The sequence below is a fragment of the Bacteroides sp. AF20-13LB genome (genome assembly GCF_003603065.1).
GTDB classification, from domain to species: Bacteria; Bacteroidota; Bacteroidia; order Bacteroidales; family Bacteroidaceae; genus Bacteroides; species Bacteroides uniformis.
Genome location: NZ_QTMH01000003.1, coordinates 115,343 through 173,013 on the forward strand (window position 1 = coordinate 115,343; position 57,671 = coordinate 173,013).

The 57,671-nt window shown below is 48.4% G+C and carries 38 protein-coding genes (2 of these 38 running past the window's edge); 17 read left to right on the top strand and 21 right to left on the bottom strand.

The genetic code is table 11. The annotated features are described in order from the left end of the window. The 4 genes from DWX62_RS04100 to dapB all read right to left on the bottom strand — a co-directional run. On the bottom strand, nt 1-495 hold the 5' portion of the coding sequence (locus DWX62_RS04100; RefSeq protein ID WP_005826060.1) for a WbqC family protein. 147 nt of this gene lie to the left of the window's left edge; 495 of the gene's 642 nt are visible here — the first part of the coding sequence; the start codon lies at nt 493-495; its stop codon lies beyond the left edge, outside the window. A gap of 89 nt (nt 496-584) precedes the next feature. After that, nucleotides 585-1,520: a signal peptidase I gene (lepB, locus tag DWX62_RS04105; RefSeq protein ID WP_005826058.1), complete on the bottom strand. Its 936-nt coding sequence runs from the start codon at nt 1,518-1,520 to the stop codon at nt 585-587. Continuing rightward, the gene (lepB, locus tag DWX62_RS04110) at nt 1,517-3,010 is read right to left on the bottom strand and encodes a signal peptidase I (protein ID WP_005826057.1); all 1,494 of its coding nucleotides are present in this window, start codon (nt 3,008-3,010) and stop codon (nt 1,517-1,519) included. The genes lepB (DWX62_RS04105) and lepB (DWX62_RS04110) overlap by 4 nt, the downstream gene beginning before the upstream one ends. A gap of 6 nt (nt 3,011-3,016) precedes the next feature. Continuing rightward, a complete protein-coding gene (dapB, locus tag DWX62_RS04115; RefSeq protein ID WP_120172604.1) occupies nt 3,017-3,781 on the bottom strand; it encodes a 4-hydroxy-tetrahydrodipicolinate reductase in 765 nt (254 codons plus the stop codon). A 96-nt stretch (nt 3,782-3,877) separates the two neighbouring features. Here dapB and DWX62_RS04120 point away from each other — a divergent pair, with 96 nt between their 5' ends. The 4 genes from DWX62_RS04120 to DWX62_RS04135 all read left to right on the top strand — a co-directional run bounded on the left by DWX62_RS04120 (nt 3,878) and on the right by DWX62_RS04135 (nt 9,639). Continuing rightward, nucleotides 3,878-5,152 (top strand): DUF2851 family protein, encoded by a 1,275-nt coding sequence (locus DWX62_RS04120; protein WP_005826054.1) that lies wholly within the window; start codon nt 3,878-3,880, stop codon nt 5,150-5,152. A 77-nt stretch (nt 5,153-5,229) separates the two neighbouring features. Then, complete coding sequence (locus DWX62_RS04125; RefSeq protein WP_119979416.1) at nt 5,230-5,742, top strand: DUF4348 domain-containing protein; 513 nt, start codon at nt 5,230-5,232, stop codon at nt 5,740-5,742. A gap of 114 nt (nt 5,743-5,856) precedes the next feature. Further along, complete coding sequence (locus DWX62_RS04130; RefSeq protein ID WP_005826049.1) at nt 5,857-6,546, top strand: DUF6250 domain-containing protein; 690 nt, start codon at nt 5,857-5,859, stop codon at nt 6,544-6,546. A 6-nt stretch (nt 6,547-6,552) separates the two neighbouring features. Next, complete coding sequence (locus tag DWX62_RS04135; RefSeq protein WP_117703733.1) at nt 6,553-9,639, top strand: chondroitinase family polysaccharide lyase; 3,087 nt, start codon at nt 6,553-6,555, stop codon at nt 9,637-9,639. 208 nt (nt 9,640-9,847) lie between these two features. Here the strand turns inward: DWX62_RS04135 and DWX62_RS04140 are convergent, their stop codons facing one another. Then, nucleotides 9,848-10,816: a tRNA-dihydrouridine synthase family protein gene (locus tag DWX62_RS04140; protein WP_005826046.1), complete on the bottom strand. Its 969-nt coding sequence runs from the start codon at nt 10,814-10,816 to the stop codon at nt 9,848-9,850. Between the two features lie 2 nt (nt 10,817-10,818). Next, nucleotides 10,819-11,952, bottom strand: coding sequence for a glycoside hydrolase family protein (locus DWX62_RS04145; RefSeq protein WP_008662105.1), 1,134 nt, complete (start codon nt 11,950-11,952; stop codon nt 10,819-10,821). A 194-nt stretch (nt 11,953-12,146) separates the two neighbouring features. On the opposite strand from DWX62_RS04145, the gene DWX62_RS04150 reads away from it, so the two are divergent. Both DWX62_RS04150 and DWX62_RS04155 read left to right on the top strand, forming a co-directional pair. Continuing rightward, nucleotides 12,147-14,627 carry a polysaccharide lyase family 8 super-sandwich domain-containing protein gene (locus DWX62_RS04150; RefSeq protein ID WP_120172605.1) on the top strand — a complete coding sequence of 827 codons (2,481 nt, stop codon included), beginning with the start codon at nt 12,147-12,149 and terminating at the stop codon, nt 14,625-14,627. Nucleotides 14,628-14,635: 8 nt separating this feature from the next. Then, the gene (locus DWX62_RS04155; protein WP_005826042.1) at nt 14,636-17,281 is read left to right on the top strand and encodes a glycoside hydrolase family 2; all 2,646 of its coding nucleotides are present in this window, start codon (nt 14,636-14,638) and stop codon (nt 17,279-17,281) included. A 405-nt stretch (nt 17,282-17,686) separates the two neighbouring features. Here the strand turns inward: DWX62_RS04155 and DWX62_RS04160 are convergent, their stop codons facing one another. The 4 genes from DWX62_RS04160 to DWX62_RS04175 form a co-directional block, all read right to left on the bottom strand. Then, nucleotides 17,687-19,177 carry a RagB/SusD family nutrient uptake outer membrane protein gene (locus tag DWX62_RS04160; protein ID WP_034522898.1) on the bottom strand — a complete coding sequence of 497 codons (1,491 nt, stop codon included), beginning with the start codon at nt 19,175-19,177 and terminating at the stop codon, nt 17,687-17,689. A 26-nt stretch (nt 19,178-19,203) separates the two neighbouring features. After that, the gene (locus tag DWX62_RS04165; RefSeq protein WP_005826038.1) at nt 19,204-22,284 is read right to left on the bottom strand and encodes a TonB-dependent receptor; all 3,081 of its coding nucleotides are present in this window, start codon (nt 22,282-22,284) and stop codon (nt 19,204-19,206) included. A gap of 170 nt (nt 22,285-22,454) precedes the next feature. Then, nucleotides 22,455-24,014 (bottom strand): arylsulfatase, encoded by a 1,560-nt coding sequence (locus tag DWX62_RS04170; RefSeq protein WP_035447652.1) that lies wholly within the window; start codon nt 24,012-24,014, stop codon nt 22,455-22,457. 129 nt (nt 24,015-24,143) lie between these two features. Continuing rightward, nucleotides 24,144-28,217 (bottom strand): hybrid sensor histidine kinase/response regulator transcription factor, encoded by a 4,074-nt coding sequence (locus DWX62_RS04175; RefSeq protein WP_120172606.1) that lies wholly within the window; start codon nt 28,215-28,217, stop codon nt 24,144-24,146. Between the two features lie 189 nt (nt 28,218-28,406). On the opposite strand from DWX62_RS04175, the gene DWX62_RS04180 reads away from it, so the two are divergent. Both DWX62_RS04180 and DWX62_RS04185 read left to right on the top strand, forming a co-directional pair. After that, entirely contained in the window at nt 28,407-29,489 is a 1,083-nt protein-coding gene (locus DWX62_RS04180; protein ID WP_120172607.1) for an aminoglycoside phosphotransferase family protein, read from the top strand. Next, nucleotides 29,480-30,214 (top strand): carbohydrate-binding family 9-like protein, encoded by a 735-nt coding sequence (locus tag DWX62_RS04185; protein WP_005826029.1) that lies wholly within the window; start codon nt 29,480-29,482, stop codon nt 30,212-30,214. Before DWX62_RS04180 ends, DWX62_RS04185 begins: the two co-directional genes overlap by 10 nt. Before the next feature lie 563 nt (nt 30,215-30,777). On the opposite strand, the gene lpxA is transcribed toward DWX62_RS04185, so the two are convergent. The 4 genes from lpxA to DWX62_RS04215 form a co-directional block, all read right to left on the bottom strand. Next, nucleotides 30,778-31,545 carry an acyl-ACP--UDP-N-acetylglucosamine O-acyltransferase gene (gene lpxA, locus DWX62_RS04200; protein ID WP_005833833.1) on the bottom strand — a complete coding sequence of 256 codons (768 nt, stop codon included), beginning with the start codon at nt 31,543-31,545 and terminating at the stop codon, nt 30,778-30,780. A 99-nt stretch (nt 31,546-31,644) separates the two neighbouring features. Next, nucleotides 31,645-33,030, bottom strand: a complete 1,386-nt coding sequence (locus tag DWX62_RS04205) for a TolC family protein (protein ID WP_057097415.1) — start codon at nt 33,028-33,030, stop codon at nt 31,645-31,647. Between the two features lie 19 nt (nt 33,031-33,049). Further along, entirely contained in the window at nt 33,050-36,469 is a 3,420-nt protein-coding gene (locus tag DWX62_RS04210) for an efflux RND transporter permease subunit (RefSeq protein ID WP_057254019.1), read from the bottom strand. Nucleotides 36,470-36,523: 54 nt separating this feature from the next. Beyond that, nucleotides 36,524-37,699, bottom strand: a complete 1,176-nt coding sequence (locus DWX62_RS04215) for an efflux RND transporter periplasmic adaptor subunit (protein ID WP_057254017.1) — start codon at nt 37,697-37,699, stop codon at nt 36,524-36,526. Nucleotides 37,700-38,007: 308 nt separating this feature from the next. Here DWX62_RS04215 and DWX62_RS04220 point away from each other — a divergent pair, with 308 nt between their 5' ends. Both DWX62_RS04220 and DWX62_RS04225 read left to right on the top strand, forming a co-directional pair. Further along, nucleotides 38,008-39,963, top strand: a complete 1,956-nt coding sequence (locus DWX62_RS04220) for an Ig-like domain-containing domain (RefSeq protein ID WP_005833829.1) — start codon at nt 38,008-38,010, stop codon at nt 39,961-39,963. Further along, nucleotides 39,878-40,792 (top strand): DUF3108 domain-containing protein, encoded by a 915-nt coding sequence (locus DWX62_RS04225; RefSeq protein ID WP_182012965.1) that lies wholly within the window; start codon nt 39,878-39,880, stop codon nt 40,790-40,792. The genes DWX62_RS04220 and DWX62_RS04225 overlap by 86 nt, the downstream gene beginning before the upstream one ends. Here DWX62_RS04225 and DWX62_RS04230 read toward each other — a convergent pair. Then, nucleotides 40,737-41,180, bottom strand: coding sequence for a hotdog fold thioesterase (locus tag DWX62_RS04230; RefSeq protein WP_117866431.1), 444 nt, complete (start codon nt 41,178-41,180; stop codon nt 40,737-40,739). The two genes, DWX62_RS04225 and DWX62_RS04230, sit on opposite strands and share 56 nt — an antisense overlap. Nucleotides 41,181-41,358: 178 nt before the next feature. Here DWX62_RS04230 and DWX62_RS04235 point away from each other — a divergent pair, with 178 nt between their 5' ends. The 3 genes from DWX62_RS04235 (at nt 41,359) to DWX62_RS04245 (ending at nt 46,276) form a co-directional block, all read left to right on the top strand. Then, nucleotides 41,359-42,558 carry a glycoside hydrolase family 88 protein gene (locus DWX62_RS04235; RefSeq protein WP_120172608.1) on the top strand — a complete coding sequence of 400 codons (1,200 nt, stop codon included), beginning with the start codon at nt 41,359-41,361 and terminating at the stop codon, nt 42,556-42,558. Further along, nucleotides 42,555-44,099 (top strand): sulfatase, encoded by a 1,545-nt coding sequence (locus DWX62_RS04240; RefSeq protein WP_008662082.1) that lies wholly within the window; start codon nt 42,555-42,557, stop codon nt 44,097-44,099. Before DWX62_RS04235 ends, DWX62_RS04240 begins: the two co-directional genes overlap by 4 nt. A gap of 146 nt (nt 44,100-44,245) precedes the next feature. Then, nucleotides 44,246-46,276, top strand: coding sequence for a patatin-like phospholipase family protein (locus DWX62_RS04245; RefSeq protein ID WP_207806019.1), 2,031 nt, complete (start codon nt 44,246-44,248; stop codon nt 46,274-46,276). Nucleotides 46,277-46,432: 156 nt separating this feature from the next. Here DWX62_RS04245 and cysS read toward each other — a convergent pair whose 3' ends face one another. Next, a complete protein-coding gene (gene cysS, locus DWX62_RS04250) occupies nt 46,433-47,908 on the bottom strand; it encodes a cysteine--tRNA ligase (protein ID WP_008662079.1) in 1,476 nt (491 codons plus the stop codon). 125 nt (nt 47,909-48,033) lie between these two features. Between cysS and mnmA the strand changes: the two genes are divergently transcribed. Both mnmA and DWX62_RS04260 read left to right on the top strand, forming a co-directional pair. After that, entirely contained in the window at nt 48,034-49,086 is a 1,053-nt protein-coding gene (gene mnmA, locus DWX62_RS04255) for a tRNA 2-thiouridine(34) synthase MnmA (protein WP_034532616.1), read from the top strand. 99 nt (nt 49,087-49,185) lie between these two features. Continuing rightward, nucleotides 49,186-50,067: a DUF3078 domain-containing protein gene (locus DWX62_RS04260; protein ID WP_005825995.1), complete on the top strand. Its 882-nt coding sequence runs from the start codon at nt 49,186-49,188 to the stop codon at nt 50,065-50,067. Between the two features lie 145 nt (nt 50,068-50,212). Here the strand turns inward: DWX62_RS04260 and DWX62_RS04265 are convergent, their stop codons facing one another. Continuing rightward, nucleotides 50,213-51,724 carry a GH3 auxin-responsive promoter family protein gene (locus tag DWX62_RS04265; RefSeq protein WP_005825993.1) on the bottom strand — a complete coding sequence of 504 codons (1,512 nt, stop codon included), beginning with the start codon at nt 51,722-51,724 and terminating at the stop codon, nt 50,213-50,215. 122 nt (nt 51,725-51,846) lie between these two features. On the opposite strand from DWX62_RS04265, the gene DWX62_RS04270 reads away from it, so the two are divergent. Then, nucleotides 51,847-52,857 (top strand): ATP-dependent 6-phosphofructokinase, encoded by a 1,011-nt coding sequence (locus DWX62_RS04270; RefSeq protein ID WP_005833813.1) that lies wholly within the window; start codon nt 51,847-51,849, stop codon nt 52,855-52,857. Here DWX62_RS04270 and rnc read toward each other — a convergent pair. From rnc to DWX62_RS04285, 3 genes are read right to left on the bottom strand one after another with little or no spacing between them, the layout of a single operon-like run. Further along, a complete protein-coding gene (rnc, locus tag DWX62_RS04275) occupies nt 52,816-53,694 on the bottom strand; it encodes a ribonuclease III (protein WP_172679983.1) in 879 nt (292 codons plus the stop codon). The two genes, DWX62_RS04270 and rnc, sit on opposite strands and share 42 nt — an antisense overlap. A 7-nt stretch (nt 53,695-53,701) precedes the next feature. Then, nucleotides 53,702-54,967, bottom strand: coding sequence for a beta-ketoacyl-ACP synthase II (gene fabF, locus DWX62_RS04280; protein ID WP_005825984.1), 1,266 nt, complete (start codon nt 54,965-54,967; stop codon nt 53,702-53,704). 21 nt (nt 54,968-54,988) lie between these two features. Further along, nucleotides 54,989-55,225, bottom strand: a complete 237-nt coding sequence (locus tag DWX62_RS04285) for an acyl carrier protein (RefSeq protein ID WP_004291965.1) — start codon at nt 55,223-55,225, stop codon at nt 54,989-54,991. Between the two features lie 149 nt (nt 55,226-55,374). On the opposite strand from DWX62_RS04285, the gene purN reads away from it, so the two are divergent. After that, a complete protein-coding gene (purN, locus tag DWX62_RS04290; protein ID WP_008662068.1) occupies nt 55,375-55,962 on the top strand; it encodes a phosphoribosylglycinamide formyltransferase in 588 nt (195 codons plus the stop codon). Here the strand turns inward: purN and DWX62_RS04295 are convergent. Beyond that, nucleotides 55,953-57,671: the 3' portion of a sulfatase-like hydrolase/transferase gene (locus DWX62_RS04295; RefSeq protein WP_008662067.1), read on the bottom strand. It continues 135 nt past the right edge of the window; 1,719 of the gene's 1,854 nt are visible here — the last part of the coding sequence; the start codon falls outside the window, past its right edge; it ends in the stop codon at nt 55,953-55,955. The genes purN and DWX62_RS04295 overlap by 10 nt on opposite strands.

The window sequence follows — 57,671 nt, forward strand, 5'->3', positions numbered from 1 at the left end:
CAGAGAAAAATCCTTTTTCGGATGAATGCGTTCGCGGAAATCCGCTTCATTCGGAGTGAATTCAGTCCGGTATTCGGTGGTGCGTGCCATATCGGGCTGTATGTCTATCAGAGAACAGATAAGATGGCAAAGTTCTTCGTTGAAATCGACTAAAAACTCATACTTCTTTTCATAGAAAGGGCGGAAGTCGTCTTTATAATATTCAAAGAAAGGAGTGTGGTTGTAGGCAGATTCTATGGCATTCCAGTGCAGATGCCTCCAGTTCCCGTGGTCTGAAATGCGTATATCGCGCATCGGGCATTTTAGGGTATTCGGTTTGACGGTGGGGATGGAAAGGGCCAGTTCACCGTCCGGTACGGCAATGGTACAACGGTTCCGGTAAGTCTGCTTCATATAGTGGTCATGCTGTTCGATGAATACTTTATCGTATGCCAGCAATTTGGTATAATATTCTATGGGAGCCAAATAGGCGGAAGAAAGAAAAACTGTTTTCATCAGTATATTTACGATTAGATGATTTGCGATTTACGATTGAAGCTACTGTGCATTGTTTGTATTTTCATTTTTATTCTTTCATTTGTTTGTCATTCCACTCTTTTCCATATCCTGCCCCATCGGTAACCGCTGAAAGGTCCTGTTCCCTTTTCTTTGGAGAACCAGATGATAGATGCCTTGCCTATGATGTGGTCTTTGGGGACGAAACCGAAAAGACGGGAGTCCGAAAGATTGATGGCATTGTTGGCACCTACCCAGTAGTAGTCTTTGGTAAAATGGCAGTGTTGCACGGGTTTGCCTTCCACATAAAGGGTGTCGTTTTTGATTTCGGCTTGTTTCTTTTCGTGAAGTACCAGGGTATTTCGCAACAAAGTCTTGTTCCACGGATATACGCGCACGGCTTTGCCTTTGCTGGGGATTATCAGAGGTTTCAGTATCTCCATAGAATCTTCCTTGACAATAGGTTCTATCCAGCAGTTCCCGTTCATGGCTTGTTCCAGCAAGTAGTGTTCATAACGGCTGAAACTGCGTATATTCTTTGTTGAGTCCTGCCCCAATAGTTTGTTGGGAGCGATGGAAAGTATGGAAAGCAATGAATCCAACTGTCGTTCCCGTTGTCTGGGGTAAGAATAAAGAAACTTCTGGTCGGGCGCATTCTTTTCGGAAGGAATCACTGAAAAAAGCGAATCTATCAGCAAGGTATCTCCGGGAATACCGATGCAACGGCTGATGAAGACTTCCCGTCGGTCAATCACGGGTTCTGAAAGATTGGCAGGATTGTTGAATACAAGAATATCCTCTTTCTGCACCGGACTGTCCGCCCAGCGATGATACCCCCATAACTTCATGAAAGGAAGCCGCAGACCGTAGCTCCACTTGTTTACAAGAATACGCTCACTTTGGTACAGTGAATTTTCCATGCCGGAAGAGGGGATAAGATAGGAAGTTGCCACACAACCCCGAAGCAGCACCACGACGAGTGCCACTCCAACTATTGTGATTGCTATCTTACACCCTTTTTTCATTTAATGCCGTCCACCCACTTGAATATCCGGTTCCAGCGTATCTTACCGTCAAACCAGCCCCGGTCTTTGTCCAGTGACAACCATACTACGATAGGCTTTCCTACGACATGGTCTTCCGGCACAAAACCCCAGTATCGGGAGTCGGCGGACTTGTCGCGGTTGTCGCCCATCATCCAGTAGTAGTCCATATTGAAGGTATAAGAGTCGGTCTTTTCACCATTGATGTAGATGCCGTCTTCCTTGACTTCCAGTTTGTTGCCTTCATAGGCAACGATGCAGCGTTCGTAGATAGGCAGGTTGTCCTCGGTCAGCTTGATGGTGGCGCCTTTGGCAGGAATCCATATCGGGCCGTAGTTGTTGCGGTCCCATTTAGTGTAAAGGTTCAGCGGATACATCTGTCCCGAGAATTCTCCCGGTTCAATGATAATATTACTGATGAGTTTCTTGTTGCCCGAAAGGGTCTCGTACATCTTTTTGGTGAGCGGAAGATGATAGACCGGTGCCAGCCTGCCTTGGGCATCCCGGCGGTCCAATCCCATTTCAATCAGATTCTCTTCCCAGCCCAGACCGTCGGTCATCAGTGTCTGGTCTTCTTTGCTGATGCCCAGTTCACGGAACATATCATCGGTGATATAAGGACCTGTAGTCTGTACAAAGTAGTTGAACTGCATTTCTGTAGGGTTCTCGATGGCTTTACCGTCGATGTATACCTGTCCTTTCTTGATTTGCAACGTATCGCCGGGCAGGCCTACGCAACGTTTTACATAGTTTTCACGACGGTCAACGGGGCGTATGACAATGTCACCGTACATTCTCGGATTGGAACGGATAAGATTACGTCCGGCATTGTAGTACAGGTCGTAGACAGTACGTTGCTGCTTGCGTGTCAGGCTGTCCATATTCACCTTGTTGGGATACACGCGTTTTCCTTCTTCGTAAGCAAGGGTATAGAAGTCTGTCTGCTGGAAATTGGTGGCTACCGTGTCGCCTGCCGGGAAGTTGAACACCACAATGTCATTCAGTTTCACTTTGCCGAAGCCTGGTACACGCTTGTATTCCCATTGGGGCCATTCGATGTACGATTTGGTGTTGAATACCGGTAGTGTATGTTGTGCCAGCGGCATGGAAAGCGGCGTATTCGGTACGCGCGGACCATAACTCATCTTGCTGACGTAAAGGAAATCGCCTACCAACAAGGATTTCTCCAATGAGGAAGACGGTATCTGATAATTCTGGAACACATAGATATTTACGAAGTAGACGGCTACCAGCGCAAATACGATGGCATCCACCCAACTCATGATGCTGCGTACGGCAGGATTCTCCGATTTCTTCCAGAATCCCCAGGGTATCTTCTTACTGATGTAGATGTCAAAAATGAAGGGTAGTACAATCAGTCCCAGCCAGCTTTTTACCCAAACCAGAAAGGCAAGGTAGAGCAGGGTGACTATACTGAATTTAATCCATTGGGTGCGTGTTGCTTTTCTCATGATGTTTTAGTCTTTTAAAAATGGAAACAAGTCACTCATTCCCAAAGCACCTTCGTGCTTGGCGGTATATTCGGCAGCAAGGACAGCTCCCAAGGCAAATCCCCTGCGATTCTTGGCATCGTGGGTGATAGTGATACTGTCGGCTTCGGAGTCGTAGCGGATGCTGTGGATGCCCGGTACTTCTCTTTCGCGGATAGAACTTATGGATAGCTCATTGGCTGCACATTCCGTAGAGCCCGAAACGGTTCCGTCGGGAGCTTGGAAAGTCCCTTCTACCCATTTGTCCTTACGGTCGAGATTCTCCAGAATACCTTCGGCAAGCGTGATGGCCGTTCCGCTCGGAGCGTCCATCTTGTGGATGTGGTGCGTTTCGCTCATTGTCACATCATAGGCAGGGAATTGGTTCATTATCTTTGCGAGGTACTTGTTGACGGCAGAGAAGATGCTTACTCCCAAGCTGAAGTTGGAAGACCAGAACAGTGTCTTGCCGCCTTCGGTACAAAGTCTCTTTACTTCGTCTCCATGTTCTGCCATCCATCCCGTACTGCCGGATACCAGTTTGACCCCGGCGCGGAATGCCTTCATATAGTTATTGTATGCAACCATGGGGTTGGTGAACTCTATGGCAACGTCGGCGCTCTTGAAGGCTGCCGATTCAAAGTCTTCCTGATTGTCGACATCGATGATGCTTACAATTTCGTGTCCGCGGCCAAGGGCTATTTTCTCGATTTCCTTGCCCATTTTTCCGTAGCCGATTAATGCGATTTTCATTGTTTCTATCTGTTTTTATTTAGTTTATCAACAAACTATAGGTCGCAAAGATAATCTTTTTCTTACATTTGTGCTCAACATTAACGTCTTGTTAACATGGAACAACTACTGCATTATGTTTGGAAGCACAAAATATTTCCTTTGTCATTGCTCCAGACAACCTCCGGCCGGCCGGTAGAAGTGATAGATCCCGGTTTGCCGAACATGAATGCAGGCCCCGATTTTTTTAATGCCAAACTGAAAATAGACGGTACGCTCTGGGTGGGCAACGTCGAAGTGCATACGCAGGCATCAGACTGGCTGCTCCATAGGCACGACCGTGACAAGGCGTATGATACCGTCATCCTGCACGTGGTGGGCGAATCGAATTGTGATGTGTACCGCACGAACGGTGAGCTGGTTCCCCAGATGGTGCTCACTTGCCCCGACACTGTCCGCTTGCGCTATGAAGAGCTTCGGCAGACAGAGATTTATCCTCCCTGCTATTCCATCCTTGCCTCCCTCCCAAAGCTGACCGTCCATTCCTGGCTGTCCGCTTTGCAGGTAGAGCGTTTTGAGCAGAAAGCATGCGTCATATCCCAGCGGCTCGAACGCTGCAATCATCATTGGGAAGATGTTTTCTTCATTACTCTTGCTCGTAACTTCGGCTTCGGGCTGAATGGGGATGCTTTCGAGGCATGGGCAAACCGCCTTCCATTCCGCGCCGTAGACAAGCATCGGGACAGTCTGTTTCAAGTGGAGGCTTTCTTCCTGGGGCAGGCAGGCCTGCTGGAGGAGGTCTCGGCAGAGGCAGATGATTATTATTTGATACTTCAGAAAGAGTTCCGCTACCTGCAACACAAGTTCGAGCTGCCAGCTCCCATGTCTGTTGAGCAGTGGCGGTTTCTGCGTCTTCGTCCCGATAACTTTCCACATGTACGCCTCGCCCAGCTTGCCTGTCTGTATCACAAGGAGCAGTCGCTCTTCTCGCGTGTTATGGAGGCTGAAACGCTGGAGGCGGTGAAGAAGATACTGGCTGCCAAGACTTCCGCGTATTGGGAGGAGCACTTCAATTTCAGAAAGGTTTCACCCCGGAGGGAAAAGCGGGTAGGGGACGGTGCCTTGAATCTGATTGCCATCAATACGGTCATCCCGTTTCTTTATGCTTATGGCCTGCACAAGGCCGATGACGTTTTGTGTGACCGTGCCACCCGTTTCCTTGAATCCTTGAAGGCCGAAAACAATCACGTAACCCGACTTTGGGATGGTGCCGGTTTGCCGGTATCTACCGCTGCCGATTCGCAGGCTCTGCTTCAACTTCAAAAGGAATATTGTGACAAGAAAGACTGCTTGCGTTGCCGGTTTGGTTACGAGTATCTGAAACATAGATGATAATAATTATCGCCCCATAGCCTTAGCATTTTATTACTTTTATATTATCTTTGCGCATTGAAAAATAATCCGAGTATATGAAGGCTATCCGCTTTGTTTTTTGTCTGTTTGCGGCACTCATGCTGACGACTCTCAATGGTCTGGCTGCCGAAGAGGAGGATTTCAAGACATTTCTCCAGAAATTCACGTCCAGTGCTTCATTCCAGTATTCCCGAATCAAGTTTCCTTTGAAGTCTCCCATCGCCCTCTTGAAGGATGACGGTGAGACGGAACAGACTTTTCCCTTCACCCGCGAGAAGTGGGCATTGCTAGACGAAGAAACGCTGAAGGAAGGACGTACTACCGAAGAGGAGGGAGGTACCTATATTTCTCACTTCACTGTCAATGAGCCTGCCCATAAAGAGTTCGAAGCAGGCTATGATGAATCAGAACCTTCCCTTCGTGTGGTCTTTGAACTGACGGATGGCAAGTGGTATGTCACCGACTGCTATAACGACTGGTACAACTTCGATCTCCCTATCAATGAACTGGAAGAAACTATTCAGGCGGTACAAGAGGATAACAAGGCTTTCGAAGAACTTCATCCTTGATGAAGTGGGGGCAGAAATCCGCCTCAATCATTATTTTATCCTTCTTCTGTACGATTTATGCCCCTCTTTTTCCAAAAAGAGGGGTTTCTTTGTACCGTACTAATACATTGAAATATGCGGTTACAACTTCTTTTGATGCAACTTCTCTTATGTGTCCTCCCCGGTATGGAGATGGGCGCTTCCTGCCGGCTTACCGCCTGGGTCGTGGAGGATTCTTCCGGAAAAGTGGAAATTACATGTATCGGCGATACGATGGATATTGTATCTCCGGACGGGCTGTCCCTTTGGTATAAGGAACGGTTGACGGGAAACTATGAGATTACCTACCGGGTACAAGTGGTGGTTGAGAATGGTAGCTACGACCGTCTCAGCGACTTGAATTGTTTTTGGGGGGCCGATGACCCCCGGCATCCGGATGACTTCTTTGCCCGCAGTGCATGGCGCAACGGCGAGTTCAAGAATTACAATACGCTGGACCTTTACTATGTGGGCTACGGCGGTAATGATAATGGAACTACGCGTTTCCGTGAATACCATGGAGAGTATTATGGAGTGGACGATGCAAAGATTAAACCCATCTTGAAAGAGTATACCGATGCCGCCCACCTTTTGAAGCCCAACCATTGGTATGAAGTTAAAATCCGTGTGGAGAATGGAGCCACCACTTATGCCATGGATGGTGAAGAGCTTTTCAGCTTACCGGTTGCCGATGGCAAAGGAGACGGCTATTTCGCCTTACGGTTGTGGCAGAACCACGTACGTTTTGCAGATTTCCAAGTCGCAAATATCGATAACCTTAAATAAACAGACATGATGCAATTCAGTAAATGGAAAATAGGAGCGGTAGCGCTCGTTTGCATGTTGCTGCCGGGCAGTGTACATGCACAAATCGTGAAGAATGAGCGCTTGCTTTCTTTTGAGGAGAAGCAGGTTCCGGCGTTTGTCACTACGGCAGCTGGTTCGCAGTTGGGCATTAGCGACGAACATTATAGGGATGGTGACCACAGTTTGAGCTGGACTTTCGAGCCGGGTGCCGCACTGTCTATCAAAAAAGACTTGAAGTTTGAGAAGAAAGACCCGACGGGGAAAGACACCTATCTTTCGGCTTTCATCGTATGGGTGTACAATGAGCAGGCCCAGGACAAGCAGATTCGGTTCGAGTTCCTGAAGGACGGCAAGGTATGCACCTCTTTTCCTTTTGGCATCAACTTCACCGGTTGGCGCGGAGCATGGGTATGTTATGAACGCGATATGCAAGGCACCCCGGAAGAAGGGATGGACGAAATCCGCATTGTAGCCCCTGATGTGAAAGGGAAACTCTTTTTCGACCATCTGATTACTGCCAGCAAGGTGGATGCCCGCCAGCAGACTGCCGACTTGCAGGTACCGTTTGTAAATAAGGGAACCACCAACCACTGGCTGGTTATCTACGAACACTCCTTGTGGAAACCGGACATCCCTCTGACAGACGTGACCGAGGCGCAGAAGCAGGATATACGGATTATGGAGAAGCGTTTCCGCAACATGCTCTACACGCCTTCCGCACTTTCGGACAAGGAGATGCAGTCCATCCGTGAGAAGTATGATTTTTATCGGATTACCTACAAGAACGGCAAGGTGGCAGGACGTCCTATCTATTTCGTACGTCACTCCGAGGCATACGAACGTATGGTACCCGATTGGGACAAAGATATGTTCTCCAGACTGGGGATAGAGATAAGCGACTATTTCAACCTGATGAAACGCGTCGCTATCGCCTACAACAATGCGGAGGATGCGGCGCTGAAACACGAGTTGGAGCAGAAATTCATCGCCATGTACGACAATGCCACCGACCAGGGTATTGCCTATGGCAGTTGCTGGGGGAATATCCACCATTACGGATATAGTATGCGCGGTCTGTTTGTGGCTTATTTCTTGATGAAGGACGTGTTGCGTGAGGCAGGTAAGCTGGAAGAGGCGGTACGTACGCTCAACTGGTATGCCATCACCAATGAGGTATATCCCGAACCTGCCGTCAACGGTATTGATATAGATACGTTCAACACCAAGTTGCAAGGCCGCATAGCCAGCATTCTGATTATGGAGGATACCCCGGAGAAACTGCAATACCTGCGTTCCTTCTCCCGTTGGCTGGACAAAGGCTGCCTTCCTGCGCCGGGATTGGCCGGTTCTTTCAAGCCGGACGGTGCTTGCTTCCATCATTGCAACAATTATCCTGCCTATGCAGTGGGCGGTCTGGACGGTGCCACTAATATGATTTACTTGCTGAGTGGTACCGAGTTCCGTCTGTCCGAGCAGGCACACGAGACGGTGAAGAAAGTGCTTCTCACCATGCGTTTCTATTGCAATCTGAAGCAATGGTCTCTCTCCATGTCCGGACGCCATCCCAACGGGGGAGGAAGCCTGATACCTATCCAATATGCCACGATGGCCATTGCCGGTACGCCGGATGGCAAGCAGAAGTATGACCCCGAAATGGCTGCTGCCTATCTGCGCCTGGTTGCCTATACAGAAGCTCCGGACAAGAATGCGCCCGACTATCTGCCGAAGGCTTCTACCTGCCACGAATTGGAGATGAAGAAGTTGCTCGAAGCCCAAGGCTTCCGTCCGGAACCCGACCCGCAAGGCAATCTGGCTTTGGGTTACGGTTGTGTATCCGTACAGCGTCGCAGCAACTGGGCTGCCGTAGTACGCGGACATTCCCGTTACCTCTGGGCTGCCGAGCACTATCTCCCCGCCAACTTCTATGGCCGTTATCTGGCACATGGCAGCATGCAGATTCTTACCGGAAAACCCGATGAAATGGTTACTTTTGCCACCAGTGGCTGGCAGGAGGCCGGTTTCGACTGGAATCGTATTCCGGGTGTCACGAGCATTCATTTGCCTTTCGACCAGCTGCGTGCCCGGGTATTGAATGTCGATACCTTCTCCGGCATGGAGGAGATGCTCTATTCCGACGAAGCTTTTGCCGGCGGTTTGTCCCAAGCACATCTGAACGGTAACTTCGGTATGGTGCTGCATGAACATGATAAGTATAACGGTTCTCACCGTGCCCGCAAGTCGTTCCATTTCTTCGACGGCACCATTGTATGCCTCGGTACGGACATCGAAAACCTAAATACCGAATATCCAACGGAAACCACCGTGTTCCAGCTTGCCGCCACCACTCCCGAAACCCGCCGGTACTGGGAGTCCTATCAGAGTGATGGACAGACTTATATAGACCCCAACGGCGTAGGTTATTACATTTCCAAAGCTTCCCGTCCTACTGCCCGATATGAGAAGAACTTCCCGCAAGTGACCGTAGGCGAGCGTAGCACCAAGCCTACTTCCGGCGACTGGGTGTCCTTGACATTGCAACATGGCAAAGCCCCGAAAGGTGCTTCCTACGAATATGCAGTGCTGCCCCACACGGATGCCGCCGCTTTGAAGGCATTCGCCAAGAAACCCACTTACAAGATTCTCCGGCAAGACCGCAACGCCCACATTGTGCGTTCTCCGGCAGACGGTCTTACTTCTTACGTCTTGTTTGAGACTCCGCAGGCTCTGCCCGACGGTGGATTGTTGCAGAAAGCCGATACATCGTGCCTTGTCATGATACGCGAATATAAGGACAAGCTTCTGCTGACTGTTTCCCAGCCCGACTTGGCCTTGTATCGTGGTCCGAGTGACGAGGCTTTCGATAAAGACGGAAAACGTATTGAGCGCAGTATCTATTCACGCCCGTGGACTGACAATGAGAGTCAGGAGATTCCCGTAACCGTTACTTTGAAGGGACAGTGGAAGGTTGCCGAGACGCCCTATTGCAAGGTGTTGTCGGCAGACAAGAATCAGACTGTGCTGCGCTTTACTTGCCGGGATGCTGCAAGCTTAGAGGTAGAGCTAAAGAGGTAGGGAGAGTATAGGTTAGACATTGATACTGAATACCCACAACACCCGGATGTTTTACCCCATAACATCCGGGTGTTGTGCTATAAAACATGGGGATGTTTTGGGGTAATACATCCCCATGTTTTGGGTGAATACATCCGGGTGTTGTGGGTATTCGGTATAGGAGTCTTAGCCTTTCTCTCCTATAGAGAAAGATACTGGAAACGGTTGTTTAATATGTTCCGAGCAGATTGCTTACTGCTGACTGATAGTTTGCCAGTTTGCTGGTCTTATGAATGGTCTTTCTCGCTTTGCGGTCTCCGTCCGGCAATAGGTACTCCCAGAAACTTTTCATTTTCATTAATAGCTGTGCCTCACCGCCTTGCAGTAGCTCTTGATAGGCGTTGAAGACCTCGGTGTGTAGTTGTCCCACTTTTTTCGCCATTTCATCGGAAGAAATCGGGGTTCCTTGCTTGTATTCCAGCGCCAGGGCAGGATTGGCGAGTAGCCCGCGGCCGATGACGATACCTGCCAATCGGGGGAACCGTGTGGTGATAGAACGGATATCATTCGCGGTATGCAGGTCTCCGTTGTAGAACAGAGGGTGGGTGCACTCTTTGTAGAAAGCTTCAAATCCCTCCAGGTCTACCTCTCCTTTGTATTGCTGCTTGCCCAGACGCGGGTGCAGGATGATGTGTGCGAGGGGGAGTTCGTTGAACAGCGGTAGCAGGGCAAGACACTCCTCTGCCTGCTCCCAGCCCAGACGCAGCTTCACGGAGAAACGGATGTCGGGATGTCGGTCGATGGCTTCGGAGAGCAGCGCCTTCACTTCTTCGGGATAGGGCAGCATGCCGCAGCCATTGTGGCGCCGGGCCAGCATCGGAAAAGGACAACCCAGATTGATGTCCGCTTCCTGGTATCCTTTTTCGATGAAAAGGGACATTATGTGCTCCAGCTTGTCCGCATCCGGAGCAATGAGCTGGGGGATGAGGTGCAGGTCCGGGTTGTTGTCCGGCTCAATGTCACGGGCATCTTTCCGCCGGATTTCTCCGTGCTCCATGCGTACGAAAGGAGAGTAATAGGTCTCTATGCCGCCGAATATGCGTGCATGCGCCCGCCGGTAGACGGCATCGGTGTAGCCTTGCAGCGGGGCGAAGTGGATGGGTAATATGTTCTCGTTCATGGCTGCAAAGATACACATTTTTACTTCCGATCTTTGATGGGAATCACCATATTCCAAGAACGGGATGCATTTTCGAATCCTCCGGGCCCGTCCATCGTGGCAAAGAAGATGTAGGCAGGCTTTCCGTCCTCGAAGAGGATGAAGGGGCGTTCCAGTTGTCCTTGCTTCTCCACGCTGCCGTCTTCCCACTCCACAGTGAGCGAGTAGGCTTTCGGGTCTTTGTCCACCGTCCATTGGATGCCGTCTTTGGAATGTGCCATGACGCCTCCGCCCCGTTCGCCAGTAAACTTGGCTACATGGTCTTTGAAGATGGCATGATAACCGTTTGCATCTTTCCAGAGGAAAGGGTCTTCCGCTTCGCCCTGACCGTCTACTTCAAAGATGGGACAGTCATTGTTCAGCACTCGATAAGGGCCTTCTATGGTAGGAGCATAAGCCATTCCGAGGCTCATGGCCGAGTGCAGGTAACCGTTCGTGTAATGTCGCCCCTTGAATATCATCATCACCGAACCGTCTTCTTGAATGATAGGCGAGGGATTTGAGGTCAGAAAACTGTAGAAAGTATTGGGCTTGGTCTTCAAGATGGGCTCGTCCAAGCGTTTCCACGGACCGTAGGGCGAGTCGGCAACGGCCAGTCCCACGCGTTTGTTGGCGCGGGCAACGGTACACCAGGGGCTTTTCAGGGTGAGTTGTTCGTAAGTAGGGTCGGCAAAGGGGTGGGTGGAACCCATATAGATAAGGTAGTATTTCCCGTTCTGCCTCAAAATGCGTGGATTGTGTGTGGAGCGTCCGTCCCAGTATTGCGCACCACGGGCAGGGAGGGCCACTTCGCTGAACCGATAAGGTCCCTGCGGTATCTCGGATACGGCATGTACAATCTCCGAGGCTACCATCCATCCCGGATGGAACGGCAAGCTTTTGGGAAAGCGGGAAACGAACATATGGTACTTGCCGTCATCTCCTTTCACTACCGAACTTCCCCAGGCCCAATAGCCTTCGCACTCGAAAGCTGGTGTACGTGGAGCTTTGTCCAAGTGATGAAACAGTGGGTTTTCCGACTTCTGTTTCAGTTCTACCAGATTGTCCAGCTTCTGGGCAGAAGACGTTATAGCTATGAAAGCGGCAAAGAGAAAAAGCAGATGATGTCTTTTCATGGGGAGTGTTGTTAATAAGGTTATTATGATGAAACAAAGATAGCCAATCTTTTTATGCCTGTTGCCGCACTCAGCCAGTTCCGTACGAAAACTGCATCTGTTTTGTATGATTGCCGTCATTTCTTCCCTCTGCCTTTCATTATATTTGCTGAAAATATAATCGGACATTATACAATAACCAATACGATTCTAATATGCAGAGAAACCTTATTCTGACCATTCTCGGCCTTTGCTTGGCCGCAACCGCTTTTCCGCAGGAGAAGGAAACGCAGTTTGCTTTCAATAATTATCACCGTTACTACAACGAAGCCCGGCAGCGGGGGGATGCAGAGAAGGAGAAGTCCATCAAGGCTTTCCGCGCTTCCTTTGCGCAGCATCCTTACCGTTATCATTCCCTGGACACCCGGTTGAGTGCGCAGGAGTGTCTGGCACAACTCACTGCCGACGGTATCTTTTCTGGTTTAAGGGAGCAGGAAGAGCAATTCCGCAAAGAGAATGCCTTTCAGAAGCCTTACTCCAACCCGCAGGCCGAAATAGGCTTGTTCGTGGCGGATGCCTTCAACCGTATCTGGAAAGTAGCGGATGCCTATTGTAAAGGTGAACTGACAGAAGAGCAGGCCTTGTCCGGTAAAGTGCTGAAGGCAATCTTGCATTACGGCGGTATCGAGGCAGGACGCCCCAATGACGGTCCCCGTTTCCATGCATCTTGCTTTGCCATACCTACGGCAGCGGTCAATACTTATTTCTGCTATCTGAAACAGATGGACGATGCTGAAGGTGGGAAAGGCGGCACATTGCTGCAAGAGGCGTGCGATATGTTGAAAACCATTGCCTTACAAGCTTGGACCCAACCTCTCCGCCACGACGAAACCGATGAGAATGTAGTTTCCATTTCCCGTTTCCGCAACCATGTGTGGTGGGTGGGCGGCAATGCATTGGCCTATCGTTCCCTATTGCCCGTGGCCGCCATGTACCGTTCCATTCCTATGATAGACTTGCTGGCGGAAGTTTGCCAGCGCGGTATCAGTATGACCTCCCAAACTACGTATTCCGATGCTTTCTGGACTGAGGGATTCACTGCCGACGGGGCAGGTTGGGGACATGGAAAGCAATGCCTGATTTGGGGCTATCCCATTGACGGGACTTCCAATGCACTTAAAATGCTGAATATGCTGAAAGGCTCTCCCTGGGCCAAGAATCTGGGCCGGGATAATGTGCAGGCACTTCTTAATTTCCTGCGTGGTGGTGCCTGGTATTATTATAAGGGATATCGCCTTCCTTGCCTGGACCGTGGCTCGTATGTATATAATCCCACAGAGCTTTCCATCCCTTATGCCGGAATGCTGGATAACCTTATCGGCAACTGGATGGACTCTTTCACCCCCGAAGAGCAGCGGGAACTGTTGCAATTGCAGCAAGAGGTGAAGAAGAATCGCATCACGATGGAGACGTATGCTCCGGGCGTCTATTCCGGTACCCGTTGGTTCTTCAACAACGACGACTTGATAAAGAAGACTCCCGACTATCATATCACGATTAATATGGCCTCTGTCCGCTGTGACGGACTGGAGAGTGCAGCCAGCTTTGCTGATGCCTACAATTTCTATCCGACGGATGGAATGACGTTGTTCCAGCGCAGCGGCGATGAGTATTTCCGGATTATGGGCGGTTGGGATGTCACCGCTTCCCCAGGTGTGACTGCACGCGAAGGCATGGACAAACTGGTTCCCGTAGAGAATTGGCGTGGTTATTGCAGCAGGAGTAATTTTGCTGCCGGTGCTACGGATGGCGGGAGTAATGCCGTTGCAGGATATATCTTCGAAAAGATGAACGCTTCTGCGAAAGAGGGTGTGAACGACAAGGGGAACAGTGAGGGTTTGAACGAGGTTCTTTATGGCTTCAAGGCATATAAGTCTTATTTCATTCTGGGAGATTACATGGTAGCTTTGGGTGCGGGCGTAACCAATAAGCGTCTTGAACTGGATGGGGAGATTCGCACCACTATCGACCAGACGGCTTGGACGGATGAAGTTTTCTCGATGAAAAGGGAAAAAATGGAGCTTGTCGCTTCCGGCACTCACTCGCTTTTGTCGGCAGATGGTACTCCCCTCTGGCTGGTGCAGAAAGGTAAGTTTGCCTATCGGATACTTCCTGAGTATACCCGTGAAGCATTTGTTACTTGCGAGACTCGTCCCACAGATTGGGTGAAGCGGAACAAGGTGAATGAAAAGAAACAAGGCTTGCCCTCAGAAGTCAGAATCCTCCGTCTGTGGGCAAATCATGGACAGCGTCCGGTTGATGATACCTATGGCTATGTGGTTTATGCAGGCCGGCAGATACCATCGGATGAACTGCCGTTCCGGGTATTGCAGAACGATACCCTGGTGCAGGCGGTCTGCTCTATGGATGGAAAGGTGGTGGAAGCTGTCTTGTATCCCGGCAATAAAGGTTTGCAGGCAGAAGGTTTGTCTCTTTCCGCTTCTGCCCCATGTGCGGTGCTGATAAGGGAAGAAGCAGGGGAGATTGTGGTTTCTGTCACCGATGCTTGCATGAATGCGGCTCTGAAAGGGATTCGGATTGTTCTCAATGGAAGGGAAATCAAAGTACCTATGCCGCAGGGGATGCTTTGTGGAAAACCGGCGGTAATACGTGTGGATAGAATGACAAATCAATGATATAGATTATGAAAAAGATTCTTTTATTAATTATTTTCTGGGCTTGCATCGGTGTACTGCAAGCACAAGAACACTTTTCTGCTGCCAGTTTTTATCCGGTGCCCAATTCCGGCCGCGAGGTATTGGACTTTAATCCCGGATGGCGTTTTCATCGGGGGGATATTCCTTTAAAAGCTGATCCTTTGCAACTGGATGACAGCAAGTGGGAGCTGGTAAACCTACCGCATACCGTACAGCTGGTTCCTTCCGAGGCGAGCGGTTCTCGCAATTATCAGGGGCCGGCCTGGTATTCCAAGCGTTTCACTGTCGATACTCGGTATCAAGGTAAGCGGTTGTCCCTCTATTTTGAGGCGGTTATGGGTAAAAGCAGCTTTTATATCAATGGTTACAAGGTAAAGGAGCACTTCGGTGGTTTTCTCCCGGTGAGTATAGATTTGACTGCTGTTGGTGTGCGTCCAGGTGATGAGGTAACCGTTGCCGTATGTGCTGATAACAGTGATGACCCTTCTTTCCCGCCGGGGCGCAAACAGTATACGATGGATTTTTGTGTATTTGGTGGCATCTACCGTGATTGTTATCTTATCTGTACCGGTGACGTGCATGTAAGCGATGCCAATGAGGCTGGCCAGGTGGCTGGGGGAGGCGTGTTTGTCAGCTATGAGGATGTGTCGGACCAAAAGGCTCGGGTGAATGTCAAGACTCATATCGTCAATGATAGAGAGAGTGGTTGCCGGGTGGTAGTGGAGTCAACCCTGCTGGATGCTGTTGGCAAGCAGGTGGCCAGTACAAGGAAAAGTCTCAGCTTGTCTGCCGGAAGTGATGGACACGTCATGCAGCAGCTCACTGTCAGAAATCCGTCTTTGTGGCATCCCGATACTCCGAATCTGTATCGGCTCCGCACCTCTGTCTATCTTAACGGCAAGCTGTGCGACGCTGTTGTTTCCCGTATCGGTATCCGAAGCATTGAGTTTCGCGGTGCCGACGGTCTCTATATCAACGGTAAGCCGTTCGGAGACAAGCTGATGGGGGTAAACCGCCATCAGGACTATGCTTATATCGGGAATGCCGTACCCAACAACCTGCATTGGCTGGACGTGAAGAAAATGCGTGATGCTGGTTTCCGGATTATACGCTCGGCACACTATCCCCAAGACCCTGCATTTATGGATGCCTGCGATGAACTGGGTATGTTCATTATTGTAGCCACTCCCGGCTGGCAGTACTGGAATCCGGAACCGGTGTTTGAAGAACGTATCCTTTCCGACATCCGTAATATGGTCCGTCGAGACCGTAATCATCCGTCTGTCCTTCTGTGGGAACCGGTACTTAATGAGACGGCTTTTCCGGAGTCTTTTGCACAGAATGCCTATCGGGCTACTCATGAAGAGTATCCGGCTCCGGGTTGCTATGCTGCCATTGATGACAAGAGCAAAGGAGCAATGGGATATGATGTAGTTTATACAGCCCCCAAGAACGAGGCGTTTTACCGGAATGCAGGCAAATCCTGCTTTACCCGGGAGTATGGTGACTGTGTGGATGACTGGAATTCCCACAATTCTTACAGCCGTGTGGCACGTGAATGGGGTGAAGAGCCACAGATTCGCCAGGCCCAGCACTATGCCCGCAAGGATTATGGCGGCTCTCTTACGGTTGATCAGTTCTACAAATCTCCTCGGGGGCATATAGGAGGTGCCTTGTGGCATTCGTTTGACCACCAGCGTGGTTATCATCCTGACCCTTTCTGGGGAGGACTGATGGATATGTTCCGTCAGCCAAAGTATTCCTATTACATGATGATGAGCCAGCGTGATCCGCACCTGCACTTGGAGCAGGCTGATAGTGGGCCGATGGTGTATATAGCTAATGCCATGACTCCTTTTTCCCCCGAGGATATAGTGGTTTATACCAACTGTGATAGTGTACGTGTCATTGTGAACGAAAAAGACACCCTTGTGCAAGTGCCGTTGCTGGAGGAGAAGGGGATTCGTCATCCTCCCGTTGTTTTTAAGGGTGCTTATAGCTTTGTGGATGTCCGGGCACTTCATCGGGCCGGGAAACCGGAACAATGTAGTATTGTGGCTGAGGGATTCCTGGATGGCAAGATTGTTGCTAGGACCAAGAATATGCCTTCCAAACGTAATGAACAGCTTGTACTGACTGTTGATTCTGGACTGCCCCTGCGTGCCAATGGTTCGGATATGGTCACGGTGATTGCTTCCATTACCGATAAGGATGGCTATGTAAAGCGCCTTTCTCAAGAAACCGTTATTTTTGAGGTGGAAGGAGAAGGAGAGTTGGTCGGTGGAAGAGAGGTAGAAGCCAATCCCCGTGTCAGTCGTTGGGGGACTGCACCTGCACTGATCCGTACAACAACGAAAGCAGGTACTATCAAAATAAAAGCACGTCTTTTGCATCCAGGTATACAGTTCCATCCCCAGGCAGTGATTGAAATAGCTACTTTGCCTGCGGAACGTGTAGCCTTGTATAGAGAGCTTCCGGTTCCGCAAAAGACGGAAATCTTTGGAAAAACTGAAGTCGGAGAGATTGACTTCAATGAAATAGAGCGCCTTGCCAGGGAAGAGCAGGAACGTATCAATGAAATGAAGCAGGTGGAACAGCAGCAACGCCACTTTGAAAGTACGGAAAAGAAATAGCATTTACTGGTATTTTTGTTTCTACACAAAAAAATAAAAACATCTGTCACGCTATCACGCAAAGGAGTATATATGTGATTATAAATTTATTAGGGTGTGATAGGTGTTTTTTCATACCTATCTATCACGCTCTAATGAGAGTATTGGAAATAGAGTGATATCGTTGTTTTATCTATTAGGGATAGTCTTATATTGTTAGTTTTCAGCATGAAGCTTTTAGTTTCCAGCTGGATGTCTTTTCCCTGATTTAGTTGGATGTTGTTTGGGTAGTATTACATTGTATTGATAAATAAAAGGGAGGAACCTCACGGCCCCTCCCTTTCGTACATATCAAATTGATTAAGGTCTATTTGATTTCTTGATAAATAAGGTTAGAAGTTTTGTGTTATTACGTTTTTATCAGTATTAGTAGCCTGCATTATTAGTCCACTGTGTCAGACGGATTTGCTGATAAGGTATGGGGAAGTAATAATGGTTGTTGCTTTGGAAAAGCGAACCATTCCAAGTCTCGGCTCTAACTTCACTTACCTTTTCCAGACGAACAAGTTCGAACCAACGTTTCATTTCTGCAAAGAATTCCCAACCGCGTTCGTTGAATACAGCTGTTGTGAAAGCTGTAGGATCAGTAGTTGTGGTCAGCTGGTCTTGTGCATAACCGGCACGTTTCTGTACTTTCTGAATGGCATCCAAAGCTTGTGCGTTTACACTGTTTGTGGCACGGGTGGAAGCTTCTGCGTACATCAGCAGGACATCGGCGTAACGGTAGATACAAGTGATACCATTAGCTTGGGCACTCTTACCGGGTGCGCCGTTGTCATAGTCATAATACTTGGAAATGGCGGGAAGCTTATCGGCACTTTCTTTATAAGTGACATGACCGTTTTTAGTTTCCCATTCTGTCATATAATTCCACTCTTTACGTGCATCATCCGGATAATTTAGAAAGAAGCTTTCGTTTGCATAGTAGTCAGACCAACCGGCATTGGGGGCAAAATCGCTGGGGTAGTAAGACTTTCCATAGTTACTTGCCGTCTTCATCTTCGCATTATGGTGGATGGCAAACATTACTTCATTGGGTTGTGCTTTATTGGCTTCTTTCCACAATTCTGCATATTCTTCGGTCAGGTACAAACCAGAGTTGTCTATGATGTCTTTAGCTGCAGCCGCTGCCAGTGAGTAATACTCTTGTCCTCTTTTCAAAGGCCAACCGGCCATTGTCATGTAAGCGTCTGCCAGACAAGCTTCGGCTGCCCATTTGGAAGGAGTAGAGCTGAAGCCGCTGCGACTTTTTGCCGGTAATATTTCTACTGCTTTTTTCAAGCTAGGAATAATCGCTTGATCATAGATTTCTGCAACAGCAGTTCTCGGCATGTACGTTGAAGCGTCTGTTTCTGCTAGAATTAGGGGTACATCACCATACATGCGTACCAAATAAAAATAAGAAAGTCCACGGAGGAAGTAAGCTTCTCCTAATACTTCTTCAAACTTCTTGGCTTGGTCTGCATTTTCCGGTAATACCGTCTTATTAATAAGTGTATTGGAGTGGTTGATAACGGCAAAAAATAGTGACCAAGTAGTATCGAAATCTGCAGTGTTGGCTGTGATATTGGGAGATAGTCTATAGTAATTGGCCAATTCATTATTTGCTTTTGCCGCACGATAAGTAATATCATCTGCACATACATTTATGCGTTGTAAACGGCAGTTAAAACCATAGTTCCCATTCCATAAATCGTTATAAAGTCCTGTTGCAGCTTGTTGAAGACCTGTTAGGTCCATGCTGGCAATGTAATCTTCATCAGTAATGAAAGACTGTGGCTCTTGGGTCAGGTCTACACAAGAAGTTGTCAGGAACATACTGCAGGCTATTGTTGCTATATATGCTAATTTTTTCATATTATTCTTGTTTAAAAGGTAAATCATTAGAATGCAAAATTTAAACCAATCAGATAATTACGGCTGTTAGGATATGAGCCCCAATCAACACCTTGTATCAGTGGGCTTCCCATTGTTGCTTCAGGATCCAGACCGGAATAGTTGGTGATATGGAACGGATTCTGGATGGAAACATAAAGTCGGAGATTGCTGATACCAAGTGATTTGCAGGCTAATTCGGGCAAAGTGTAACCCAAGGTGATACTTTTCATCTTGATAAAGCTTCCATTTTCTACAAAACGACTGCTGAATACTTTGTTTTCTGTGCCTCCTTGTACGAAACCCGGTACATCTGTATTTGTATTGGTTGGCGTCCAACGGTTCAAGAAGTCACGCATTGGAGTTACTGCAGCCATGTTCTGACCGGAAACTGTATTGAATCCCATTTGATGAGTTGCATTGTATATATCAAAGCCATGGAAACCTACCATAAAGAATGAGAAATCAAAATTCTTGTAATTGAAGCTATTGTTCCAACCCCAGTTAAATGTCGGTTGACCACAGCCGATGATACCTTGGTCTGCATCATTCAGTACTCCGTCTTTATTGGTATCTACATATTTAGAGTTACCAGCTACGACTTTATAGACTTCACCGTTTGTTTTGCCATTTGTTTGACCGTTGGCGTCTACGAATGGAGCGTTCACTTCATCTTCCTGCCAGATACCTCCGAAAGTATATCCCCAGAATGTACCTAATTTTTCACCTTCAATCATCTGGAATAATTGATTTTGGAAACTTCCGGCTTGCTGTTGGCGATGGTTAGCTGTAGGTATGCTGTTGAAAGTTCCTTTATTATGCGATAAAGTAACGTCGGTATGCCAGCTGAAGCCTTTACCGGTAAATGGGTCTGCACTGATTGTGAACTCTATACCAGTATTCTTGATTTCGCCAGAGTTCATCAACAATGAGGGAAATCCCATGTGTGTTGGTTGTGCCAGATCCAACAAAATATCTTTGGATAATTTGCTATACCAATCGGCAGTCAAGCGTATGCGACCGTTGAGTATACCAAAATCAACACCTGCATTGAACTGGTCGTTACGTTCCCATTTTAGGTAAGGAGCAGCAGGGCGGTCTACTTTATAAGAGGTGGAGCCATCACTATTTCTTATTGGAGTACGTTTGGAATAGGGGCGGTAAGCTTCTACAGCTTGGTTACCTACAGAACCATAACCGAGGCGAAGTTTCAATTGGTCGATAAAGCTGTTGTCTTTCAAAAAACTTTCTTGTTTCAAGTCCCAAGCCAAAGCTGCAGATGGGAAATAGCTCCATTTATCAACAAGACGTGAAGAACCATCTGCGCGAATAGATGCAGTAACCATGTAACGGTTCATAAATACGTAGTTTACACGTAACATACCTGACATTAATGTATTGATAACACGGTCGGAGCTATTGGTAGCAAGCTCTGCATTTGACCATGCCAAGTTGTTTATACCGATCCTATCAATATAATCCAAACCATAAGCAGTACCGGTATGATTGAAATTATTATCATAAGACTGTTCGAAAACAGCAGTTGCGTTGACACGATGATTAGCATTAAATTCTTTTACATAACTTAATGTGTTGGTGTTTAACCAGGAAGTGTTCCAGTAACTACGTGCTTGACCTTGCGATAAATTGCTATTCTTGAAAGCATAGTAACTTTTGTCATTTTGTACGGAAGTGTTTAGTCTATTGTCAAGCAGAACTCCCAGTTGTGAGCGGAAGCTCAAACCGTCCATGATGTCAAACTGGACATAACCTTGTATACGATTATTTATTGTCTTGTTGGCATTGTCTGCTTCCCAAATATGCCCCATTGGATTGTAAGTTGAACTACCCTCAAAAAATGAATTATTGTAGTTTCCATCTTCATCTTGCGGTTCAATAGTACTGGGAAAGTACATTGCTTGTTGGATTAAACCATCATATTCATTGACACGTGGAGTACTTGTTTCTCTGTAGTGACCATAGATGTTCATACCAGCTTTCAGCCACTTCTTGATTTTGGTATCTACTTTCAAACGCCAGCTGTAGATTTGGCTACTTGACTCCTTGATGATACCTTCATCGTTTTGATAGCGGAGAGATGCCAGGAAAGTAGTCTTTTCGCCACCACCTGCAATAGACATTTCATAGTTCTGTGTAACGGCAGGGCTGCGGAAGATTTCTCTTGAGTAATCATAACCTGCTTTGCCAGACTTGAAGGCTGCTAATTGCTCTGCACTATAATAGTGATTGTCGCCGTATCCAAAATATTCCTTACCATAGTCATTAACCAGGTTGGCATATTCATAGGTAGAAAGATTATCAGCATACTTGGCTACAGTCTTGATGTTGGCAAATGCATTAAAAGATACGGTCAATTTGTCTTGGGATGGGTTTTTGGTAGTAACCAAGATTACACCGTTTGCACCGCGAGAACCGTAAACAGCTGTTGCAGATGCGTCTTTCAATACTTCGATAGATTGAATATCGGAAGGATTCAACGACTGAAGGGAACCACCGATGAAACCGTCGATAACAACCAAAGGACCGGTTTCTGCTGTGATAGAGTTGATACCACGTACACGGATGGTATTGTCTTCAGTAGGATTACCGGAACCAGAGAGAACTGATACACCGGCCATACGTCCCTGCAATGCATCGGATACATTACCGGTCGGGGTATTCTTCAATGCATCTGCTGCTTTTACAGAAGCAACTGCACCGGTCAGGTCACTCTTACGTTGAACGCCGTAACCCACTACGACAACTTCCTGCAGCAATTGGCTGTCTTCTGCCAGTTTTACGTCGATTTTGGTCTTTCCGCCTACGGCAATCTTTTGTGTCTGATATCCGATATAGGAGAATACGAGAGTTGCGTTTGCCGGAACATTGGGAAGGGTGTAGTTTCCGTCAATGTCTGTGATACATCCGTTACTTGTTCCTTCCACCTGGATAGAAGCACCAATCACCGGACCTAAGTTGTCAGTCACTGTACCTGTTACTGTGAGATTCTGTGCATTGGCCTGCGTGGCAAATAGGACAGAAAGCAACATAATACCTAATGCTTTAAAGAAGCTGGATTTCTGTTTCATAAATATTAATTTAATTAGTTATTAATAAAGGTTGTTTCTTTGTTTTGTACTCACTTCAGAGTTGAATCACATCGCAAATGTAGGGGATGGAATATACAAATGCATTAGTTAATAGTTCGCAAAAAGTACGAATTCGTACAAAACTTGCGAACTATACCACTCTTGTACTTTTATTCCCTTTCACTTTGGTTCTTTGCTTCCTTCACCTCTTCCAGTAGGGCAGAGAGCGTTTTTACCTTGTCCGGATGGGCTTCTGCCACATTGTCTTTTTCGGACGGATCAATGGAAAGATTGTACAGTTGGGGCTGCGGGGCGTTGCCCATTTCTATTTTTGTCCAATACTCCAGTGCCGGCTTGTCGCTGGGCTCTATGTATTTCCAGTCTCCTTGGATAATGGAGAGTGTATTGTCCAGATTCTGTTGTACAATATAGTCACATCCGGCAGTATCGGTTCCCAGGAAGTTGTTGAGCTGGTCGCGGCTGTCGGGAGCGATGCCTGCTTCCAGCGGATGGTTCAGCAGGGCGGCGAATGAAGCGTATACATCAATCATGGAGAAGGGGGCTTGTTGTTTGCCGGGTTTGATGCCATTGGGCCAGCGTACAATGAAGGGAATGCGGGTACCGGCATCGAAAGCGCTGTACTTCCCACCGCGGTAGTGCTTCATGGGAGTATGGCCGTTCAGCAGTTCGCGTGCCTGGTCCTGATAGCCGTCGTCTATGACGGGACCGTTGTCACTGCAGAATACAAAAATGGTGTTGTCGGCAATGCCGAGGCTGTCCAAAGTGTGCATGATTTCACCCACGGTCCAGTCCAGCTGGAGGATGACGTCGCCACGTACGCCCAAACCACTCTTGCCGGCGAAACGCGGATGTGGCACGCGGGGAACATGTACATCTTGCGTACCCATATAAAGGAAGAAAGGTTCGTCTTTATGGGCTGTGATGAAGTTCTTAGCTTTGTCTGTAATCACGTCGGCAATGTCTTCGTCTGTCCAAAGGGCGGATTTGCCGCCGGTCATCCAGCCGATGCGGGGGATGCCGTTGATGATGGTGTTATTGTGCCCCTGGCTGGGTTTCATCTTGACGAGTTCGGGGTTTTCGAGACCGGTGGGCCAGTCACCGACCTTGTGGTCGTAGCTCACAGTGATAGGGTCGTTGGGGTCGAGACCCACTACATGTCCGTTCTCTACAAAGACGCAGGGAACGCGGTCGACGGTAGCGGGGATGATGTATTCATAGTCAAAGCCGATGTCTTGGGTGTTCGGTTTGATGGAGTGGTTGAAGTCTGTACCGCCTTTAGGGCCCAGGCCGAGGTGCCACTTGCCCACTGCTGCAGTGGCGTAGCCTTCTTCCTTGAACATATCGGCCATAGTGACGCAGGCGGTATCGATGATGAGTTCGGAATTGCCCGGAGCAATGCCGGTATTCTTCTGTCGCCAGGGATACATGCCTGTCAGCAGGCCGAAGCGGGAAGGGGTGCTGGTGGAAGAAGTGGCATAAGCGTTGGTAAACTGCATGCCTTGTCCGGCAAGGCGGTCGATGTTGGGAGTGCTTACTTTGGTGGCACCGTAACAACTCAGGTCGCCGATGCCCAGGTCATCAGCAATCAGATATACTACATTGGGCTTCTGCGGAGAGTGCTCCGAAGTCTTGTCTTTAGATTGGCTTCCGCATCCCGCTATCAGGGCTGCACCGGGAAGCAGAGACCACAAGGGGGAAAAATGCTTCATAGTTCTTTGACTTTAGATTGTAATTCTGAGGTCAAAGGTAAGAGGTTTTATGGAATCGGGTGTATAAGGAAGTACAAGGGAAGGGAGAAAAAGTACAAACCGTATCATGCGATGGCTTGATGTACTATATTAAGATGTCTCTTCACTGTCTTCCGTACTTTCCTCTCCTCCATTCTCTCCTTTGCGGTAGGCCAGCGGGCTGACGTGGTAAATGTCCTTGAAGCATTTGGAGAAATAGCGTGAAGAACTGAAACCTATCCGGTCCGAAATTTCGGTGATATTCAGTTCCGGATTGTTGCGCAGCATCAGGGCACCCTTCTTCAGGCGGATAGTCAGGATAAAGTCGTTCGGAGTTTGCCCGGTGATAGCCTTCAGCTTGGTGAACAGATTGGTGCGTGCCATTGCCATTTCACGTGCAAAGACGTTGACGTTGAATTCCGTATCGTCCAGATGTTTCTCAATGACTGTCATGGCGCGGTCCAGAATCTCCTTGTCTATGGGATTGGTGGCAAGCATCTGTGCGAAAGCCTGTGGTTGCTTGCTGAACTTCTCCTGCAGAAGAATACGCGAGTTTACCAGATTGTTGCAGCGCGAAATCAGCAGATTGGTGTTGAACGGTTTGGTGATGTAATCGTCCGCACCGATGCGCAGTCCCTCGATGTTCTGTTCGATGGCAGTCCGTGCAGTGAGCAGCACCACGGGGATATGGCAGGTGTTGAAGTCACTTTTTATCTGTTTGCACAGTTCCGTTCCCGACATGTTGGGCATTACTACATCGCTGACTACGATATTGGGCATTTCGCTGCGCACCAGTGCGAGTCCTTCCGCTCCGTCGGCCGCAGTCAGCACTTCGTAGAAGGGCTTGAAGATACCTGCCAGCATGTCGCGGATGGAGTCGTTGTCTTCCACTATCAGGATTTTTGCATCCGGGAGTCGTTTGATGGGAGCACTCTCTTCCAGCTCCGCCTTGAGCAGGGCATCGTTTTCCGGTTTGGGAATTTCTATTTGTTGCACACTGTCTGCATTCTTGTTTATTTGCTCTTCGTCAAACTGTGCGTTCCCCAATTGCAGGTTTACGATGAAGCTGCTACCTTTGCCCAGTTCGCTTTCCACACGGATGGTGCCGTGATGGAGCTCCACGATACCCTTCGTCAATGCCAGGCCGATACCCGTACCCGTCTTGCTTGCATCTGTAGAGTCCATTTGGTCTATCTGGTAGAAGCGGTCGAATATCTTGTCCACTTCCCGGGCATCTATGCCGCTGCCGGTATCGGTCACGCGGATGACGGCATTGCTGCCTTCGGTCTTGATGCTGAGGGTGATGCTGTCTTCCGCCTTGGTATGCTTGACGGCGTTGGACAGCAGGTTGTTTATCACTTTCTGAATCTGTTTTTGGTCATACCATACTTCGAGGCTGTCTGTTTCCTTCTCGAAGTAGAGGCTGATTTGTTTGGCGCTGGCATATTCCAGGAAAAGCAGATAGTTTTCGTATAGGAAGTTCACGATGTTGTGCGGACTTACCTTTATCTTCATGTGCCCTTGTTCCTGCTTGCGGAAGTCGAGCAGCTCGGTGATGAGTTCCCGTAGCTGTATGCTGTTCTTGTAGATGCCCAGTACCTTGTTATATATGGCAGGCGTGAAGTTCTGGAGTTGCATCAGCGTTTCCACTTGGGCCACGATGAGTGTCAGCGGGGTGCGGAATTCATGGGAAATGTTGGTGAAGAAACGTAGCTTTGACTGGTTCAGGGCCTCTACGTCACGGATGTGCTTCTGTTCGTACTTCAGTGATTCACGCAACTTGATTCTGGACTTGTAGGTACGCACCAGATACCAGAGCAGGATTCCCGTCACTATCAGGTAGATAAGATAGGCAAGGGGAGTCTTGTAGTAGGGAGGCAACACGTGTATGGTCAGGTGGACTTGCGGACAAAGGCTCTCGTCTTTTCCGTTGGGCTTTATAATCAAGTTATAGGTTCCGGCGTTTAGGTTGGTATAGGTGATGTTGTGCAGTCCACGGGCACTGTTCCAGTCGTTGGAGAAGCCTTCCAGCTTATAGATGATGTCGTCTTTGTTGGCGGCTACATAGTTTGAAGTGGCGAACTCTATGCTGAACATGGACTGGTCAGCGTTGAGCGTAATCTCGGGGGTGCAGTACAAGGCTTGCTGCAGGATACCGGTCTCATCTCCCACTTGTATTTCCGTTCCGTTCACAATGAGGCGGGAGAGGATGATTTTGTAGGGTTTCGGCGTGAAGTTCAACTCCATTTCATGGAAAGAAATCATTCCCTGCGTGCCTCCCAGGAATATCTCTCCGTCACGGGTCACGCAAAGGGCATTCTCGTTGACGGCAGTCATTGGGAAACCGTTTTCGGCACTGTAGTTCAGGAATGCCTTTTGCCGGTAGTCGAAGATGGAGAAGCCCTCGTTGGTGATGAGCAGCAGTTTGCCGCTGGTGGGGGATTCCTCCGTCTCGTAGATGCAGTCGCTGGAAAGGCCGTTCTTCGCTTGGTCAAAGTTCTCGAAGTCGTTGCTGGCAGGGCGGTATAAGTCCAGTCCGCTGCCCGAAGTGGCGAACCACAGATTGCCTTTGCTGTCTTGGGTAATGTTGTTTACATTGTTGTTGCTGATGCTGTGTGGGTCGGCAGTATCATGGCGGTAGTTGGTCAGTTTGCCGGTATCGAAACGGTAGCTGAACACACCTTCGCCCGTGGCTGCAATCCAGAGCGTACCGTTGCTGTCGAAAGTGACATCTGCCACCATCTTGATTTTTTTGCCTTCTTTGCTGTCCTGGAACAGTTGTTGGCATTTCCCGTTGGCAGGGTCGAAGAGGCAGATTCCGTTTTGGGTGGCTATCACCAGGTGGTCTTGGTAAGGCGCGATATCGCGGATGATGTCGGAAGGCAAGGTCTCCGGATTACCTGCTTCCATGCGGTAGTGTGTGAATCGCCCCGAGCGTATGTCCAGTCTGTTCAGTCCGCCCAGATGGGTTCCTATCCAGATGATGTCTTTGGAGGCATCATAATAGAGAGCCTTGATGTTGTTATGGGAAATACTGTTGGGACCGATTTCCGGGCGGAACCATTTGAACTCACGGGTACGGCGGTTGTAATAGTTCAGTCCGCCCCCTTCGGTGCCAATCCACAGATTGCCGTCCTTGTCTTCGATGGTGCGGCCTACAACCGGATTGCTCAGCCCCTTCTTTTCGATGGGCGAATACATATAGCGGCTGTATATCTCGTACTCGGGGTTGAAGTAGTTGACGCCGCCAAAGTAGGTCCCCAGCCACAGCGTTCCTTGGTTGTCCTTTACGATGCACCAGATGGAAGAGTGTGTCAGTCCGTCGCTCTGGGCATCACTGGCAGTGTGGTTCTGGAAGAGTCCCGTACTTTTGTCATACCGGTTCAATCCGTTGAATGTCCCAATCCAGATGTTTCCCAGATTGTCTTCACAGCAGGCTCGCACGAAGTTGGAAGAGATGCTGTAAGGGTTCTTTGCGTCGTATTCAAAGATTTCGATGGTTCCGTCGGTCTTTACATGGTGCAGCCCTTCTTCCCAGCTGCCAATCCATAACTCGCCTTCGCTGTCTTGGTATATGCTGGTGATGTTGCCTTTCAGGATGGGGTGGGTCAGCTCGTTCTTGTCCAGTTGCAGGCGGTATGCTCCGTCGGTGGTCGTTCCAATCCACATTTGTCCTTTGTCCAGATGCATACAGCAGATTTCCAGACTTTTTCCGGGAAGCTGGTAATAGAGGTCAAAGTTCCCGGTCTGCTCGTTATAGCGGTAGATTTCATTCTGTTTTCCGATGAAAAGGGCCTCTTTGTAATATATGCTGTGTACATTTCCTTGCAGCAGGGTGGTGAATCTTTGGGTGGCAAGATTGAACTCGGCTACTCCTTCCGTACAGAGCAGGTAGATTTTTCCGTTACGGTTGCCGGCCATGCGCAGCACGGTGTTGCAGAAAAGGCTGTAAGGGTCGTTCTTCTGCAGCTTGTAAGTTTGTATGTCTTCTCCGTCATAACGGTTCAAGCCTTCTCGGGTTCCAATCCATAAGACACCGTTTTCATCGATGTAAAGGCTGTTCACGGAGAATTGTGACAGACCGTCGTCGGTTGTCAGATGGTTGAAGGTGATGTTCTGCGCCTGCAGGGTTGCAGCAATCATGCTTACTGAAACAAGAAGCAGCCGGATGATAAACGTTCGCACTTTTCGGGTAGTTTTTAAGGTTTCAGTTACAAATATAGGTATATTTTGTACAAGACTTCTTATTTATTAGGCAGTTTTTGCGGCTATGTTTGGATAAATGTATAATTTTGGAAGCGCGCCGAACGATACTTGTCTTTTGATAGATGGCAATCGGCGTATCTTTGTAAACAAATTAATTCATTTATTATCATGAAAGACCTTTTATCTATTGTATCTCATTTTCAAATGCAGGGTACGGTTCGTGAAATCAAGCCTTTAGGCTCAGGCCTGATTAACGATACGTACAAAGTGACCACCGCTGAGGCCGATGCGCCGGACTATGTTCTGCAACGTATCAATCATGCCATTTTCCAGAATGTAGAGATGTTACAGTCCAATATCGAGGCTGTGACCGGGCATATCCGTAAGAAGCTGGAAGAGAAAGGAGAGGCCGATGTCGAGCGTAAAGTGCTTCATTTCATCCCCACGGCCGAAGGGAAAACCTATTGGTATGACGGTGAGAACTACTGGCGTATCATGACTTTTATTCCCCGTGCCAAGACTTACGAGACGGTGAACCCCGAATATTCCTATTATGCGGGAACTGCCTTCGGTAATTTCCAGGCTATGCTTGCCGACATTCCAGATACATTGGGCGAGACAATTCCCGATTTCCACAACATGGAGTTCCGCCTGAAGCAACTCCGTGACGCTGTGGCTGCCGATGCTGCGGGACGTGTGCAGGAGGTGCGGTATTTTCTGGATGAGATAGAAAAACGCGCTGATGAAATGTGTAAGGCAGAACGTCTGTACCGTGAAGGCAAACTGCCCAAACGGGTATGCCACTGTGATACGAAAGTAAACAACATGATGTTCGACGAAGACGGTACGGTGCTTTGTGTCATTGACCTGGATACGGTGATGCCCAGCTTCATCTTCTCCGATTATGGCGATTTCCTTCGCTCAGGTGCCAACACGGGGTTGGAAGACGACAAGAATCTGGATAATGTGAACTTCAATATGGAAATATTCCAGGCATTTACCAAGGGTTATCTGGAATCGGGCAAATCCTTCTTGTTGCCGATAGAGATTGAGAATCTGCCTTATGCGGCTGCCTTGTTCCCATACATGCAGTGCGTACGCTTCCTGGCAGATTATATCAACGGTGATACTTATTATAAAATCCTGTATCCGGAGCACAATCTTGTGCGTACCAAGGCTCAGTTCAAACTGTTGCAGAGCGTGGAGGAGCATACACCGGAGATGAAAAAATTCATTGACTCATGTATCTGAAAAAGTTTTTAATGACGATAGCGGCAGCTCTTTGCATGTTGCCGCTATCTGCAATTAATCCCCAAAATAGTAAAATGAAAGAATTGAATGTAAAGAAAGTAAGTGCGGCCAATATACCGGTAGAGTCGGTTCCGGCTCTTCTGGATGAAGAGAAGGTGGCGTTTCAGCCCGTAAACACAGTGAATTGGGCTGCTTTTCCTTATACTCCCGATGTGGAATTCCGCATAGCGCATACGGAAGATGCCATTCTGCTGCATTTCAAGGTAAGGGAAGCGAGTGTACGCGCAGTTGCAGGCCACGATAACGGTCCGGTTTGGGAAGATGCGTGTGTAGAGTTCTTCTCTGTGCCTGCCGATGACGGAGTGTACTACAATATGGAGTGTAATTGTGCCGGGACTCTGCTTATTGGGGCAGGTGCCGGACGTGGAAACCGCCAGCATGCCCCGCAAGAGGTGCTCGATAAAGTACAGCGTTGGGCTTCTTTGGGACGTGAGGCTTTCGACGAAAGAGTAGGTGAGTGTGCCTGGGAAGTGGCCCTGGTCATCCCTTATTCCGCTTTCTTCCTGCATGACATCACTTCGTTGGATGGAAAGACGCTCCGTGCCAATTTTTACAAATGCGGTGACAAGCTCCAGACTCCCCATTTCCTTTCCTGGAATCCGATAGGTCTGGAGAAGCCGAACTTCCATTGCCCGGAGTTCTTCGGTACCCTGCATTTCGAGTAGTAGTAGAACAAAAAATTACTCAACCTGCCCTCACCACTATCACCGCTTTTCTGAAACTCCCTATTCATCGCCCTTTCAAGGGTGAGTGAGAGCAAATAAAAAGGGTGAGGGCAAATTTTACCCTCACCCTTCCGAGCGTACCCGGTTGCTTCCTGCTTCTTTCCCCGTCTTTTATAGGACAAGACAGACCATTGTCTACAGAAACAGTATAATAAATACCCTTTATATACTTAATCCGTTAGTTCACAACACTGAACAGTTTGTTCCAGCATTAGAGAACACTTTGTTTCAGTATAGAAAAACACTTTGTTTTCATATAATGGAACGAACTGTTTTGTTAAGGGAAACAAAGTGTTCTCTATAAGGAAACAAAATGTTTAGTTAAAGGAAACAGTTTGTTTTACTTAGCATACTGCCTGGAATGAATGTGCATCAAAAAATAGTAAAAGATAATGCAGGAACTATTGTAGAGGAATATAGAAAAGGGCACGAACTACGCAGACTTACAGAAAAGAATTTATTCATCCGTATTGTCTGCGTGATTCGTGCCCGAAGAAGGGTGTTTACTTCACGATTCCTTTGGAATTCTTGATGAAGTTGATGATATTGTGTATCTCGTCACTCATCGGTACTTGGTCTTCAATCTTCTGCAAGGCATCCTGCACGCTGAAGTTTCCCTGGTATACCAGACGGTAGGCATTTACGATATGGCGCAATACACGTTCGGTCACCTGGTGTTTGTGTTGAAGCACAGCAGCGTTGATACCGTGGTATTCTGCCGGATTACCGTTCATGATGATATAGGGCGGCACATCCTTTGATATGCGGCAGCCTGCCTGAATCAGTACCCAACTTCCAATGTGGCAGTATTGGTGCAGAATGACGTTGCTGCTCAGAATGGTGCAGTCGTCTATCTGACATTCTCCGGCTACGGTAGTCTTGATACCCAGTACACAATGGTTGCCTATCTGCACGTCGTGGCAGAGGTGTACACCATCCATCAGGTAGTTTTCATTGCCGATGCGGGTGGCGCTTCCTGCATGGGTAGCACGGCTGACAACCACGTTCTCGCGGATGTCGTTATTATCACCGATAATCAGCATGCTGTTCTCTCCCGTATAATGGAAGTCTTGCGGTTCGGCACCCAGAACGGCATTGTGATGCACCTTGTTCCCTTTTCCCATGCGGGTACCGTGCAGAATTTTTGCCCCCGACATAATAATACAGTCATCACCGATTTCCACGTTCCCTTCGATAAATGCAAAGGGCTGGATGGTTACATTCTTGCCGATTTTTGCGGCAGAATCTACATAAGCTAACGGACTTATCATAGTAATTAGCGATTAATGATTAATGATTAGTGATAAATGGTTAGTGATTAGGATTTACTATTTCATTAATCGCTAATCACTAATCACTTATCGCTCATTTTATTCTCTTCCTCCTCCAAGCGCTTGATACAGACTGATGACTGCCTGCATGCTGCTGAAGGTGTCGGATACTTCTGCAAGCTGTGCGCTGAGGTAAGACTGCTCGGCAGACAAGACTTCCAGATAGGTCGACGTGCCTAAGTTAAACAATTCTTTTGTATCTGAGGCAGCTTGGCGGGCAGAATTTACTTGAATAGTGCGTGAAACGGCTTTGTCCTTCTCCATTTGATACAGGTGCAGGGCGTTGCTCACTTCATTTCCGGCATTCAGCAGGGCGGTTTGGAACTGAATCTTAGCCTGCTCCTCTTGTGCCTTGGCTTGTTTCAGACGGGCAATGTTGGCACCGCGATAGAACAAGGGTTGCGTCAGCGAACCGATGGCGGAAGCCAGCAGTTTACCCGGGTTGACGATACCTGCACCGGAGTTATTGGTCCAGCCTCCCGAACCGCTCAATGTAATCTGCGGGTAGAAAGCGGCACGGGCGCTGTTGGTATTATAGTAGCTGGCAGCCAGTGACATCTCGGCAGCTTTCACGTCCGGACGGTTGGATAGCAACTGCAAGGGGATACCTACTGAAAATTCCGTAGGCAGCTGTTGCTCTTCCAGCACACCGCGTGCGATGCTCTGTGCCGGTTGGTGCAACATCAGGCAGAGGGCGTTTTCGGTTTCGCGTATGCTCTGGCGTATGTCGGGCAGTGATGCCATGACTTGAGCGTAGGCAGTGCGGCTCTGCTCTACGGCAGCAGAAGTGGTTCCGTAGATGCCTGCATCTTTCATGGCTTGCACGGTCTCCAGGTTCTTTTTCAGAATCTCGACGGTGCCTTCGGTGATTTGCAGTTGGCGGTCCAGCATCAGCAGGGTGTAGTACATGTTGGCTACGCCGGCGATGACTTGCGTCTGAACGGCTTGTTCGTAGAATTGCGTCTGCTTCAAGCTAACCTTTGCTTGTCGCTTCGGGTTCAGCAGTTGACCGAAGAGGTCGACTTGCCAGCTTGCGGTGACGGGCAGGGAGTAGATTTGTGTAGCCTTTCCCTTGTCCCAGCTGCTGACGGTTCCTTGCGGAGACAAGGCAAGCATCGGAGCATAGGCAAGACGGGCAGACATCAGTGCGGCTTGTGCTTGTTTCACGTTCAAGGCGGCACTGCGCAGGTCACCGTTGTTGGTGAGTGCTTGCTCGATAAGTGTCTGCAGCTGCGGGTCTGTGAACACTTCTCTCCAAGGCAGATTACCGAAGTTGGCCGTATCTGCGGCTAATGTATCGTTCACGGACGCCGTGTCGCGATACAGTCCGGCAGTTGTTATGTCTTCGGGTCTGTCGTATGATTTGTAGATGTGGCAACTGCTCAATAAAGCAGTTGCGCACATCAGGCATATTATTTTCTTCATAATCGCTAATCGTTAATCACTATTTTGTATATTGTTCAATCTCCGGTTCTGCATCCGAGTTGTCCACATCTTCCCATTCCATCGGCTTGAATTTCTCCTGCAAGTACTGGAATGCCACGAACAGTGCGGGCACTATGAAGATTTGCAGAATCATACCGATTAACATACCGCCGATGGCAGACGTACCCAGCGTACGGTTACCGTTGGCACCCGCACCGGAAGCAAACATCAGCGGGAGCAGACCGACAATCATTGCCAACGACGTCATCAAGATAGGACGCAGACGGGCTGCGGCACCCAATACGGCTGCCCAGGTGATACTCATACCCATTCTGCGGCGTTCGAGGGCAAACTCTACAATCAAGATGGCATTCTTGGCCAACAGACCCATCAACATGATGAGGGCAATCTGCATATAGATGTCATTGGACATCGTACCCAGAATCATTTTCAGTGCCGGGATGCTGCCCAATGCGCCTATACCGCCTACAAAGAGGAAGCTACCCAGCAGACCGAACGGCACGGACAGCAATACGGATAAAGGCAGGATGTAGCTTTCGTACTGGGCACTCAGCAACAGATAAACGAATACGAAGCACAATATGAAGATGAGTCCCGTAGTGCTGCCACTCGTTTCGGCCTCTTCACGCGCCATACCTCCCAACTCATAACCGAAACCGGCAGGCAGGTTTTCCTGCGCCACTTCGGCAATGGCTTGCAGAGCCTGACCGGAAGTGTAGCCTGATGCGGGAGCCACCATCACCTTCATGGAGGTGTAGAGGTTGAAACGGCTGATGACGTCAGGACCATATACTTTCTTGATGGAGATGAACTGCGTGATAGGTGCCATCTCGTTGCCGTTGCGCACCTTGATGCTTTGCAGTGTTTCCATATTCTTGGTAGCATCAGGTTCGGCTTGTACCATTACGCGGTACATCTTACCGAAGCTGTTGAAGTTGGAAGCATACAAACCACCGTAATATCCCTGCAAGGTAGTCAAGATATCATTGGGGCTGATGCCTGCTTTCTTACAAGCGGCAGCATCAATGTCCAGCTGGTATTGCGGGAAGTGGGGGTTGAAGGAGGTCTTGGCGGAGTTGATTTCCGGACGCGCTTCCAGGGCAGCAGTATAGTTGTTCACCACGTCGAAGAAGTGGTCCAAATCACCACCCGTCTTGTCCTGCATGTTCAACTCGATGTCGCTTGAAGCCGAGTAACCCGGAATCATAGGCGGCGCGAAGAACAATACCTGCGCTTCCTTGATAATCTTTTGGGCGCGCATGTACAAAGTGGCGTACACAATCGTGGAGTTCTGCATCGTGGAACGTTCTTCCCAGTTCTTCAGCTTGATGATGAGTGAACCGTAGGAGGGGCCTTGACCGCCCAAGAAGCTATAACCTGAGATAACGGTACGTGACTGTACGGCAGGGTCTGCAGCAACCAAGCTGTCCACACGGTTCAAAATCTCTTGTGCGCGTTCTTGTGAAGTGCCCGGAGGCAGTGTCACAGCGCCCATGATGGTACCGGTGTCTTCGTTGGGCACCATACCGGTCGGGGTTATCTGCATGAATACGCCCAACAGTACAATAGAGCCGATAACCAGTCCTGCCGATATCCAGCGTTTCTGGATGAAGAACAGCACTTGTTTCTTATACTTGCCCAGGATACCGTTGTATGAGTCATTGAAGGATTGTTTGAACTTGTCGGTAGTCATACCTGCCAACGCCAGCACACTGATGATAATCATCAAGCTACACAGAATGGGGTGTTCGCTGAAGCTGAACAGACCGAAAATCATGCCCAGGATAGCTACCGTCACGAAGAGCAGTGTAATGCCGGGACGCATCAACCGGCCTATAGAGTCGGCATAACGTGCAATCATAATTTTGCGCGCTTCCTTGGCGGCAACGCCTACACGCTCTTTCAGACTTTCGTGTCCTCCATTATGAGGTTTCAAGAAGATGGCACACAGCGCAGGACTCAAGGTCAGGGCGTTCAGAGCCGAGAAACCGATGGCAATCGCCATGGTCAAACCGAACTGACGGTAGAAAGTACCTGCCGTACCTCCCATGAAGCTCACGGGAACGAATACGGACATCATCACCAACGTAATGGAGACGATGGCACCACCCAGTTCACTCATGGCGTCGATGGAAGCTGTACGGGCCGATTTGTAGCCCTGGTCCAGCTTGGCATGGACGCCCTCGACGACGACGATGGCATCATCGACCACAATCGCAATGGCAAGCACCATGGCCGAAAGGGTCAGCAAGTTGATACTGAAGCCAATCAGTTTCAATACAAAGAAGGTGGCAATCAACGCCACGGGAATGGCGATGGCGGGAATCAACGTGGAGCGCATATCCTGCAGGAAGATATACACTACGATGAACACCAGGATAAAGGCCTCGATCAATGTCTTGATTACCTCATGTATGGAAGCGAAGAGGAAGTCGTTGGCACTCTGTGCAATGTTTATCTTCAAGCCGGCGGGCAGTTTGCTGGAATAGTCGTCCAGTAGGGCCTCGATATCCGAGATGGTCTGCGTGGCATTACTGCCTGCCATCTGGAAAATGATACAACTCACGGCTTTATGTCCGTTTACCATATTGTTGAATCCGTATGACAGACGACCCAGTTCTACACTTGCTACGTCCTTCAAACGGAGTATTTCACCGTTCTCCAAAGCCTTGATGACAATGTTCTCAAACTCCGTAGTTTGTTGCAGACGTCCTTTGTAACGCAGAGTATACTGGTAGGTTTGGTTACCGCGCTCACCCAACTGGCCGGGAGCCGCTTCGATGTTCTGTTCGCTCAAGGCGGCAACCACATCGTTGGGGATAAGTTTGTATTGGGCCATTACATCAGGTTTCAGCCAGATACGCATGGAGTAGTCTTGTCCCAATACCATGGCATCGCCCACACCGTTGACACGTTTCACCTCAGGGATAAGGTTGATGTTGGCGTAGTTTTCCAGGAACTCGATGTTGTACTGGTCTTTTTCATCATAGATGGAGAATACCATCAACATGGAAGTCTGGCGCTTACGGGTGGTTACACCGATTTTGGTAACTTCGGCAGGCAGCAAGCCTTGCGCCATGGAAACGCGGTTCTGTACGTTCACCGCTGCCATATCGGGGTCGGTACCTTGCTTGAAGTAGATGGAGATGTCGCCCGAACCGCTGTTGGTGGCGCTCGAACTCATATACATCATATTTTCCACACCGTTAATCTGGTCCTCCAGCGGAGCGATAACGGAGTTAAGCACCGTTTGGGCATTGGCACCTTGGTAAGTCGCACTTACCGATACGGTGGGAGGTGCAATGTCCGGGTATTGGGTGATAGGCAAGGTAGCCAGACCAATAACTCCTAAGATTACTATCAGGATGGAAATTACCGTTGATAGTACCGGACGGTTAATAAATCTATCTAATTTCATTTCATGAACAATTAAGGAATTAAAAATTGAAGAATTTTTTTATTTTTCATTCTTTCATTGAAACGCAGTCTGAATATTGCCTTCTTTCTGGTCTTTTAGGGCCTTCTGGTATTCGGCTTCCTTTTCAGCAGGCGTGATGGGCGTGATGGACTGTCCGTCCTTCAGGTTCTGTACCCCTTCGATAACGATTTTTTCGCCTGCTTTCAAACCTTCCGTCACGTAATAATACTTGCCGTCGTCTAAGCTGAACACTTTAACTTCGGTATTTTTCAGCGTGTTGTCCGGTTGCAGTACGAATACGAACTGCTTGTCCTGGATTTCGGTAGTGGCAGACTGTGGAATCATGATGACATCATGCAGCGGGTTGGGGAATACCACATTGCCGGTGCTTCCACTACGCAGCACGTTGTGCTTGTTGGGGAAGAGGGCACGCATGGTTACCGAACCGGTAGTCTGGTCAATGACTCCGCTGATTGTCTCCACGCGGCCACTGTCGGCATACATGGTCCCGTCGATGAGCTGCAACTGTACATCCGGCATCTTTTCCAGAATTTCCTTGGTGCTACCGCCTTCACGAATCTGTGACAAGAGTTGGCGTTCGGTCATGGAGAAGTAGGCGTACATTTCGGAGATGTCGGCAACGGTAGTCAGCGGGCTGGCTACGGAAGGACTAACCAAGCTACCTACGCGGTAGGGAATGCTACCTACTACACCGTCACTGGGGCTGGTTACACTGGTGTATGACAAATTGTTCTTGGCATTGACCAATTGGGCATTGGCTTGTGCCAGTTGTGCCTTTGTCTGTGCCAGCTGGTTTTCGGCCATTTGCAAATCGTAGTCACTGATGATGTTTTTCTTGTTCAGTTCACGTTTGTTGTTTACAGTCAGTTCTTGTGTGTTTACGGCAGCTTTGGCTGTTTCAACAGCAGCTTTGGCCGAATTTACGGCTGCCTGATACTGTACGGGGTCGATGCTGAACAACACTTGTCCTTTGCGCACTGTTGCGCCTTCATCCACGTGCAATTTTGTGATGAACCCACTCACCATCGGGCGGATTTCTACATCTTGTTTACCCTTGATAGTAGCAGGGTAGCTGTTTGTCAAGTTGGCAGTGGTGGTCTTTGCCTCAATCACTGCAAATTCGGGAGCTTTACCCGTTCCTTTGTCGCCTTGTCCGCAACTGCTGAGCAGTGCCAGGCAACATGCCAATAATACTAATCTACTCTTCATACTCTTTTTTGTTCTCTGTATAATTTTATATTCTTCTTTTTTTCGATTCTTGAAAGGCGTTTTTGTGTGTAATTCATGATTTAGAAATAAGGTAGGAAAAAGAAAACTGAATACTCCTATTCAGTTTTCGTCTGCAAAAATATTCTTTTCTTAGTATATAAGGTGTGAAACACTTCCTTTTTTAACTATGTTTCATACATAGATGAGAACGAAAGGACATTTTTTGATTAAAATACTGTAAAGCATACCGCTAATTGGCAGATAACCTTTATTTTTGCAGCATGTTAGAACGTAAACGCCATACTAAAATGAAGCCGCTTTTCCGCAGGTTGTTGGGGGGTGTTGCCATAGCTGCCGCACTGTATTCTTGTGCCAGTGTGGGCCGTATTGAAGGAGGACCTTATGATGAGACTCCTCCGCGTTTTATTTCCGGTACTCCCACGCCCGGCGCACTCCATCACAATAAAAATAAACTTTCCATTGAGTTCGATGAATTTATCAAGCTTGACAAGCCGAATGAGAAGATTGTAATATCCCCTCCGCAGGTGCAGCAGCCCGAAATTAAGTCTAATGGGAAGAAGGTGGTCATCACTCTGCAGGATACATTGAAACCCAATACTACTTATACATTCGATTTTGGTGATGCCATCCAGGATAATAATGAGGGGAATCCCTTGGAGAATTTCTTCTATTCTTTCTCTACGGGCGACCGTCTCGACTCTATGGCTGTGGCCGGTACAGTACTGAATGCGGCCAATCTTGAACCGGTGAAAGGAATGCTGGTCGGTCTGCATGCCAATCTGGCCGACTCCGCTTTTACCAAACTTCCTTTTGAGCGGGTGGGGCGTACGGACAGTCGCGGACGCTTCTCTATCCGTGGAGTGGCTCCCGGCAAGTATCGCATTTATGCCTTGCAGGATGCCGACCAGAATTTTGCCTATTCCCAGCCGACGGAAGTGATAGCTTTTAATGACTCTATCATCATTCCTTCCATGGAAGAGCGCATGCGCCAGGATACGACCTGGATAGACTCGCTGACAGTAGATACGATTGTAGAACGTCAATATACCCACTACCTTCCGGATGATGTTCTGCTGCGTGCTTTCAAGGAGCTTTCCTTCTCGCAACGTTTTTTGAAGGCCGAACGGTTGACTCCGGAGAAGTTTTCGCTCTATTTCACTGCTCCGGCAGACACGTTGCCTTTATTGAAAGGATTGAACTTTAATGAGGAAGATGCGTTTGTTATAGAACAGCCTACCGGCCGGAACGATACGATTCATTATTGGATAAAGGATTCTCTGCTCTATAAGCAGGATTCCCTGAAAATGAGTATCACCTATTTGTATACGGATAGCCTGAAACGATTGGTACCCCGTACCGATACTTTGAATGTGCTGGCGAAGTTGACATACGACAAGCAGCAGAAGCAGAAGCAGGAAGCGAAGGAAAAGGAACAGAAAGAGCGTGAGAAGAAAAAGAAGAAGTTGAAGGAAGGTGAGGTGGAAGAGCCCGAGCCGACGGAATTCCTGGCTGTAGATGTGTATGCCCCTTCTGCAATCGATGTATATGATTATCTTACTCTGTCGTTTACGGAGCCGGTGGCAAGCATAGATACCACCGCTTTCCATCTGAAACTGAAAGTGGACTCGTTGTGGCAGGATATCCCGTTCGACTTTATGCGCGACTCTTTGGACTTGAAGCGTTATAATCTGTTTGCCGAATGGGCACCCGGCGAAAGCTATACATTTGAAGTGGATTCTGCTGCCATACGCGGATTGTACGGGTTGTTCTCCGACAAGATAAAGAAGGACTTCAAGGCCAAGAAGCTGGAAGAGTACGGGCAGATATTCTTTAATGTGCATGGAGCGGACTCTCTGGCTTTTGTGGAACTACTGGACGGTCAGGACAAAGTGCTGCGCACGGTGCCGGTGGTGGATGGGAAAGCCGATTTCTATTTCCTCAATCCGGGTAAATATGGAGCGCGGCTGATAAATGATACGAATGGGAATGGTGTCTGGGATACGGGAAACTATGCCGAGAAGCGCCAGCCTGAAATGGTTTACTATTATCCGATGGTTCTGGAGCTTAAAGCGAACTTTGATTTGACCCAGGAATGGGATATTAAGGCCAAGTCCCTGGATAGGCAGAAGCCGGACGAACTAAAAAAACAAAAACCAGATGAAGATAAGAAAAAGCAAAACAGGAACAAAAATAACCGCAGTGGCAATAGCAGCCGCAACAGTGGTAGGGGCCATAGCTATTAGGCGGAAGCAATTGTTCATTCTATTAATGGTGGGAGCGGTCTGTTTGGGAACCTCCCAATCTGTTCAGGCTCAATGTACTGCAAAGAATGAAGCTTTCCAGTCGGGCGAGCATGTCATGTACGATTTATATTTCAATTGGAAGTTCATTTGGAAGAAGGTGGGTCTGGCAAGCCTCACTACCAATGCCACGACTTACCATTCCGAGCCTGCATTTCGCTTTAACTTGCTTTGTGTAGGTAGTAAAAAGACCGATTTTTTCTTCAAGATGCGTGATACGTTGACTTGTTATGTCAGCGATAGGTTGGAGCCGCTCTACTTCCGTAAAGCGGCGGAGGAGGGAAGCCGCCATACGGTGGACGAGGCCTGGTTCTCCTACTCGGACGGACTGGCGAATGTAAAGCAGAGACGCACTTGGCACAATCCCGTGCGTGAGGCTCAGGAGATGGAATACAGTGATAGTCGCTGTATCTTCGATATGTTGAGCATTTTGGCGCAGGCGCGCTCTTATGACCCTAAAGACTACAAGGTAGGGCAGAAGATACTCTTTCCCATGGCCACGGGACGCAGGGTGGAAGAGCAGACGTTGATTTACCGCGGCAAGGAGGAGGTCAAGGCGAATAACGACACCGTTTACCGTTGCTTGGTATTCTCTTTCGTAGAGTACAAGAAAGGTAAGGAGAAGGAGGTTATCACCTTCTTCGTATCCGATGATAAGAACCACCTTCCCATTCGCTTGGACATGTATCTGAATTTCGGTTCGGCCAAGGCGTTCTTCAAGAGTGTCCGGGGCAACCGCTATCCGATGACGTCTGTGGTAAGGAAAAAGTGATGTTATCCCCTTTTCTAAATACACTGGATTCGAAGGTGGCAATCAGTTTCCCTTCCTGGTTGGTGACGTCAATCTGGTAATATCCGGTGGTGCGGCCGATGTAGCGTTCGCGTGCTTCGGCATACAGCACATCGCCCGGTCCGCTGCCGCGCAGGAAGGTGATATTGGACGAAAGAGAGAATGCCAGTGTTCCGTGGGAGTTGGCTGCCGCCGCCAGTGCCAGGTCGGCAAGGGTAAAGATGGCACCCCCTTGCGTACGGCCTCCCGCATTGAGATGCTCTGCTGTGATAACCAGGCGTGCCTTGCTGTATCCTTCCTTTATTTCTATCAGTTCTACGCCTGCATTCGTGGCGAAGCGGTCGTTCTTAAAAAACTCTTGTGCGGTCATGAGGGGTAATGATTAATGTTTAGTGATTAATGATTAATGGGTGGAAAATATGTACTTCCGGACGCAAAAGTAACGATTTTAGCCATTAATTGAATTATTTAGGTGGGTCAAATCTGTACACTTGCCCTACTTTTGCAGCAGGAAAAATCATAAACTCTTAATAAATAAATCCCTTATTATGAAAACAGTCCTCACTACATTGGGAATCTCCCTCCTTGTATTGGCAGGTTGCGCAGGGCAAAAGCAGGCTGAAAGCAACTTTATCCAAGAAAACATTGATAATGCTGTGGCTCAGGAGACAATTCAGACAGACATTATCGAGAAATCCGGTAAAATCCTTAATCCCCGTACCATTGATAAGGATGGGAACATTGTCTATGTACCTATCGACGATTGGTGTTCCGGCTTCTTCCCCGGTAATATCTGGCATATGTACGAGTTGACCGGTGACCAGAAGTGGCTGCCGCTGGCAGAGAAGTATACCGAGGATTTGGATTCGGTACAATACCTTACCTGGCACCATGATGTGGGCTTTATGATTGGCAGCAGCTACCTGAACGGATACCGTTTTGCAGGTAAGGAGGAGTACAAGCCGGTCATCATACAGACAGCCAAATCATTGTCTACCCGTTTCCGCCCTGCAGCAGGCGTACTTCAGTCATGGGATGCAGACAAGGGGTGGCAGGCTGAACGTGGCTGGAAATGTCCCGTTATCATTGATAATATGATGAACCTCGAACTGCTGTTCGAAGCTTCCAGGCTGTCCGGCGACTCCACTTTCTACAACATAGCCCGGAAGCATGCCGATACGACTATGGCTAACCATTTCCGTGAGGACAACAGCTGCTATCATGTGGTGGATTATGACCCCGAAACCGGTGCAGTCCGTAAGAGACAGACTGCACAAGGCTATGCCGACGAGTCTGCTTGGGCACGTGGACAAGCGTGGGCCTTGTACGGCTATACCATGTGCTATCGCTATACACACGATGCCAAATACCTGGAACAGGCTGAAAAGGTCTACAACTTTATCTTCAACAACAAGAATCTTCCGGAAGACTTGGTTCCCTACTGGGATTTCGATGCCCCCAATATCCCGAATGAACCTCGCGATGCTTCGGCAGCTGCCTGCACGGCGTCCGCCCTTTACGAGCTGAGTACTTATCTGCCGGATAAGGGATACAAGGAAACCGCCGACCGGATTATGGAAAGCCTCGCTTCTCCTTCCTACCGTGCCAAGGTGGGTACCAACGGCAACTTCATCCTGATGCACTCTGTGGGCAGTATTCCTCACGGTGCGGAGATTGATGTACCGTTGAACTATGCCGACTATTACTTCCTGGAAGGATTGATGCGTAAAAGAGACTTGGAAAAATGAAAACTCAATTAAATATTTTGTTAGGTGGTTTAGGTTTGTTCGCCTTGCAGGGCTGTAAAGCCCCGCAGGCGGAACAATCCGTCCAGCCGAATGTCATTTACGTTTTTCCCGACCAATACCGTAACCAGGCGATGGAGTTCTGGGGCCAGGAAGGTTTTCGCGAGAAAGTGAACTTTCGGAATGACCCGGTGCATACCCCACGCTTGAATGATTTTGCCCGGGAGTCGGTGGTATTGACATCTGCCATGAGCAACTGCCCGTTGAGCAGTCCCCACCGTGGTTCTCTGTTGACGGGAATGTATCCTAATAAGAGTGGTATTCCATTGAATTGCAATTCGAGCCGTCCCATCAGCTCCCTGCGTGAGGATGCTGTGTGTGTGAGTGATGTTTTCTGCAATGCCGGATATGACTGTGCCTACTTTGGCAAACTGCATGCCGACTTTCCTACCCCCAACGACCCCGAACGTCCCGGACAGTATGTGGAAGACCGTGTACCTGCATGGGATGCCTATACGCCGAAAGAACGTCGTCATGGGTTCAATTACTGGTATTCTTACGGTACCTTTGACGAACACAAGAATCCGCATTACTGGGATACGGAAGGCCGTCGCCACGACCCGCGCGAGTGGTCACCGTTACACGAATCGGGCAAGGTGGTGTCTTATCTGAAGAACGAGGGGAATGTACGCGACCCGAAGAAACCTTTCTTCATTATGGTAGGCATGAATCCTCCCCATAGTCCGTACCGTTCTTTGGACGACTGTATGGAGGAAGATTTCAATCTCTATAAAAACCAGCCTCTGGACAGCTTGCTCGTCCGTCCGAATGCCGACTCCAAGATGCTCAAGGCAGAGAGTGCACGCTACTACTTTGCTTCTGTGACGGGTGTCGACCGTGCTTTCGGTCAGATACTCGATGCCTTGAAGGAACTCGGGCTGGACAAGAATACCATTGTCGTGTTTGCCTCCGACCATGGAGAGACCATGTGCAGCCAGCATACGGAAGACCCGAAGAATTCCCCGTACTCCGAGTCCATGAACGTTCCTTTCCTGGTGCGTTTTCCCGATAAGATTAAGCCTCGCGTGGACGACTTGATGCTTTCCTCGCCGGACATCATGCCTACCTTGTTGGGGCTTGCCGGTCTTGCCGACTCCATCCCGACCGAGGTGCAGGGACGCAACTATGCACCGCTTTTCTTCGATGAAAAGGCGGATATTGTACGTCCCACCGGCGCTCTTTACATCCAGAACCTGGACGGTGAGAAGGATGCGGAAGGTATGGTCCGTTCCTACTTCCCTTCGTCGCGCGGCTTTAAATCGGCGCGCTACACGCTGGCGCTCTACATTGACCGCGAAAACCATAAGCTGGTCAAAAGTTTGTTGTTTGACGATGAAAAGGACCCGTATCAGATGAATAACCTTTCTTTGGAAGAAAACCAAGAAGTCGTAAAAGACCTTTGCGCAGAGATGGGCAAAGTGTTGAAAGAGATTGATGATCCTTGGTATAAGGAAGGTATCTTGAAGGATATGATACCTTATTGATTGGAAATGGGTTATAGATAATCCTCCATAAATTGCTTGAACGTTTTTTTGCGACCCGCTTCGACTGATAGTGAACTATTTGTCGGAGCGGGTTGTTTGATTCAGAATGGAATAAATTACCAATACGTATTAAGTAAATGATGGAGATGAAGTATAGACTATGGGCTTGTTTGTTGTTTTTGCCGATGGTCCTTTGGGCGTCCGGGCGTCCGAAAGTGGCTGTCGTACTCAGTGGGGGTGGCGCCAAAGGGACGGCGCATATCGGTGCTCTGAAAGTAATTGAAGAAGCGGGTATCCCTATAGATTATGTGGTGGGCACTAGTATGGGGGCCATTGTGGGCGGTTTGTATTCTATCGGATATACCCCACAGCAATTGGACAGTATGGTGAATGCCCAGAACTGGAAATTCTTGCTCTCGGATGCCCCCAATCCTAAGGATGTGTTGCTGGATGACCGGTTGAAGTCGGAGCGCTATGTACTCTCCATTCCGTTTTCTTTGAAATCTGCCGCTGTTTCGGATGCGGGTATCATAAAAGGGAAGAACCTGGCACGTTTGTTCTCCACATTGACAGAAGGTTACCAGGATTCTGTGGATTTTAGCCGTCTTCCTATTCCGTTTGCCTGCGTGTCGGAAAATCTGGTGAATGGCAGCGAAGTAGTGTTCCATGAGGGAATACTGGCCACTTCCATGCGTTCCAGCATGTCCATTCCCGGTGTGTTTGCTCCGGTAGACCTGGATGGAATGGTGTTGGTGGACGGTGGAATGGTGAATAACTATCCGGTAGATGTGGCGCTTGCCATGGGGGCCGACTACATTATCGGGGTGGATGTGCAGAGTCCGCTGCTTAAGGCTTCCGAGCTGAAATCGGTGAAAGACATCTTCGGGCAAATCATTAATCTGCAAGGAGAGAAGAAATACCGTGAGAATCTGCGTAATACCGACGTGTTGATAAAGGTGGATGTCACCGGCTATTCGGCTGCAAGTTTCACCAAAGAGGCCATCGACACTTTGATGGTGCGGGGAGAGCGTGCTGCCATGGACAGTTGGGACGGACTGCTTGCCCTGAAACGGAAGCTGGGACTTGCAGAAGATTATCAGCCTCGCCGTCCGGGACCTTTCCGCTTGCCTGGCGCGGCTGTTGATAGGGAGATTCCCGTTGATTCCCAAATAGCCGTCCCTGCTGTACGGGAGAACAAGTTGAATGTCGGTTTTCGTTTTGATACGGAAGAACTGGCGGCGTTGCAGGCAAATACGGACTTCTATTTCGGCCGGCAGCGGGAGTCGCTGGTCAGCCTCACCGCCCGTCTGGGCAAGCGTACACTGGCACGACTTGGATATGGTTATCAATGGGACGGTGGATGGCAGGCAGGACTTGCCTATCAGTTCGACTATAAAGATATGAATATTTATAATGAAGGCAAACGGGCGCTGGATTTGACTTTTACACATCAGCTGGTCCGTATGGGGGCGGCGAAGGACTGGAACAATATCCAGGTCAGTCTGGGCATTGACTTTGATTACTACCACTATCATGATTTGCTGTCGCTCGACCCGTTAGCTTCGGCACTGTTTGAAAATTCGTCCTTATTCAGTTACTTTGCCGGACTTGTGTTCAACAACTTGAATGAGAGGAGCGCCCCTACAAAAGGTATGTCGTGGGCGGTATCCTATCATCTCTATACGGATAACTTCTTCCAGTATAAGGACAACAATCCTATTTCTGTTTTCGATGCCCGTTGGCAGGGATGTTTCTCTCCCTCGAGTAAGTTCACTGTCACTCCTTCGTTTTATGGACGCGTATTGTCCGGAAGCGGTAATTATCCTTTTGCCATCATTAATATGGTGGGGGGAACCATACCGGGGCGCTATATGCCACAGCAGATACCGTTTACGGGCATCAACCGTGCGGAACTGTCACAAGCCGCATTGCTGGTTGCAGGGCTGAACCTCAGACAGCGTATCTTGAAAAACCAGTATATATCAGTGATGGGCAGTTATGGGCGAAACTCCGGGAGGTTTCATCAGATTCTTGACTCTTCCGAATCGGTTGATATGGCAGGGGTAGGCATCGGCTATATGTACAAGAGTTTTCTGGGACCAGTGGAGATACAATTGAATTGGTCCAACCAGACGAAGAAAGTAGGGTGGTATGCCGGGTTCGGATTCGTATTCTAACAGGGATGTATCAAAATACACAATCACCATAGGATTATACAGATTTTATTTTTCAGTTAAAAGAACAGAAGAACAAGAGAAAAATATGTTCTTTTGTTCTTCTGCCTAAAACTTACCCCAATCTGTATGATTCTGTGGTGAGTTATGATACCTTCGTTATTTATTCAGCTTCCATTCGCTTCCGTCCTTACCGTCCTTAATCTCGAAACCGAGCGCGGTGAGTTCATTGCGGATTTTGTCGGATGTAGCCCAATCTTTGTTGGCTTTTGCCTTTGAACGCTCTTCCAATAGCATGTCCACTACTTTGCCGAAGGCAGCTTCACGCTCTTCGTTGGAGGCGTTGTCTTCTTGTAATCCTAAGATGTCGAAGCAGAAGAGGTGGAAGGTTTCCTTCAATTCTTTCAGGTCTTCGGCTGTGATGGAATCGTTTCCAGCCAGGATATTGTTTACCATCTTGGCGCCGTCGAAGAGGTGGGCGATGACAATCGGTGAGTTCAAGTCATCATTCATGGCTTCGTAACACTTGGCACGCAGGGATTTCACGTCTATGGTGGAGGTTGCAGCAGGGGTAATCTTGTCCAGTCCATGTACAGCATCCATCAGTCTTGCCAATCCCTTTTCGGCGGCTTGCAGAGCTTCGTTGCTGAAGTCTACCGTACTGCGGTAGTGGGCTTGCAGGGTGAAGAAGCGGATGGTCATTGGGCTGTAGGCTTGCTCCAGCATGGGGTGTGTGCCTTTGAAGAGCTCTTCCAATGTGATGAAGTTACCGTAAGACTTACCCATTTTCTGTCCGTTCACGGTCAGCATGTTGTTGTGCATCCAATAATGTACCATATCTTCTCCTTGGGAAGCTACGGATTGTGCAATCTCGCATTCGTGATGCGGGAAGATAAGGTCCATACCGCCACCATGAATGTCGAAGTGCTCGCCCAAGTATTTCTTTCCCATGGCTGTACATTCGGCGTGCCAGCCGGGGAAGCCGTCGCTCCACGGGGAAGGCCAACGCATGATGTGTTCCGGTTGCGCACATTTCCAGAGGGCAAAGTCTGCGGGATTGTGCTTCTCGCTCTGTCCGTCCAGTTCGCGGGTGGTGTTGAGAACATCATCCAGGTTGCGTCCGGAGAGCTTGCCGTAGTGATGGTCCTTGTTGTATTTTTCTACATCGAAATAAACGGAACCTTCACTTTCATAGGCATATCCGTTCTTCAATATCTCCTTTACAAGTTCTATCTGTTCGATGATGTGGCCGCTGGCATGTGGCTCGATACTGGGAGACAGCACATTCAATGCATCCATCGCCTTATGATAGCGGTTGATGTAGTACTGTGCCACTTCCATTGGCTCCAGTTGTTCCAGACGGGCTTTTTTCGCAATCTTGTCTTCACCTTCGTCGGCATCGTGCTCCAGATGGCCCACGTCGGTAATGTTGCGGACATAGCGCACCTTGTAGCCGATGTGCGTCAGGTAGCGGAACAGCAGGTCGAAAGTGATGGCAGGGCGTGCATGTCCCAAGTGCGGGTCACCGTACACGGTCGGTCCGCAGACATACATGCCTACATGCGGTGCATGCAGCGGTACGAACAGCTCTTTTTTTCTATTTAAAGTGTTGTAAATGGTCAGTTGATGTTCCATAACAGTTGATTATTAGTTCTTTTAGGAGTACAAAGGTATAATAAATCTGTGAAAATCTATAATGATATTCTGTTTTATAAGAGTAAATGCAACGGATTTCACCTTCGTTTATTACTTTTGTATCCATGAAGTCAGATAAACGTGTATTGCTTGGCATGAGTGGCGGCACGGATAGTTCCGTGGCCGCCATGAGGTTGCAGGAAGCCGGTTATGAGGTGACTGGCGTGACTTTCCGTTTCTATGAGGCAGGAGATGAGACCGGGTATTTGGAAGATGCACGGGCTCTGGCCCTGAAGCTGGGGATGAAACACATTACCTATGATGCACGCGAGCTTTTCCGTTCGCGTATTATCCGCTATTTTGTGGAAGAGTATCTAAGGGGACGCACTCCCGTTCCTTGCACGGTCTGCAATAATGAGCTGAAGTGGGCACTGTTGGCTAAAATAGCCGATGAAAAGGGGATTTATTGGATTTCTACCGGACATTATGTGCGTAAAGTCTTGTCCGGAGGAAAGTATTATATAGCTCCTGCTGCAGATAAGGACAAAGACCAGACTTTCTTTCTGTGGGGATTGAAGCAGGACATCCTGCAGCGTATGTTGCTTCCGATGGGAGATATTACGAAAAATGAGGCGCGCTCGTATGCGGCGGAGCGTGGTTTCGGGCAGGTGGCTGCGAAGAAAGACAGTATAGGTGTGTGCTTTTGCCCTTTGGATTACCGTTCCTTTTTGAAGCGTGAGGTTCCTGAAACACTATTACCCGGTAAAGGTAGATTCGTCGATGAAAAGGGGGATTTCTTGGGATGGCATGAGGGCTATCCGTTTTATACCGTAGGGCAACGTAGGGGCTTGGGTATCCATCTGAACAAGGCTGTTTTTGTGAAAGAGACAAGAGTGGAAAGCAATGAAGTCGTTTTAGCTCCGCTCTCTTCCCTCTACAGGCAGGAAATGTGGCTGGGAGACTGGAACCTGGTGGAGAATAGTCGTGTGCTGGGTGCAAACGAGGTTATTGTGAAGATACGCTACCGTAAGCAGGCAAACCGGTGCAGGGTGACTCTTACGGTGGAAGGTCTGTTACGTGTCCGTCTGATAGAGCCGCTGGAATCCATTGCACCCGGGCAGGCAGCGGCTTTCTATGATAAGGACGGATACTTGTTGGGCGGTGGAATTATTCTCTGAACCTTACATTCGTTTTATAGCTTCTCGAACAAAAGATAGTAAATGTTGTTAATTTTATGAGACGTCTTTTTATGAGAAACTTTTAAAACGAACTGTAATATGAAAAGGATATATATTGTAATGTTGTTTGCTGCTTTAGCAACCATAACTTATGCTCAGACGGATGATAAAGGTTATCAGGAGGGAGCTTGGGTATTGAAAGGAGTGACTGGTCTTAATATGTCACAGACTGCCATGGCCAACTGGTCGGCAGGAGGTGAGAATTCCATTGCTGGAAATGCCTACTTGAATGCATCACTGACACACAAGAAAGGAAACTGGCTCTGGGTCACCAACATGGTGCTGGACTATGGCTTGTCGAAAACCAAATCTCAGGGGATGAGGAAAAGTAGTGATAAAATAGGGCTTTCCACTCAGTTGGGATATTCTACAGACAACGTCTGGTTCTATACACTGATGGGTGATTTGAATACCCAGTTTGCCAAAGGATATGACTATCCTGACAAAGAGCACCAGATTTCCAATTTCTTTGCTCCTGCCTATTCGAATATCGCCCTGGGTATGGAATGGAGGCCTAAGAGTAACTATTCTCTACTGCTTTCACCCGTTTCCACCAAGATGACTTTCGTGACTGATGACTATCTTTCCGATTTGGGCGCTTTTGGTGTAGACCCGGGTGACCACTTCAAGATAGAGGGTGGCGCTTTTGTGAAAGCCCGTGCTGAATTGCCCGTGATGGAGAATGTGAATCTGATTACTACGGCTGATTTCTTTACTCCTTACAGCAAAGATTTTGGAAACATAGATGTGAATTGGGATGTACTTATCAGCATGAAAATCAATAAAGTATTGTCGGCTACCATCAATACAACTCTGAAGTATGACAATGATGTGAAAACGTTTGATGACAATGGAGTGAAGAAGGGCGCCAAGGTGCAGTTTAAGGAAGTGCTGGGAATTGGGCTGGCATATAATTTCTAATCCTTGAGGCTGATTGTTGAAATGAAAAAGTAAAGTCAAAACGTACTGACTGATTTGTAAAACGCGGATTACGCAGATTACATGGATTTATTAATTTATCCGCGTAATTTGCGTAATCCGCGCTTGATTTTTATGATATAGTAATTTACCGGTTCAGTTCCAGCATTTCCTCTATATACTCCCTCGTGTTGCTGAGCCGGGGCACCTTATGCTGTCCGCCGAGTTTCCCCTTGCTATCCAGCCAGTTATGGAAGAGGTTGGGACGGGCGACGATGATTTCCAGCGGTTGCAGCGCCAGGTTATTCTGCCTTTTAGCTTCATAGTCGGAGTTCACCTCTTTCAGGGTGTCGTCCAATACTTTGGCGAACTTCTCCAGGCTGTCCGGCATTTGTGCAAACTCTATCAGCCACTGGTGGCGGCATTTGGCATGCTTGTCCATAAACACGGGAGCAGCAGAGTAATCTACTACTTGTGCACCGGTCTCGGCACATGCCCTGGCAAGTCCTCTTTCCGCGTTATCCACAATCAGTTCTTCGCCGAACGCGTTGATAAAGTGCTTGGTACGTCCGGTGATGACGAACTTATAGGGGTTCTTCGATGTGAACTTCACCGTATCTCCAATCATATATCGCCACAAACCGGCAGAAGTGGAGATTACCATGGCGTAGTTTTTGTTCAGCTCCACCTCCTCGAGGCAGAAGGTACGCGGATTCTCCTTGCCTACATCTTCAAGCGGGATGAACTCGTAGAAGATACCGTAGTCAATCATCAGCAACATGGCAGGGTCGGCAGGGTCGTTCTGCGTGCCGAAGTAGCCTTCGGAGGCGTTATAAGTCTCTACATAATGCATCTTGCTGCTGCGGATCACGTCTTTGTATTGCTCGCGGTAGGGAGTGAAGGCAACGCCGCCGTGGAAGAATACCTCCAGGTTGGGCCATATCTCCTCAAGGCTCTGCTTTCCCGTCTTTTCCAGTATATGTTTGATGAGTACAAGCATCCAGGACGGTACACCGGAAAGGTTGCTTACATTTGCATGGATGGTTTCGCGGGCAATGGCCTCCATTTTGGGCTCGAAGTGCTCCATCAAGGCTGTCTGCTTGCTGGGTACGCGGACAAAGTTTACCAGCGGGTTGATATTTTCTATGAGGATGGCGGAGAGGTCGCCTACAAGACTGTGGTTGGTGTTCAGGTTGGGAGCGTGGCTGCCTCCAAGGATAAGCCCTTTACCGGAAAAGAAACGGCTTTCGGGATTCTGTCCCAGATAGATGGCAACGGCATCCCGGCCTCCCTTGTAATGCGTGTCGTGCAAGGACTCCCGGCTGACGGGCAGGAACTTGCTCTTGTCGTTGGTGGTACCCGATGATTTGGCAAACCAACGTATTTCCGAAGGCCAAAGCAGATTTTGCTCACCGGCACGCAGGCGGGTTACATAAGGTTTTACTTCTTCATAAGTTTGTATGGGAAGGCGCTTCTTGAAATCTTCATAAGTACGGATAGAGGCATAGTCATGCTTCTTTCCCCATTCCGTGTTTGCCGCTGTCCGGACGAGGCGCTGCAGTACAAGCTGTTGCAATTCACCGGCATGGCTGGTGTATTGTTCGATTTCTTTCAGACGGGGAGCAAAATATACCTTATTCAGAAACTTTGTAATATTCATCGTTCTTTGTGAAATCTTATTTTAAACCGCAAAAATAATCTTATTTATCGGCATCTCTATCTTTTTTCTCTTTTTTTTCTATCTTTACGGACCTATAGAACAATAATTCAAACAAAAATATCATGAGAATAGGTATTTTGACTTCAGGAGGCGACTGTCCCGGCATCAACGCTACCATTCGCGGTGTATGTAAAACAGCTATCAACCATTATGGAATGGAAGTAATTGGCATTCACAGCGGTTTTCAGGGGCTGCTGACCAAGGATGTGGAGTCGTTTACCGAAAAATCCTTATCCGGTTTGCTGAACTTGGGAGGTACGATGCTCGGTACTTCGCGCGAGAAGCCCTTTAAGAAGAACGGCGTGATGTCCGGCGTGGACAAACCGGCACTGATAGCGCGGAATATCGAAGAGATGGGGCTTGATTGTGTAGTCTGTATCGGCGGGAACGGTACGCAGAAGACAGCCGCCAAACTCTCTGCTATGGGGCTGAACATTGTGTCTGTACCTAAAACCATAGACAACGATATTTGGGGAACTGATTTCTCCTTCGGATTCGATTCTGCCGTCAGCATTGCTACGGATGCCATCGACCGGTTGCACAGCACGGCCAGCTCGCACAAGCGGGTGATGGTGATTGAGGTGATGGGGCACAAGGCAGGTTGGATAGCCTTATACTCCGGTATGGCAGGCGGTGGTGACGTGATTCTGATTCCGGAGATTCCCTATAATATCCACCGTATCGGAGAAACGATTCTGAATCGGCTGAAGAAAGGAAAGCCTTACTCCATCGTGGTGGTAGCCGAAGGTATACAGACGGACGGGCGGAAGCGTGCCGCCGAGTATATAGCTCAGGAGATAGAGTATGAGACGGGTATCGAGACCCGTGAGACTGTGTTGGGTTATATTCAGCGGGGCGGCTCACCCACACCTTTTGACCGTAACCTTTCCACACGTATGGGTGGACATGCCACGGAACTGATTGCCAACGGGCAGTTCGGGCGGATGATTACCTTGAAGGGGAATGAAATAGCTTCTGCACCGCTGGAGGAGATTGCGGGCAAGTTGAAGCTGGTGACGGAAGACAATGACTTAGTTGTCCAGGGACGTCGGATGGGAATCTGTTTCGGCTAATTTTTCTTGTGGGGATTCTTCAACAGCTTCTGCCATGGGATTTTCTTCTGTGGAGGTTTCTGTTGCATGGTTTCGCTCCTTGGCTGCCTGGACTTCCTCCTTGAAAGCGGCATCCTTAATTTTTTTCAATGCCATCTGTGCCGCATTTTGTTGCGACTCCTTCTTGGAATAACCGGTGCCGGTACCTGCCGATATCCCTTCGATGCGGACTTCGGTGTGGAACATCGGATTGTATTCTTCGTCGAGAAACTGCTCGATAAGCTCGAATGACACCTCCATTTTGTTCTTCTGGCTCCATTCGATGAGTTTTGACTTGAAGTTGACCTCTTTGCGAGACATCTTGTCGAGGTCGATATAGTTTTTGAAAATCTTCTCTTCCATGAACTGCTTGCAGCGGTCGTAGCCCTGGTCCAGATAAATGGCGCCGATGAAGGCTTCGAATGCATTGCCGTACATGTAGCTGTTGTGGGATGAGGAGCGGGTGGAGTATTTCACCAGTTTGTCCAGTCCGATTTCCACGGCCAGTTTGTTGAGTGTTTCCCGCTGTACAATTTTGGAACGGGTATTGGTAAGGAAACCTTCGCGGCGTCCTTCGAAATGGCGGTAGACAATATCTCCTACAATGGCGTCGAGGATAGCATCGCCCAAGAATTCCAGCCGTTCGTTGTTGATGGGACGTCCTTTTTCGGAGCGCATGGAGATGGATTTATGCAGCAAAGCCTGCTGATAGACCTTGATGTCACGTGGAAAGAAGCCGAGAATTCTGTAAAAACAAAAATAAGACTCTCTATCCTTGCGGAACAAGAGCCTTATTTTATCTATTTGGTTACGTAACACGACCTTATTATTCTGCGTATTTCTTGAAAATGACACACGCATTATGACCACCGAATCCAAAAGTATTGGACAAAGCTACGTTCACTTCGCGCTTTTGTGCTTTGTTGAACGTGAAGTTCAGGTCATAGTCGATGTTTTCGTCGTTATCACCCTCTTCGTGGTTGATGGTCGGAGGAACAATGCCATTCTTGATGGCGAGGATGCTTGCAATGGATTCTACCGCACCGGCAGCGCCCAGCAAGTGGCCGGTCATGGATTTTGTCGAACTGATGTTCAACTCATACGCATGCTGTCCGAATACCTCTTTGATTGCTTTTGCTTCCGAAATATCACCTACGGGAGTAGATGTACCGTGAACATTGATATAATCTACTTCTTCGGGTTTCATTTCTGCATCTTCCAACGCATTCAGCATCACTAACTTGGCTCCCAAACCTTCGGGGTGAGAGGCTGTCAGGTGATGAGCGTCGGCAGACATTCCTACGCCGGCAACTTCCGCATAGATTTTGGCACCGCGTGCCTTGGCGTGTTCCAGTTCCTCGAGAACGAGACAACCGCCACCTTCACCCATGATGAATCCGTCACGGCTTGCGCTGAACGGACGGGATGCAGTTTCGGGAGAATCATTGCGGGTTGACAATGCATGCATGGCATTGAAACCACCTACACCGCAAGCGGCGATGGCAGCTTCCGAACCACCGGACACGATAACATTTGCCTTACCCAAACGGATGAGGTTAAACGCATCGGCAATAGCATTTGTGGAAGTGGCACATGCAGAACAAGTTGCGTAGTTGGGACCATGGAAACCATACATGATGGAAATTTGTCCGGCAGCAATGTCCGAAATCATCTTGGGGATGAAGAACGGATTGAATTTGGGGCCGTTTTCCTTACCGGTCAGGGCATAGTTGCCCGCCTCTTCTTCGAATGTACGGATGCCACCGATACCGGCGCCGAAGATGACACCGATTCTGTTTAAATCCTCATTTTCGACGTCAAGCCCAGAGTCACCTACCGCTTCTTTGGCTACTGCAATGGCATATTGTGTGTACAAGTCCATCTTGCGGGCCTCTTTGCGGTCTATATATTTGGTAGCATCGAAGCCTTTTACTTCGCATGCAAACTGAGTCTTGAAAAGCGATGCATCGAAATGAGTAATAGGTCCTGCTCCACTAACCCCATTCACAAGATTTTCCCAGAATTCGGGAACACTGTTGCCAATGGGAGTAATGGCGCCGAGACCTGTTACTACAACTCTTTTTAATTCCATGTTATAAACGAATGGATAAGATTACTTAGCGTGTTCTTCGATGTAAGATACAGCATCACCTACAGTACCAATCTTTTCAGCCTGGTCATCGGGAATAGAGATACCGAATTCCTTTTCGAATTCCATGATAAGTTCTACAGTGTCAAGAGAATCAGCTCCCAGGTCGTTAGTGAAGCTAGCTTCGTTAGTAACTTCTGATTCTTCTACGCCTAATTTATCGACGATAATCGCTTTCACTCTTGATGCAATTTCAGACATAACTTTAAGTTTTTAATTAATAATTAGTTTTATTTCTTTAAATTTGCGGTGCAAAGGAATGAATATTTATCATTCCTCGCAAATATTTGATGAATTAAATGCACCTTTTTGCACATTTTTCACGGTTTTGTGCAGTAATTGGAGGGATTATGGGAAAAAATATCGCAGTTTTAGCGTCGGGAAGTGGTACGAATGCCGAGAATATCATCCGTTATTTCCGGGAAAAAGGTTCGGCATGTGTGGCTCTGGTTTTGACTAACCGGCAGAATGCGTTTGTTTTAGAGCGTGCCAAGGGGCTGGGAGTGCCTTGTGTCTGGTTTGCCAAGAGCGATTGGGAAAGTGGAGAGCTTGTTTTGTCGACGCTTCGAGAGCATGATATTGATTTTGTGGTATTGGCAGGATTCCTGGCACGTGTGCCGGACAATATTCTGCATGCTTATCCCAATAAAATGATAAATATACATCCTTCGTTGCTGCCCAAGTTCGGTGGAAAGGGAATGTACGGCGACCGTGTGCACGAGGCAGTGATTGCTTCCGGCGAAAAGGAAAGCGGTATTACCATCCATTATACGAATGAGCATTATGACGAAGGCGGCATTATCTGCCAGCAGAAATGCCCCGTATTGCCGGGCGATACGCCGGAGGAGCTGGCGCAACGCATCCACCGGCTGGAGTATGAATACTATCCGAAGGTGATAGAGGAGTTGGTGGAAGGCCTCTCTCCCAGTTATTTATAGAATCGGTTAAGGGAGAGGATGGCCTCGTTCAGCTTACGGTTGTCTATCTTGTAGTTTTCCAGGGGATTCAATGCACTGTCGCTGATTTCTATATATCCGGAAGGGTGTTTTTCCAGAATAGTATGATTTTCTACGATAAAGGCATAATTGAGATTGTCGCCCACGATATGCCAGTTCCGTGGACAAGTATCGGTTATTAAATGCCCCATACTGTAATCGGAAGGCGGATTGGTTACACCCAGCACTTTATTCATTAGGGTTGGTGCAAAATCATAGTGCGTGGTACGGTGATGGTAGGTATGTGGCTGTTCTCCCGGTTCATATAATAGGAAGGGGATATGTGTTTGTACCGGTGAATAATTACTGCCGTGGCCCCAATAATTTTTATGATTCTCATTGAATTCTTGTCCATGGTCTCCGGTAATGATGACCAGGGTATTGTCTAGCAGTTTCTTTTCCTCAAGTTTGTGGAGGACGCATCCCACCAGTGAGTCGGCTTCCGCCACGCAGTTGTAGTAGAGGTTCAGGAAAGGAGTAGGGTCTATGTCGTTGTTCAGTTTCATATAGTCGGCGAACTCCCAGGACGGTTGGAAACGATAAAGCTTGTCCTTCGGCACTTCATATCCGTGTGCCAAATCATAGAAGAGAAAGGAAAAGAAAGGTTTTGTACCGCTGCCCAGCGTATCGAGTGCTTGCAGATAATCTGCTGTAATACGGCAGTCGCGGTCATAAACGGTTTTTCCTTCGGTATGGGTACGCAAGTCGGGTACCTTTGAGAAAAGTATTTTGGCAAATGGCGGGTTGACGATTGTAGCACTGGGATAAATACCTATCTGATAATTCTGCTTCAATAGTTCTTCTATGAGCAGGGGCTGTATGCCCGATACCTCAAAATCAGTCCAGTAGATGGATGAGAGACTGAAGAAAAGCCCGAAGATACTTCCACGTGTGCCATTGCTGCTGCTTAGATGGGAGGTGAATCTGCTGCAACTGTCGGCAAAGTGGCTGATATGAGGTGTAATGTCCTGGTTAAAGGCGCGGTAGTTCCATGAGTCTATGGCTATCAGCACTACATTCTTGGGGTTGGAATGGACTTCGTATTTCAAAGAATCTATCGGATAGTTGAGGTCAGCAGACTGCTTTTTGTTGTTGAAGTTCATTTTAATGACATCCTTGGATGAGACCACTCCTAACTTCATCATCAGGCGGGTTGCCGTAAGCGGGAAGTAATAGGGCAGGCAGGGGGCGCTGCGAATCACTGAAGTCTTTTGCGCTACGGCGGCATAGGCATGATAAAAGTTAGAGAATAGTGCAAACAAAATCAGAGTGGCAAGTATAGGACGGAAGCCACAGCGGTGAAAGCGGGTATAACAATGGCCTGCAAGTATTCTTAGCAAAGTATTGGCGGCAAATATACCCACTAATACTCCTGCAATCTTCAGATAAAGCCAGAAGCTGAATGTGAAAATCTCACTGTTGCCCTCTCCAACCAGGAGATTCAGTACAAAACCATTGATATGGAACTTGTAAAGACTGTACACACTGCCGTCTATGTAAGCAAGTATATTGAGTAATGATACAAGAATAATGTGTGTGATGGCGGCGGCTTGATGGCGCCGGACGGTAATGGCTACGATTAAGGATATGATGTAAGGAATAAGTGCCCACAAGGCGGCATGTGAGCAAGCGGCCGTTATATAAAACATCCA

Bases quoted from the DNA above. Each gene is read 5' to 3' on its own strand.
- lepB (WP_005826058.1), bottom strand. From the start codon at position 1,520: ATGAAAAAAGGGTGTAAGATAGCAATCACAATAGTTGGAGTGGCACTC.
- lepB (WP_005826057.1), bottom strand. From the start codon at position 3,010: ATGAGAAAAGCAACACGCACCCAATGGATTAAATTCAGTATAGTCACC.
- dapB (WP_120172604.1), bottom strand. From the start codon at position 3,781: ATGAAAATCGCATTAATCGGCTACGGAAAAATGGGCAAGGAAATCGAG.
- DWX62_RS04120 (WP_005826054.1), top strand. From the start codon at position 3,878: ATGGAACAACTACTGCATTATGTTTGGAAGCACAAAATATTTCCTTTG.
- DWX62_RS04125 (WP_119979416.1), top strand. From the start codon at position 5,230: ATGAAGGCTATCCGCTTTGTTTTTTGTCTGTTTGCGGCACTCATGCTG.
- DWX62_RS04130 (WP_005826049.1), top strand. From the start codon at position 5,857: ATGCGGTTACAACTTCTTTTGATGCAACTTCTCTTATGTGTCCTCCCC.
- DWX62_RS04135 (WP_117703733.1), top strand. From the start codon at position 6,553: ATGATGCAATTCAGTAAATGGAAAATAGGAGCGGTAGCGCTCGTTTGC.
- DWX62_RS04140 (WP_005826046.1), bottom strand. From the start codon at position 10,816: ATGTGTATCTTTGCAGCCATGAACGAGAACATATTACCCATCCACTTC.
- DWX62_RS04145 (WP_008662105.1), bottom strand. From the start codon at position 11,952: ATGAAAAGACATCATCTGCTTTTTCTCTTTGCCGCTTTCATAGCTATA.
- DWX62_RS04150 (WP_120172605.1), top strand. From the start codon at position 12,147: ATGCAGAGAAACCTTATTCTGACCATTCTCGGCCTTTGCTTGGCCGCA.
- DWX62_RS04155 (WP_005826042.1), top strand. From the start codon at position 14,636: ATGAAAAAGATTCTTTTATTAATTATTTTCTGGGCTTGCATCGGTGTA.
- DWX62_RS04160 (WP_034522898.1), bottom strand. From the start codon at position 19,177: ATGAAAAAATTAGCATATATAGCAACAATAGCCTGCAGTATGTTCCTG.
- DWX62_RS04165 (WP_005826038.1), bottom strand. From the start codon at position 22,284: ATGAAACAGAAATCCAGCTTCTTTAAAGCATTAGGTATTATGTTGCTT.
- DWX62_RS04170 (WP_035447652.1), bottom strand. From the start codon at position 24,014: ATGAAGCATTTTTCCCCCTTGTGGTCTCTGCTTCCCGGTGCAGCCCTG.
- DWX62_RS04180 (WP_120172607.1), top strand. From the start codon at position 28,407: ATGAAAGACCTTTTATCTATTGTATCTCATTTTCAAATGCAGGGTACG.
- DWX62_RS04185 (WP_005826029.1), top strand. From the start codon at position 29,480: ATGTATCTGAAAAAGTTTTTAATGACGATAGCGGCAGCTCTTTGCATG.
- lpxA (WP_005833833.1), bottom strand. From the start codon at position 31,545: ATGATAAGTCCGTTAGCTTATGTAGATTCTGCCGCAAAAATCGGCAAG.
- DWX62_RS04205 (WP_057097415.1), bottom strand. From the start codon at position 33,030: ATGAAGAAAATAATATGCCTGATGTGCGCAACTGCTTTATTGAGCAGT.
- DWX62_RS04210 (WP_057254019.1), bottom strand. From the start codon at position 36,469: ATGAAATTAGATAGATTTATTAACCGTCCGGTACTATCAACGGTAATT.
- DWX62_RS04215 (WP_057254017.1), bottom strand. From the start codon at position 37,699: ATGAAGAGTAGATTAGTATTATTGGCATGTTGCCTGGCACTGCTCAGC.
- DWX62_RS04220 (WP_005833829.1), top strand. From the start codon at position 38,008: ATGAAGCCGCTTTTCCGCAGGTTGTTGGGGGGTGTTGCCATAGCTGCC.
- DWX62_RS04225 (WP_182012965.1), top strand. From the start codon at position 39,878: ATGAAGATAAGAAAAAGCAAAACAGGAACAAAAATAACCGCAGTGGCA.
- DWX62_RS04230 (WP_117866431.1), bottom strand. From the start codon at position 41,180: ATGACCGCACAAGAGTTTTTTAAGAACGACCGCTTCGCCACGAATGCA.
- DWX62_RS04235 (WP_120172608.1), top strand. From the start codon at position 41,359: ATGAAAACAGTCCTCACTACATTGGGAATCTCCCTCCTTGTATTGGCA.
- DWX62_RS04240 (WP_008662082.1), top strand. From the start codon at position 42,555: ATGAAAACTCAATTAAATATTTTGTTAGGTGGTTTAGGTTTGTTCGCC.
- DWX62_RS04245 (WP_207806019.1), top strand. From the start codon at position 44,246: ATGAAGTATAGACTATGGGCTTGTTTGTTGTTTTTGCCGATGGTCCTT.
- cysS (WP_008662079.1), bottom strand. From the start codon at position 47,908: ATGGAACATCAACTGACCATTTACAACACTTTAAATAGAAAAAAAGAG.
- mnmA (WP_034532616.1), top strand. From the start codon at position 48,034: ATGAAGTCAGATAAACGTGTATTGCTTGGCATGAGTGGCGGCACGGAT.
- DWX62_RS04260 (WP_005825995.1), top strand. From the start codon at position 49,186: ATGAAAAGGATATATATTGTAATGTTGTTTGCTGCTTTAGCAACCATA.
- DWX62_RS04265 (WP_005825993.1), bottom strand. From the start codon at position 51,724: ATGAATATTACAAAGTTTCTGAATAAGGTATATTTTGCTCCCCGTCTG.
- DWX62_RS04270 (WP_005833813.1), top strand. From the start codon at position 51,847: ATGAGAATAGGTATTTTGACTTCAGGAGGCGACTGTCCCGGCATCAAC.
- fabF (WP_005825984.1), bottom strand. From the start codon at position 54,967: ATGGAATTAAAAAGAGTTGTAGTAACAGGTCTCGGCGCCATTACTCCC.
- DWX62_RS04285 (WP_004291965.1), bottom strand. From the start codon at position 55,225: ATGTCTGAAATTGCATCAAGAGTGAAAGCGATTATCGTCGATAAATTA.
- purN (WP_008662068.1), top strand. From the start codon at position 55,375: ATGGGAAAAAATATCGCAGTTTTAGCGTCGGGAAGTGGTACGAATGCC.